Origin of the sequence: Pseudomonas sp. NPDC089996 (genome assembly GCF_044748405.1) — a bacterium.
Taxonomy (GTDB): Bacteria; Pseudomonadota; Gammaproteobacteria; order Pseudomonadales; family Pseudomonadaceae; genus Aquipseudomonas.
In genome coordinates this window covers 1-57671 of the sequence record NZ_JBIVGA010000020.1, presented here as the reverse complement: position 1 = coordinate 57671, position 57671 = coordinate 1, and the positions used below count along the sequence as shown (strand labels likewise).

Here is a 57671-nt window from a genome sequence, read left to right as displayed (position 1 = left end):
ACCAGCACCATCGCCAGGGCGCTGGCCAGGTTCGGGTCGAGGCTGATATCCCCGGCCACCAGGCCGGCGATGCGGATCGGCAGCACGTTGAAGTTGCCGGTGGTCAGGGCATACACGGTGGCGTAGGCACCGAGGGCGTTGGCCAGCAGGATGACGAAGGTGCCGAGCAGCGCCGGGGTCAGCACCGGCAGGCCGATATGCCGCCAGAACTGCCAGTGGCTGGCGCCGAGCAGTGCGGCCGATTCACGCCAGTCTTCACGCAGGGCGTCGAAGGCGGGGTAGAGCAGCAGCACGCCGAGCGGGATCTGGAAGTAGGTGTACACCAAAATCAGGCCGCTCTTGGAGTAGATGCTGAAGTCCTCCAGCAGGCCGATCTGTTTCAGCAGCAGGGTCAGCGCACCGTTGAAACCGAGCAGGATGATGAAGGCGAAGGCCAGCGGCACCCCGGAGAAGTTGCTGGTCATGTTGGCGAAGGCACTGACGAAGTCGCGTAGCTTCGAATCGACCTGGCGCAGCGAATAGGCGCCGAGCGTGGCGATGACGATGCCGAACAGGCTCGACCAGAAGCTGATCTCCAGGCTGCGTTGCAGGGCCTGCAGGTAGAACTTCGAGGCGAACACCTTGCTGAAGTTGTCCACGCCCCAGCCCGCTTCCGACTGCACGCTGTTGATGGCGACCCAGGCCAACGGGGCGATCTGGAAGATGATGAAGAACACGGCGAACGGCAGCAGGCAGAGCAGGGCCAGGTAGCGGCTGCGGTTGCCGCCGGTCACTTGAGCAGCTCCCGGCACACCGTCTTGTCGTGGGCAGCGCCCAGCAGCTCGCAGATGGTGCCGCACAGTTCGGTCTGCAGCGGTTTGGCAGCCGGGTCGAGGCTGAAGGCGTCGCCGAACACGAACAGCGGTACCTCGCGTTCCTCGGCCAGCAGGCCGTTGTGCGAGCGGTCGTTGTTCATGCCGTGGTCGGCGGTGACCAGCACCTGGTAGCCCTCTTCGAGCCAGCCCGGCAGGTAGTCGGCCAACAGGATGTCGACGCTGCGCGCGGCATTGCGGTACTGGCTGCTGTCCAGGCCATGGCGGTGACCGATATCGTCGATGCTCATCGGGTGCACCAGCAGGAAGTTCGGCGCATGGCGGCGACGCAGGTATTCGCCATCGGCCAGCAGGTGCGAGTCGGGGTAACGGTCGTCCCAGTAGAACAGGCCATGCTGGATCGGCAGCTTGGGCGCGTGGGTGTGGCGGTCGCGCTGCGGGTCGAAGGGTGAGCGGTTGTACAGCTCGCTCATCCAGTGATAGGCCGCCGCCGCAGTGCCCAGGTTGGCTTCGCGGGCGTAGTGGAACACGCTGCGCTGGTTGGACAGGCGGTTGATGTTGTTGTGCACGATGCCGCTGTCGATCGGTGCCACACCGGTGAGGATGCACTCGTACAGTGGCCGTGACAGCGACGGCAGTTCGCATTCCATACGGTACAGCGCGGCGCGGTCGGCCTCGACGTAGGCGTGCAGGTGGCCCATGGCATGGTGGGCCACCTGGTAGTTGAGGCCGTCGAGCAGGACCAGGATGACATTGTGGTTCATTCAATACTCCGCTAGTGAACCGGGGAGGGCTGCGCCCTCCTTTCGCGACACAAGGCCGCTCCCACAGGAACGGTGAAAACCTCTGGGGCGACACTGGCCCTGTGGGAGCGGCCTTGCGTCGCGATGGGCTGCACAGCAGCCCCAGGTCGGCCCTGCCTTACTCCATCTCGATGATCACCTGCTCCTGCCACTTCTGCGGCAAGGCCTTGGAGGTCGCTTCCCAGGCCGCAGCGTCCTTGATCGGCTGGGCCACTTTGTACTGCTCGTTCGGCAGCAGCTTGGCCTGCACATCCTCTGGCAGCTTCAGGTGCTCGGCACGGATTGGCCGCGCATGCCCTTTGGCCAGGTTGATCTGCCCGGCGTCGCTGAAGATGTACTCACGCGCAAGCTTGGCCGCGTTCGGGTGCTTGGCGTACTTGTTGATGATGGTGGTATAGCCGGAAATCACCGAGCCGTCGGACGGGATCAGCACTTCGAAGCGCTTGGGGTCGATCTGCTCGCGGTAGCTCAGGCCGTTGAAGTCCCACACCACGCCGACCTCGATCTCGCCTTTTTCGATGGTCTGAATGGTCGGGTTGGCCAGCGACAGGCGCTTCTGCTGGGCCAGCTTGGTGAACAGCTGCAAGCCAGGCTCGATGTGCTTCTCGTCGCCCTTGTAGGCGATGGCTGCAGCCAGCACGCCGTTGGCAGCCTGGGCTGCGGTGCTGACGTCGCCGATGGCGACCTTGTACTTGCCTTTTTCCAGGTCGTGCCAGCTGGTGGGGCGATCGCCTTCCTTGACCAGATCCTTGTTGATGATGAAGGCGATGGTGCCGGTATAGGCCAGTGCCCAGTGGCCGTCCTGGTCCTTGGCCCACGTCGGCACCTGGTCCCAGGTGCTCGGCTTGTACGGCTGGGTCACGCCCTTGGCGGCGGCGATCGGGCCAAAGGCGGCGCCGACGTCGCCGATGTCGGCGCTGGCGTTGTCCTTCTCGGCTTCGAACTTGGCGACTTCCTGGGCCGAGCTCATGTCGGTGTCGCTGTGCTTGAGGCCGTACTTGCTGGCCAGGTCCTCCCAGGTGCCTTTCCAGTTGGCCCAGGCATCGGGCATGCCCACGCTGTTGATATTGCCTTCCTTGCGGGCGGCGTCTTCCAAGGCCTTGAGGTCGGGGCCGGCGGCCATCGCCGACGTGCACAGGGTAATGGCCGAGCCGAGCAGTGACGCCATGAACAACTTTTTCATCCGAAGCTCCTTGGGTGGGTGCCTTTAGCGATCGTTGTTATGAGTGAAGCTGTTTTTGCGGGCCGTTGGTCTAGGTCAGCAAAGCTTGAGCCAAGGTAGGCCGCTTGCGTGACAATTTGATGTAGGGCACGGCCTGCGCAGGCTTTGAAGCTACAGCGTAGACCACGAAGTTGCCCCGGCTCTGCTGGCCTGGCGCGTTTCTGGCAGCGTCTGGCCAAGGCCTTTGTCACAGGATGTTCATCAGCCCTGCCTAGGCTTGCACTATCCTCCAACGGCCCCGTCATGGGGCTGGACTAGTCCAGATAGGTAACCTTTCGATGCAGTCGACGCCACCGCGCGCGGTAACAGCCATCTGCCATGCCCTGCAGGAGCAGATCGAGCACGGCTTGCTGGCGCCAGGCGGCAAATTGCCCGCGGAACGCAAGCTCAGCGAAGTGTTCGACACTACCCGCATCACCCTGCGCGAAGCGCTGGTGCAACTGGAAGCCCAAGGCTTGATCTACCGCGAAGAGCGGCGCGGCTGGTTCGTCGCACCGCAGCGCCTGACCTACGACCTGATCGAGCGTAGCCACTTCCATGCGATGGTGCGGGACCAGGGGCGGGTGGCCACCACCGAGCTGCTTTCGGCGCGCCAGCAACCGGCTTCGGCGGCGATCTGCGCGCGCTTGCAGCTGCCGGCGCTGTCCAGCGTGGTGCGGATCAGCCGGTTGCGGCGCATCGATGGGCGGGCTGTGTTGTATGCCGAGCACTACCTGAACCCCAGGTACTTCCCCGGCATTCTCGAGCAAGACCTGGCGCAGTCGCTGACCGAGATCTATGGGCGGGTGTATGGCATCCAGTATGGGCAGGTGTGCTTCGAGATCCTGCCGACCGCCTTGCCGGTGGACGCGGCGGGGGCGTTGAAGGTATCGGTGGGTAGCCCGGGTTTGCAGATCACCCGGGTCAACAGCGACCAGCATGGACATCTGATCGACTGCGATCTTGAGTATTGGCGACACGATGCCATTCGCATCCGTGCCCAGGCGGGCTGAGGTGCTGGATTCTTCGCGGGTTCACCCGCGAAGAGGCCCTAACTGGAGGACCCGGATTCTGCCATCTGGCCACCCCCCGCAGTCACCACCTGTACCGACAGCCGCGGTGTCGCCAGGTCCAGCCCGGCCTCATCCAGCTGACGCTTCAACGCCAGGTTGAACGCCCGTGACACTTCCCACTGCTTGATCGGCGCTGTCTTGAACCGCGCCCGCAGGATCGCCGAGCCCGACTCGAAGCTTTCCACCCCCTGCAACTCCAGCGGCGACCAGATGTTGCGGCGCATCAGCGGGTCGTTGCGCAGCTTCTGCCCTACTTCGCGAATCAGCGTGATCGCCTGGTCGATGTTCATGCTGTGCGGGATGGCCACGCGGAAGATCGCGTAACCGAACTCGCGGGAGTAGTTCTTGATGCTCTTGATCTCGCTGAACGGGATGGTATGCACGATGCCGTCGATGTCGCGCAGGCGCACGGTACGGATGGTCAGGCCCTCCACCGTGCCCAGGTGGCCGCCGACATCGACGTAATCGTCGATCGCCAGCGAGTCTTCGATGATGATGAACAGCCCGGTGATCAAATCGGCCACCAGGGACTGCGCGCCAAAACCGATGGCCAGGCCGATCACACCGGCACCGGCCAACAGCGGCGTGACGTTCATGCCCATGTTGGCCAGGGCGACGATCACCGCGATGATGAATATCACCACGAACATCACGTTGCGAATCAGCGGCATCATGGTCTGCGCGCGGGCGTTGGCCAGCCCCCGGCGCGAACGCACCAGGGCATGGTGCACCGCGGTGTCGGCGAGGATCCACACCAGCCACGCGACGATCAGCGTACCGGCCAGGCCCAGCAGGCGCATGCTCACATCGTGGCCGTCGCCCTCGGCGAAGTTGATCATCGACAGGCCCCACACGCGCAGCCCCAGTTCGATGAATATCAGCCAGATGAACAGGTGCACCAGCAGGTAGCCAAAGTTGCGCAGGCGCTCGGCATACACCGCCTGGCGCTTGCTGACGCGTTTGGGGTTGGCCGCGTGGCGGCGCACCAGGCCGTTGAGCACCATGCACACCACCACCAGCACGGTGCACATCAGCGACTGGCGCAGGGCGGTGCTGGTGTCGCCGGCGGAAATGAACGTGGCGAACAGCGATACGGCCACCAGGATCAGTGCCGGCACGAACCAGAAGCTGCCAAGGATCTCGATGGTGTCGCTCAGGGTCCGCCGGGTCAGGCGCCGGGCCAACGGCTGGTTGCGGATCAGGTGGGCGATCGGCCGGCGAAAGCGCAGGATGAACAGGCCGGACGACAGCGCCGCGATGACGTTGGCCAGGGTCGCCAGGGCATGGGCCAGGTGGGTCCCCAGGGCGACCAGCATGCGCGGGTCGCTCATGGCCTCGCCAAAGGCGGCGAAGCTGCCGATCAGCCACAGCGGACGGAAGGCCTGGTGACGCAGGATGTGCAGGGCGCGGTGGCGGTGTGGGCCGTCGAGCAGCGAGAAGGCGATCACACAGATGGCCGAGAAGCAGGTGCCGACCACCAGTGCGTAGGCCAGAACCATGGCCAGCGATTTCCCCAGCGAAGGGGGCAGGGCGAAGCTCAGGTACACGGTGAAGATCAGGGCCACCAGCCACGGCCCCAGCTTGCGCAGGGCAAAGCGCACCAGGTCCCAGGTGCGCGGGTGTTGCGGCAGCTCCTCGGTCAGGCCGAAACGCACCCGCACGCGGTGGCCGACCCAGTTGAAGGCATAGGCCAGCAGGCTCCACACCGCGATCACCGCGGCGAAGCCGAACAGGATGGCCGGCCACTGATGCACGGGCACGATCAGTTCGGTCAGTTCGGTTTGGGCCTGTTCGATTTCCTGCGACCAGCGGTAGAACGGGCTGGAGTCACCGCTGAACTGCTTTTCGAAGTCGTGCAGGGCGCCACCGATCAGGCCCAGTACACCCTGTTCGACGGTGGGTTGCGATTGCTTGGTGGCGTCCCGCAGTTTCTTCAGGTCGGCCAGCAGCTTGGCGCGTTGCTGGTCGTTTTCGAGGTTCTTGATCACCTCGTCCAGCGATTTGCCCAGGGGCTCGGTGGCTTCGGGCTGAGCGGGGGCGCTGGAGCCCAGCAGGCCGGGCAGGCCCGCCGCCTGTACCGGGGACATGAAGAGGAACAGCAGCAGGGCTAGGCAACGCAGAAAGGCTGGCACCGGAAAATCTACCTCAGGTCAAACGATTGACCGAGTGTAGAGGTTTATGTCGGCAGTTTCTCCAGGATCGTCCAGCAGGTGAGGCCAAAGATGCCCAGCGTGCCGAGCCACATCATCAGCACACCAATGTTGCGCTCGCGCAGGCTGAAGCCGATGGTCAGCAGCACCAGGAAGCCGAACACCGGAATGAACAGCGAGAGGAAGGGAGACATGGCAGCGGTCCTTCTGCTTGGGGGGCCATACAACAAGCATAGCGGGTTGGGCAGAAGGGAGGATTGATCCTGGGCATCTCTTTGCAGGGCCGGCCTCTTCGCGGGCACGCCCGCTCCCACATCGATCTCGTAGACACAGATCCTGTGGGAGCGGGCGTGCCCGCGAAAAGGCCGGACCCGTGTACATCAGTCTCAGGGCAATTCGCGGCTACGGTAGAACGCCGACAACACCTTCACCAAGTGCGCCAAATCATGGCTGCCACACAGCTCGCGAATCGAATGCATGGCAAAGGTCGGCAAGCCGATATCCACCGTACGCACCCCCAGATGGCTGGCGGCGATCGGGCCGATGGTCGAACCACATCCCATGTCGCTGCGTACCACAAAGCTCTGCACCGGCACTTCCTCGGCCATGCACAGGTGGCGGAAGAACCCGGCCGTCTCGCTGTTGGTGGCATAACGCTGGTTGTTGTTGACCTTGATCACCGGGCCGGCATTGAGCTTGGGCCCGTGGTTGCCATCGTGCTTGTCGGCGTAGTTGGGGTGCACGCCGTGGGCGTTGTCGGCCGAGACCATCAGCGAGCGCTGGATGGTGCGCACGTAGGCGTCGCCGTCCGGCAGCAGGCGCTGCAAGGTCTGTTCGAGCATGGGGCCGTCGGCACCGCAGGCCGAGCAGCTACCGACTTCTTCGTGGTCGTTGCACACCAGCACGCAGGTCTCGTCGCTGTCGGCGGCCAGCAGCGCCTGCAGGCCGGCATAGCACGACAGCAGGTTGTCCAGGCGGGCGCCGGCGATGAAGTCACCATTGAGGCCGATCAGCGCGGCGTCCTGGGTGTCGTAGAAGCTCAGTTCGTAATCCAGTACCACGTCGGCGTTGAGATCGTGTTCGCGGGCCAGTTGTTCGGTGAGCACGGCGCGGAAGTCGATACGCTCGTCACCGGCCACCTGGGCCAGCACCGGCGGCAATTCGTTCTGCGGGTTGATCTGCCAGCCTTCGTTGGCGGTACGGTTCAGGTGGATCGCCAGGTTGGGGATGATTGCGATCGGCAGCTTGAAGTCGATCAGCTGGCTTTCGACTTTGCCATCGCGGCGGAAGGTGACCCGCCCGGCCAGCGACAGGTCGCGGTCGAACCACGGTGCCAGCAGCGCACCGCCGTACACTTCCACGCCCAATTGCAGGAAGCCCTGGCGCTGCAGCTCGGGCTGCGGCTTGACCCGCAGGCACGGGCTGTCGGTGTGCGCGCCGACCATGCGGATGCCGTTGTGCAGCGGCGGCTGCTTGCCCAGCCTGATGGCGATGATCGAGGAGTCGTTGCGGGTAACGTAGTAGCGCCCGCCAGGCACCGTGGCCCAGCTGTCACGCTCGTCCAGGCGCTGATAGCCGGCCGCTTCCAGGCGCTGGGCCAGGCTGGCGGTGGCATGGAAGGGCGTCGGGGAGGCCTTGAGGAATTCGATCAGGCCGGTATTCAGTGCTTCGCGCATAACTCACTCCAGACAGCAGTGGCGCGAGTTTAGCGCAGTTACCTTCAGAAGGGGGCAGGGCACTCGAACTTCAAGCGCTCACCGCTGACAGGGTGGGTGAAGCTCAGCATCGAGGCATGCAGGCACAGCCGGTCATGGGCCGCCAGCGCTTCAGGGTTGGCATACAGGCGATCGCCCAGCAGCGGGTGGCCGATCGACAACATGTGCACCCGCAGCTGGTGCGAGCGGCCGGTGATCGGTGTCAGCTCGACGCGGCAATGGTCGCCGCAACGCTCGACGATACGCCAGAAGGTCAGGGCATGCTTGCCTTGCTCATGGTCCACCACGTGCCGCGGCTTGGTGGGCGGGTCGTAGCGCAGTGGCAGGTCGATGCTGCCGCTGTCCAGCGCCGGCTGGCCCCAGCACAGCGCCGTGTAGGCCTTTTCGGTTTCGCGGTCGTGGAACTGGCGCGACAGCTCGCGGTGGCTGTCGGCATCGCGGGCCAGCAGGATGATGCCGGAGGTTTCCCAGTCCAGGCGGTGCACGATCAGTGCATCCGGGTAGCCGTTGTCCTGCAGGCGGGTGATCAGGCAGTCCTTGTTGTCCTCGGCGCGGCCGGGTACCGACAGCAGCAGGGTCGGCTTGTTGATCACCAGGATGGCGGCGTCTTCGTGGAGGATCTGGATGTTCGACAGCGGCATTGCTTGGTCTCGGATAAATCGGGGAAAACCATTGGGGCCGCTTTGCGGCCCTTTCGCGACACAAGGCCGCTCCTACAGGAATAGCGTATCCCCTGTAGGAGCGGCCTTGTGTCGCGAAAGGGCTGCAAAGCAGCCCCAGCTTCAAGCCGGATCAGCGATCCGGCAGCGTGATGTTCAGCTCGAGGATCGAGCAGCTGCCCTGGTTTTCCAGCTCGATATGCACATCATCGTTGCCGATGTTCACATACTTGCGGATCACTTCCAGCAGTTCTTTCTGCAGCGCCGGCAGGTAGTCCGGCTCGCTGCGCTGGCCCCGCTCGTGCGCCACGATGATCTGTAGACGCTCTTTCGCTACCGACGCGCTGGTCTGTTTCTGCCTGCCACGAAAGAAGTCAAAAAGGTTCATGGTTTATTTGCCTCCGAACAGGCGCGCGAAGAAGCCCACCTTAGGCACTTCGACGAAACGCAGGGGTTTCTCTTTGCCCAGGAGGCGGTCGACAGTGTCGCTGTACGCCTGGCCGGCATCGCTTTGGTCATCGAGGATAACCGGGATGCCCTGGTTGGACGCCTTGAGCACTGCCTGTGATTCTGGAATCACGCCCTTGAGTTTGATCGCGAGGATGTCGGTGACGTCATCGATGCTCAGCATTTCGCCGTTCACCACGCGCTCAGGGTTGTAGCGAGTGATGAGCAGGTGCTCCTTGATCGGCTCTTCGTTGTTTTCGGAACGGCGCGATTTGCTCGACAAGATGCCCAGCATGCGGTCCGAGTCACGTACCGAGGAAACTTCAGGGTTGGTCACGACGATGGCTTCGTCGGCGAAGTACATCGCCAGGTGCGCGCCTTTCTCGATACCGGCCGGGGAGTCGCAGATAACGTATTCGAACTCTTTTTTCAGTTCCATCAGCACGTTTTCCACGCCTTCCAGGGTCAGCGCGTCCTTGTCCCGCGTCTGGCTGGCGGCCAGTACATACAGGTTCTCGAGGCGCTTGTCCTTGATCAGGGCCTGCTGCAGGTTGGCTTCACCGTTGACCACGTTGACGAAGTCGTACACCACGCGGCGCTCGCAGCCCATGATCAGGTCGAGGTTACGCAGGCCCACGTCGAAGTCGACGATGACAGTCTTGTGGCCGCGCAGTGCGAGGCCGGTGCCGATGGCGGCGCTGGTGGTGGTCTTGCCCACACCCCCTTTGCCGGATGTAACGACGAGAATCTTGGCCAAGGTGTTTCACCCCTAAATAAGTCGGGACACGTGTCCCAGCAAAATGCAAAAAAACGGCAACAGGTAAAAAAGTTGCTCTAAAAATGACGGCAAGTATCCGTTAAAGACGGGTGATGTTCAACACGTCACCGGACAGGCTGACTTGCACGCCGGCGCCCCACAACGGGTCGCGGCGCAGGTCTTCGCACACCTTGTACTGGCCGGCGATGGAGACCATTTCGGCGGTCATCTGCTGGCAGAAGATACGTGCCTTGGTATTGCCTTTGATACCGGCCAGGGCGCGGCCGCGCATGGCGCCGTACACATGGATGTTGCCGTCGGCGAGAAGTTCCGCACCCGGGCTGACCGAAGCGGTGACGATCAGGTCACCACCCTGGGCGTAGATCTGCTGGCCGCCACGCACGGGGGAGGTGATGATCCGGGTCGGTCGCACCTCAGGCTCGGACGCCGGGGCTGGGGTCGGTTCAGGGACGGGTTCGACCTTTTTCACCTCGGGTTCGGGTTCCAGCGGCCGCTCGCGGGCGCCGGACGGCGGCAGCACCGGCAAGTCGATGGCGATCGCCGCAGCGATGTCCTCGATGCGGTTGGCGCGGATGGCCAGAGTACGTAGGCCATGATGGCGGCAGATACGCATCAGCCCGGGCAGGTCGATCGCCCCTTCGTCGGCCGGCAGCTTGTCCAGCGCCAGCACCAGCGGCGTGTTACTGAAGAAATTCGGGGCCTGGGCCACTTTCGCCGCCAACTGGCGGTCGAGGGCTTCCAGGTCGTTGCGCCCCAGTTCCAGCACGGTGATGGCGAGCATGCTGCCCTTGAGCTGGAACACGGAGGCGGTGTCGGGTGTGTGGTTTGGGCTCATGGTCTGCATAGACGGCTTGTTGCGAAAAAAGTGCCCTGACTTATAGCGATAAGACCGGTTGGCCGCAACCGGTGCCGATCCGTTGTAGAATGCTCGGCCTTTGTCTTGCCGGAAGCTTCAATGGAACGCCCGCGTTTTCGACCCTACTTCCTCCACCCGCGATTCTGGGGCCTGTGGCTTGGCCTGGGCCTGCTGTGGCTGGTGGTGCAGTTGCCGTACCGTGCCCTGCTGTGGCTCGGCAGCGCCCTGGGCGCGCTGATGTACCGTGTGGCCGGCGAGCGCCGGCGCATTGCCGCGCGCAACCTTGAACTGTGCTTCCCCGAGCTGTCGGACGACGAACGGCGGCGTCTGCTCAAGGCCAACTTCGCGTCCACCGGCATCGCCTTCTTCGAAATGGCCATGAGCTGGTGGTGGCCAAAGGCCCGCCTGGCGCGCCTGGCCCACATCGAAGGTCTCGAGCACCTGCAGGCTGCGCAGCAGGCCGGGCAGGGCGCCATCCTGATGGCAGTGCACTTCACCACCCTGGAGATCGGCGCCGCGCTGCTCGGCCAGGCCCATACCATCGACGGCATGTACCGCGAGCACGGCAACCCGCTGTTCGACTTCATTCAGCGCAGTGGCCGCGAGCGGCACAACCTCGATTCGCTGGCCGTGGAGCGGGATGACGTGCGGGGCATGCTCAAGCTGCTGCGCTCGGGCCGGGCGATCTGGTACGCACCGGACCAGGACTACGGCGCCAAGCAGAGCATCTTCGTGCCGTTGTTCGGCATTCCAGCGGCCACGGTCACTGCCACCACCAAGTTCGCCCGCCTGGGCAAGGCGCAGGTGATTCCGTTCACCCAGAAGCGCCTGGAGGACGGCAGCGGCTATCGTCTGGTGATCCACCCGCCGCTGGCAGACTTCCCGGGTGAAAGCGAAGAAGCCGATTGCCTGCGTATCAACCAGTGGGTCGAGGGTGTGTTGCGCGAGTGCCCGGAGCAGTACCTGTGGGCGCACCGGCGCTTCAAGTCGCGGCCAGAAGGCGCGCCGCGGCTGTATGACAAGAAAAAACGCTGATTTTTGTGTTGCCTGTACCGGCCTCTTCGCGGGCCTGAAAACAGCTGATCCAGGAAGGAACCCATGGCGCCACCCCCGGTAACCGGTCTGATCCTTTCTGGCGGCGGCGCCCGTGCCGCCTATCAGGTGGGCGTGCTCGCCGGTATAGCCGAGCTGTTGCCGCCCGGCGTGCACAACCCGTTCCCGGTCATCGTCGGCACTTCGGCGGGCGCCATCAATGCCGTGACCCTGGCCAGTGGCGCCAGCCGCTTCAACGAAACCGTGCAGCGACTGACCACGTTCTGGCAGCACTTTCGCAGCCACCTGGTAATCCGCAGCGATTGGCCCGGCGTGATGCGCCAGGCCAGCCGCTTTGTCGGCCACAGCCTGCTGGGCCTGGGCGGCCAGGTGCCGGTGGCCTTGCTCGACAGCAGCCCCTTGCGCGGCTTGCTGCAGTCACATCTGGACCTGGACGGCATCGGCCACTCGCTTGCCGCCGGGCAACTGCAGGCCGTCGCCGTGACCGCCTTCGGCTACGAAAGCGGCCAGGCGGTGACCTTCTACCAGGGCCGCGGCACCATCGACGCCTGGCTGCGCCACCGCCGCATCGGTGTGCCTACGCCGTTGACCCTCGACCACCTGCTGGCCAGCGCCGCGATCCCGCTGCTGTTCGCCCCGGTGCGCCTGGGTGACGAGTACTACGGCGACGGTGCCGTACGCCAGTCGGCACCGATCAGCCCGGCCCTGCACCTGGGCGCCAGCCGCGTGCTGGTGGTGGGGGTCAGCGGCAACCCGCAGCGCCCGGCGGCACCGCTGCCGACCCAGCGCGTGTTCAGCGGCCAGCAGCCGAGCCTGGCGCAGATCGGCGGGCACATGCTCAACAGCACCTTCATCGACAGCCTCGAAGACGATATCGAGCTGCTGCAGCGGCTCAACCACCTCAGCCGGCTACTGCCAGCGCACCTCGATGCACGGCGCCTGGGGTTGGCGCCGATCGAAGTCCTGGTGGTAGCGCCCAGCCAACCGCTGGACGAGATTGCCGCGCGGCACCGGCGCGAGTTGCCGGCGGCGTTGCGGTTGTTCCTGCGCGGGCCCGGGGCGACCCGGACCAGCGGGGCGGGGGTGTTGAGTTATCTGCTGTTCGAGGCCAGCTATTGCAGCGAGCTGATCGAACTGGGGCGACGCGATGCCCTGGCCAAGAAGCGCGAGCTGTGCCAGTTCCTGGGGATTTGATGTTGCCTGCACAGGCCTCTTCGCGGCTAAAGCCGCTCCCACAGGTACTGTGCAGGTCTCAGGCCTGAGTTCACCCTGTGGGAGCGGGTTTACCCGCGAAGAGGCCGGGCCTGCTTACTCGGCTATCTGCAGCTTGCGCGACTGGGTATACACATACCGCACCTTCTCGTACTCGAACGGCGAATTGAGCTGCCCATAGCGGAATTTGGTGGTGTAGCGCTTGTCCACCACGCGCAAGGCGAAGATCTCCGGGTGGTCTTCGCTGGCATCGGCCACGTTCAGGTAGTTGATCGCCTGCTCGCCGGCATAGTCCACCGCCAGCCCGGTGGTGTCGCGCAGGTTCGACGGGCCGAGCACCGGCAGCATCAGGTACGGGCCATCCGGCACGCCATAGAAGCCCAGGGTCTGGCCAAAGTCCTCGTTCTGGCGCGGCAGGCCCATGCTGGTTGCCGGGTCCCACAAACCGCCCACGCCGATGATGGTGTTGAACATCAGCCGAGCAGTGATCTCCGCCGAGCGCTTGGCCTTGAGCTGCAGCACGCTGTTGAACAGGTTCGGCACGTCGCCCAGGTTGTTGAAGAAGTTGCTCACCCCGGTGCGCACGAAGCTGGGCGTGACGTACTGGTAGCCGTTGACCAGCGGCAGCAGCACCCATTGGTCCAGGCGGTAGTTGAAGTGGTAGATGCGCCGGTTCAGCGATTCCAGCGGGTCGTATATGTTCAACGCTTCCAGGGTCGAGCGTTCGAATTCGCGCTGGTCGAGCCCCGGGTTGAATTTCAGCTCGCGCAGCGGATCGATGAAGCCGTCGGCCTCCGGTGCCAAGGGCGCCGCGCCGCTCACTTGCGGGTCGGCCTCGATCACACTGGCCCGTGGCGCGGTTTCTGCGGCCAGGGCATTGCCGGCCAGCAGCAGGGCGGTGGCGAAGAGGAATTTGTTAACCACGGAAGAACTCCAGCATGGCGTCGCTGTTGACGCGGTAGTTGAGGTTGCCGCAATGGCCGCCATGGGGGTACAGGGTCAGGCGATCACCGAATACCTTGCGCAGGAAGCCGATATCGCCGGGGCCGAGGATGACGTCGTCGGCGTTGTGCATCACGGCGATCTTGTCGCTGTTGCGCAAGTAGTCTTCCAGGGCATACAGGCTGACCTGGTTGACCAGCTGCAGGACGCTGTTGCCATCGGTGCGGGCGCGCCACATCGGGATCACCTGCTCGGTCATGTAGCATTCGAAGTCACACTGCAGGGCACGCTTGAAGAACGGTGTCAGGCTGCTGCCCTCGGTGATCGGGAATTTCGGCGGAATGATCAGGCCACGGCGGTTGATCAGGTCGGAGGTGAAGGCGATGTCGGCCGCCGAGAAACGGAACGAGGTGCCGATGAGCATGGCCATCTGTTCGTTGGACAGGTGCTGGCGCGACTGCTGGAAGTCGTACAGCAAGGCGTCATTGAGGTCGATGTAACCCTTGTCCTGGAAGTAGCGGGTGAGCTTGCCCAGCATCAGTTCGTAGAACGTCGTGCTGCGGTCGATGCCCTTGACCTGGGTCTGGACCAGCTTGTCGAGGTTGCTGATCGAGGTGTACAGGTTGACTGGCGGATTGAGCAGCAGCACGCGCTTGAAGTTGAAGCTGCGACGTGTTTCGTCGAGGTGGCTGACGAATGCCGCGTCCAGCGCGCCCAGGCTATAGCCCGTGAGGTAGTAGTCGCTGACCGGCAGGCGCGGGTGTTGAGCGCGCACGGCCTGCATCACCCGGTACATGTCTTCGGCGTCTTCCTGGCTGACCCCGGGGGTGGCGAAGCGCGAGGCGGCGCTCATGAAGTCGTAGCTGGTCGGCGACGACAGCTGAACCACGTGGAACCCGGCCTGATAGAACAGCTTCTTGAGGTATTCGTTGATGCTGCTGGAGTAGGGCGCAGCGGTGCCGGCAATGAGGAAGATCAGTGGCGCCTCGTGGTCCTGGCGCGCCATGCGGTACTTCAGCTTCTTCACCGCCCAGAAGTTGTCGGGCAGGGTGAATTCGCGCTCCGGGCGCAGGTTGAGGGTGTAGTCGGACTGGTCGATTTCATCGTCGCTGGGCAGGGTCGGGCGCTGGTCCGGCGGTGTGGTGGCGATGGTCGCCTCGAACGGGTTGGTCAAGGGGTAGCCATAGCTCGCGGCGTCGATATCACGCGCTGAAGCGGCCGCAGCCATGAGCAGGCCGCCAACAAGGGCGGCAAGGCGCCAGGATCGAAGCATGTGTTCCCCCAGAAGGTTCAAGGTCGTGCAGTACGCAGGCTAGGACCACGGTTGCCTTGGCAAAGTTGCCAAGTGTGGTGGCCTTTGGTGTGCTTGTTATCTGCAACATAGCTGCAGGATCGGGATTTTGCCTTACAACAGGGCTTGGGTGATCATGGATGAATTCGATTACCGCTATTGGAGAACGGGATGTCTCGATCGTTACCGGCCGCTCTGTTGCTGATGTTTCTGACGCTCTGGCTTGCCGCCAGTTACGGCGTGCGCTATGGGCTGATGGAAGATGGGCAGTGGGTCGGGCTGTGTACGATGCCAGGCGACTACTGGCAGTGCCAGGTGCGCGCGCTGCTGGGGTTGGGTATACATTTTCAGGTGATGGCATGGGCCGGGTTGGGGTTGGCGTTGCTCGCCCAGCTGGTTGCCGGGCGCGCCGGGTGGTGGCTGGCGGTGCTGGCGCTGGTGTTCGGCATTCCTGCCCTGGTGCTGTATACCGCCAGCATCGCGGTGTTCGTCGTTGTGTTGGCGGGGTTGCGCCTGGTTCGGCAAAAAGCGACACGGTCGCTGTAGGAGCGGCCTTGTGTCGCGAAAGGGCCGCGCAGCGGCCCCATCGATCTCGGCGGGATGCTGAAATCCTGGGGCCGCTGCGCAGCCCTTTCGCGACACAAGGCCGCTCCTACAAGGATTCAGTTTCTTCCGGCAATTCGCAAGCTCCGCCAGAGGGCCGCAGTCATCAACACACTGACCACCGCCCAGCCCCAGGCCTGCTGGTTCTCAAGCCCTTCCCTGTACAGCTGCGGCAACACCCCGGCGCCAATGATAAAGGCCAGCAACGCCACCTCGGCCCGCCGCGCCGCCACCGGCCTCAGCAGATACACCAGCGCCGGCAAGGCCAGCGCCACGCTGGGGAAGCTGCGATAGCGCGGGTCGAACACCATCGCCAGCATGCTCACCGCCGCGGCAAACCCCGCAGCCAGCAACAGCCATCCCGCCCGCGCCTGCAGCCAGGCGAACAGCCGTCCACGCCAGCCTGTGCGGCGCACAAGGGCCAGGGCAGCATGGGTCAGCACCAGCAGGTTCAACCCTGCCAGCGCCACGGCCCACACCCATTCCCCGGCAAACCGCGCATGGGTGCGCATCAGCTCGCCCCACAAGCCCAGGCAGCCTGCGGCAAATGCCGCCAGCAGCGGCAGCAGCACGGCCGCCAGGGGTGTAGCGGGGCGCCCGGCCATCAGCAACGTGACAGCCGTCAACAGCACGCTTGCCAGCAACCACTGCGGCCAGTAATGCAGGTTGCTGACCGGCCCTTCGAGCACGCCCTTGTCCTGCCGGTCGGCATCGTACAGGCCCCAGTAACCGCCCACCGCACCTTCACTGGCACGCTTCCACGGCTGGTCGAACGCTTCGATCAAGTTGTAGTGCCAGCCATTGGCCTCGGCCATGCTGACGAAACCTCGTATGAAGCGCGCCTCGTTGGCCCGGCTGGGTACAGCGGTCTCGCGCTGGCGGCCTTCGCTGGGCCAGCCGGTTTCGCCGATGAAGATGTCCTTGGGCGCAAAGCGTGTGCCGAATACCCGGCGTACGTCGGCGACATGGGCCAGGGCATCGTCGATGCCGCGCGGGTCGTCTTCCCAGTAGGGCAGCAGGTGGATGGTCAGAAAGTCCACTGCGGGAGCCACCTGCGGGTGCTGTAACCAGAACTCCCAGACATCGGCATAGGTCACCGGCACCTTGACCTGGCTTTTCACCGTGTTGATCAGCGCGGCCAGGCGCTCGCCGGTGACTTCCTTGCGCAGCAGCGCCTCGTTGCCGACGATCACGGCGCTGACCACGTCCGGGTTGGCATTGGCGGCGGCGATCAGCGCCTCCACCTCCTTGTCGGTATCGACCGGGTTGGCGTTGACCCACGCCCCGAGCATCACCTTCAGCCCATGCTTGCGCGCCAGCGCCGGAATTGCCTCAAGACCGGTCATCGAGTAGGTGCGAATGCACTGGAATCGCTCGGCCAGCAACGCCAGGTCGGCATCCATGCGCGCCGGGCGCAGGCGAAAGGGCTGGTCGAAGGGCGACTGGTCCTTGTCGAATGGGGTGTACGACGCGCACTGCAGTTTATGCGTGGGGCTGGCCGCGTCGGGCAGCAGGACGGGCTTGCCCAGCCCGTACCAGAGCGCGCCCAGGCCGAGCAGGGCGAGCAGGCAGGCGAGCAGATACAACGGCAGCAGGCGGGAAGCATCAGGCATCGGGCGGTCCATCGTCAGGCGCAAAACGTTAGATAGTAGCCCGGCGCCAAACCTTTGGCATGCAAGGATCGCGCAGGTTGGCACAGGCCGATGCCGCTAATGGCACAGTGCTGTCGCATATGGGGCGGGTACAGGTCGCAGTGGGAGCAGGTCGACCTCCGTTGCAGGAAGATGATGCAATCTCCAAGACCTGACGAGGGGATGCTTTGATGGCAACTTTGAAAAAAATGCGACGTTTCCTGGGGGTGGCCACCGCCCTGGTACTGGGAATGAGCGCAGCACAGGCAATGGCCAAGGAAGTCAGTATTGGTTACGTGGATGGTTGGGCCGACAGTGTGGCCACCACCAACGTGGCCGCAGAAGTGATCAAGCAGAAACTTGGCTACGACGTGAAGCTGCAGACTGTAGCCGCAGGGATCATGTGGCAGGGCGTGGCCACCGGCAAGCTCGATGCCACGCTCTCGGCCTGGCTGCCGGTGACGCACGGCGAGTATTGGGCCAAGAACAAGGACAAGGTCGTCGACTACGGCCCCAACTTCAAGGATGCCAAGATCGGGCTCATCGTCCCTGAGTACGTCAAGGCCACCAGCATTGCCGACCTCAAGACCGACGATAGCTTCAAGCAGCGCATCGTCGGTATCGACGCCGGCTCCGGGGTGATGATCAAGACCGATCAGGCGATCAAGGATTACGACCTGAAGGGTTACAAACTGGTGGCCAGTTCTGGTGCCGCCATGACCACCGAACTGGGCAAGGCCGTCGACGCCAAGCAATCGATCGCCGTCACGGGGTGGGTACCGCACTGGATGTTCGCCAAGTGGAAGCTGAAGTTCCTGGACGATCCTAAAGGTGTGTATGGCGCGGCGGAAACGGTCAACAACATTGGTAGCAAGAAACTGGCCGAGAAGGCCCCTGAAGTTGCCGAGTTCCTCAAGAAGTTCCAGTGGCAGTCCAAGGACGAGATCGGCGAAGTGATGCTGGCCATCCAGAACGGCGCCAAGCCTGAAGCGGCGGCCAAGGATTGGGTGGCCAAGCACCCGGACCGGGTGAAGGAGTGGACTGGCAAGTAATGACCTCTCAGGGCCAGTTTTGATTCTTCGCGGGCTCGCCCGCTCCCACAGGGACTTGCACATGCCTGAAGCTGTGAAGATCCCTGTGGGAGCGGGCGAGCCCGCGAATGGCCCTCAAGGTTTGTTACGCAATCGGTAAAACACCGTTGCATCTAAGACTAAGGTCGTCTGGTTGCCGTCCAACAGCTGCATAAAGTAAGGGTGTGGGTTCCATCCCCTACTTGTGCTGCTAGGACAAAAACAATGAACGACAGCATTTACCTCTCGATACAAAACAGCCCGCGCTTCAAGGAGCTGGTCAGCAAACGTGAACGTTTCGCCTGGGTTCTCTCGGCGATCATGCTCGGCCTCTACTGCGCCTTCATCCTCCTGATCGCCTACGGTCCTCAGATTCTGGGCGCCAAGCTCAGCCCTGACTCGTCGATTACCTGGGGTATTCCCCTGGGCGTCGGCCTGATCGTATCGGCATTCGTCCTGACCGCCATCTACGTGCGCCGCGCCAACGGCGAGTTCGATGAGCTGAACAAGGCCATCCTCAAGGAGGCGCAACAATGATTCGCCACGCCAAAGCCCTGGCCATACTGGCCTGCGGAGCCTTCGCACCCGCCGTGTGGGCCGCCGATGCCCTGACCGGCGAGGTGCAGAAACAACCGCTGAACGTTGCCGCGATCGCCATGTTCGTGGCTTTCGTCGCCTTCACCCTGGGCATCACCTACTGGGCCTCCAAACGCAACAAGTCGGCAGCGGACTACTACGCCGCCGGTGGCAAGATCACAGGCTTTCAGAACGGCCTGGCGATTGCCGGTGACTACATGTCGGCCGCCTCGTTCCTGGGTATTTCCGCCCTGGTATTCACCTCCGGCTACGATGGCCTGATCTACTCGATCGGCTTTCTGGTCGGCTGGCCGATCATCCTCTTCCTGATTGCCGAACGCCTGCGCAACCTGGGCAAGTACACCTTTGCCGACGTCGCCTCGTACCGCCTCGGTCAAAAGGAAATCCGCACCCTGTCGGCCTCCGGCTCGCTGGTGGTGGTGGCGTTCTACCTGATCGCGCAGATGGTTGGCGCGGGCAAGCTGATCGAACTGCTGTTCGGCCTCGACTACCACGTTGCGGTGATCCTGGTGGGCATCCTGATGTGCCTGTACGTGCTGTTCGGCGGCATGCTGGCCACCACCTGGGTACAGATCATCAAGGCCGTGCTGCTGCTGTCCGGTGCCAGCTTCATGGCGCTGATGGTGATGAAGCACGTCGGCTTCGACTTCAACACGCTGTTCTCCGAAGCGGTCAAGGTGCACGCCAAGGGCGAGGCGATCATGAGCCCCGGCGGCTTGGTCAAGGACCCGATCTCGGCATTCTCCCTGGGCCTGGCGCTGATGTTCGGTACCGCTGGCCTGCCGCACATCCTGATGCGCTTCTTCACCGTCAGCGATGCCAAGGAAGCGCGCAAGAGCGTGCTGTACGCCACCGGCTTCATCGGCTACTTCTACATCCTGACCTTCATCATCGGCTTCGGCGCGATCCTGCTGGTCAGCACCAACCCGGACTTCAAAGACGCCGCCGGTGCCCTGCTGGGTGGCAACAACATGGCGGCGGTGCACCTGGCCGATGCCGTGGGTGGCAGTATCTTCCTGGGCTTCATCTCGGCAGTAGCCTTCGCCACCATCCTGGCGGTGGTTGCCGGCCTGACCCTGGCCGGTGCCTCGGCGGTGTCCCACGACCTGTACGCCAGCGTATGGCGCAAGGGCAAGGCCAACGACAAGGATGAGATCCGCGTGTCGAAGATCACCACCGTCGCCCTTGGCGTGCTGGCGATCGGCCTCGGCATCCTGTTCGAGAAGCAGAACATCGCCTTCATGGTCGGCCTGGCGTTCTCCATCGCCGCCAGCTGCAACTTCCCGGTGCTGCTGCTCTCGATGTACTGGAAGAAGCTGACCACCCGCGGCGCCATGATCGGCGGCTGGCTGGGCCTGGTGAGCGCGGTGACGCTGATGATCCTCGGCCCGACCATCTGGGTGCAGATCCTCGGCCATGAAAAAGCCATCTACCCGTACGAGTACCCGGCGCTGTTCTCGATGGCGATTGCCTTCGTCAGCATCTGGTTCTTCTCGATCACCGACAAGTCCAAGGCCGCGGATGACGAACGTGCCAAGTTCTTCCCGCAGTTCGTTCGCTCGCAGACTGGCCTGGGCGCCAGCGGTGCGGTGTCCCACTAAGCGGTCCCACTGAAACGGGCATCACTGCCCCAAGAGACAACGCCCCGCTAGCCGGGGCGTTGTCGTTTCCGTCCTGGCATTTTGCCGCCGTCGGAAAATTCAACATTGCGCTCGGAAGCGTCCTGTATTTCCCCTGCAAGCGAACCCGAATAATCCCTCCTGTCGATCGCTTTCGCCGATTGACGATCAATCGAAAACGCTACCCACAGGTTTCAAGGAGATACATTCGTGAAAGCATTGCTTCTGGCACTCCCCTTCGCCGCTCTGGTCGCAGGCCCGGCCATGGCCGAAGACCCTATCGAGAAACAGGTGCTGATCACCGCCACCGTGCCAACGGCCGCGTTCTACGTCGAGCCTGTGGGCGGCAACTGGATGAACGACCCGCAGGACATGGCCTGGAACTCGTTTCAGGGCAGCCTGACCCCGGTCCGCAAACAGCTGCAGGCCAAGAGCACCATCGGCCCGATCACCGCGCACCTGCTGTCGCCTGCAGTGGTCAGCAGCGGCCTGGACGCCATCGACCTGGACGTCAAGATCGGCGATACCGTGCTGACCACCAATGCCACCGAGATCCTCTCGGACGCCCAGGCAGCACCCGGCGCGGTCGTCGACTTCGAAGTCGCCCCGCAGGTACCGGCAGGCGGCTACAAACCAGGTAACTACCAAGGCCTGGTCAGCATGATGTTCGAAACCGCAGCGCCCTGATCCCTCCGCTTCTTTTTCATCCGTCGTTCAACCCCTTCGCCCCCGGTTCGTGCCGGGGGTTGGAGTGGGTATTCGTCCTTGGGCAGGGTCATGGCCTCCTTCATCACAAAATTCGCCTCACTCGCCGCTTGCCTGGCCATGCTGCCGGCAGCTGCCGAACCGGCTGGCACCGCCATGGGTGTGGTCAGCCAGGCGCAAGGCTTGCCGCGCGAGTTCGAAGCGCACTTCTTTGACGTGCCGTTGGCGGTTCGGGTTGACCTGGACGGGCGCTACCTGGGCGACGGCATGGTCGTACTGAGCCGCGACGAGCGCGTGCAGTTGCTTGAATTCACCGACCACGCTGAAAGCCGCGAGCCCGAAAGCCTGCGCCGCCGCTGGCAGGAGCGCCTGGCCAGCGGCCGCTCGCTGGGTAACTGCCAGAGCGATTGCCCAGATGGTTTGCAGGCGATCCACTACAGCCTGGTGAACTCGCAACTGTCGTTACTGACCGACGCCGCCGAGCAGGTAAGCGAGGCGCCCCGTTACCACACCTTGCCCGAAAGCGGCGGCGGCTTGCTGATGCGCCACCAGCTCAACCTGGTCAACGACAGCCGTGAGACCAGCGGGATGTATGCGCTGCAAGGGCAGGGCAGCTGGAACGACTGGACCACACTCGCCGACGCCCAGGTCGACCGTGGCAGCGTGGCGGGCGAGCAAACCCGGCACCGTGTCAGCCAGTTGTATGCCGAACGGCTGCATGATCAAACGTTCTTCCGCCTGGGCTACTTCACCCCCGGCGCGCAAGGGCTGACCCGCCAGCCGCGGCTGCTCGGGCAGCAGTCCGATACCACCTTGGGGCTGATGTTCGGTAGCAGCGACAGCCTGTTGATCGACAATGGCCAGGCCAGCTCTACCCCTATTCATGTCACCCCCAACCGGCCGGGGGTGGTGGAGATCTACCGCAACGGCGTGCTGATCAACAGCCAGCCGGTGCAGCCTGGTTTGCAGGCGCTGGACACCCGGGTGCTGCCCGGTGGCATCTACGAGGTCGAGGTACGCCTGCTCGAAGACGGCCAGGAAACCGCCCGCACCCAGGAGTTCGTCTACAAGCCCAGCAGCTGGCGCAATGCGGACAGCCGTTGGCTTTACAACCTGTACCTCGGGCAGCAGGCGCATTTGCTGAGCAATTGGGACGACGCGAGCGGCAACAGCCTGAACGCCGGCGTGCTGGCCAACTACCTGTTGCATCCCCGGGCCATTCTGGGGTTGTCGGTGCAGCAAGTGAACGAGGCGATGCAGTATGGCACCTCACTGGACTGGGACCCGTTCGACCGCCTCAAGCTCTACGGCAATCTGTACCGTACTGAAGGCCTGGGCGATGGCTACGACTTGCAGCTGATCCACAATCACGACCTCGGCTCGCTGGTGTTCAGCCACAGCCGTTCGTGGCTGGAGAGCGTCAGCCGCCCAACCCATAGCCAGGCCGTGCGGTATGCAGAGCAAAGCCAGACTTCGGTGCTGTTCACCCACCGCCTGAGCAACCGCAATTCCGCGACCGTGCGGCTGGCCCACAGCACCGGTGCCGCCGAGGGCCTGGGCGTCGACCTGGGTTGGTCGTACTACGGCAAGTTTCTCGGCTCCGATGCCAACTGGCGCCTGAGCCTGTTCGACCGGCCAGGCACGCGCAGCAGCGGCGATGCACGCAGCCGGGGCATCAACCTGGCGCTGAGCATGAGCCTGGGCGGCCCGGGTGAGCGCATCGCGGCGACGGTCGGCAGCCGAACGTCCCACGACGGCGGGCGCGACCAGAATGCCTCGCTGTCCTACATGCGTGATGTCGACATGGGCGCGCTGCGCAACCTTGGCGCCACCGCCTCGGTGGACCGTTACGGCGTCGGTTTAGGCGGCAATGCGCAGTTTCAGGGGCAGGCCTTGTACGGCGATGCCTATGCGCAATCCTCGTCCTACAACGGCGAAGTCAGTGCTGGCCTGAACCTGCAGAGCATCGTGGCGGTGGGCGAAGGCAAGGTGGCGATGACCGGGCAATACCTGCCCCACGATGCCGGCCTGATCGTCGACGTCGAAAGCGATGTCGAGGGGCTGGTGCTGCGTGCGGACGGCTCGTCTGGCCTGGGCGCTACCCTGCGGCCCGGGCGCAACGTGGTGCCGGTGCAGGCCTACAAGTCGGGCTACGTGCAGTTCGACCTGGAAGGCGACAACGAGGCGGCTGCGGTGATCCAGCCCACCAGCCTGGATTATCACCTCAACCGCGGTGGTGTGGCGTACCGCAAGTTGCAGGTGGTGCGCACGGTCACCGTGCTGGGGCGCCTGGTGGATGCGCAGGGCCGGCCGCTGAGCGGCGCGCAAGTGATCAACCACGTCAGCCGCAGCGTTTCCGAGAACGGCGGGATGTTCGCCGTGGAAATGCGCGAGTCCGCGCCCACCCTGGAGGTGCGCCAAGGGGGCACGTCGTTGTGCTTGCTGGAGCTGGACATGAAGACGCTGAAGCGGGAGGGCGACGTGCTGCTGGCCGGTGACCTGCCGTGCAAACCGGGCGATCTGGCCCAGGCCGAGGCGCCATTGGGAGGGGCAAAAAGTTGAGTCATGTGTCGAAACGAGGGTGGCGCCTTGCGGCTGCGTGCATCTGCATGGGCTTGCTGTTATGGGGGCAGCAGGCCGTGGCACTGGAGGCGACAGTCACTGCGCAATACCGCGCCCAGGCATCGGGGCGGTTTGAAAACACTACGCCGCTGGCATCGTTCTGCCAGCGCTGGCCGTCAGAGTGCGCCGGCACGCTGGCGATGAAGGTTCCGATCACTTACACCAAGACCACGGTTACCGGGGACCCTGACTACCGCAATCGGTATTACCTGCAGATGCCCGGGGTGCGCCAGGTAGATGTGTTCCACGATCAAACCGGGGAGCATCACACCTTGCGTTTCGAACTGACCGGCGTCAGCCAGACGGTGGTGGCCTCAAGCAATTACGGAGTGAATCCGGTCTGGACCCGTTATCCCCAGGGAGGGTGCAGATTCCGGCAATCCTACCTGCACACTGGGCGCCCTTATCCGGTCCGATACTTGTGGGAGTTGAAGAATTCGTCGTCACCGACATCCTGTTATTCAGACCCCCAAGACGGCAAGAATGGCGAAGTGATTGACAATGATGTCAGCGAAATGGGCATTTCCTACACCCTGGACATGCCTGCGCCCTACCGCATGAAGCCAGGCATCTATAGGGGAAGTGTGACCTATTCCATAGGCCCGGGCGCAGATTTCGACTTCGGCAATGCAGTCAGCAACCTGAACGGCAGCAGCCTCACCCTGAATTTCGTGCTCGACGTGCAACACGCGTTCATTTTCGACTTCCCGCCGGGGTCCGAGCGTGCCGTGCTCGAACCGCCTGGGGGCTGGCAGGCCTGGCTGGGTGGCCGGGGTGCTCCAGAGCGCTTGCTCCGCGACCTGCCGTTCCGCCTGTGGTCCACCGGCCCGTTCAAGGTCTACAAGCTGTGCCGCTATTACGCCGGCAATGGCTGCGGCATCCGCAACCGTGCAGGGCACCAGGTGCCGGTCGACATCGCCCTGAGCTTGCCAGGAGGCATACAGCATGCAGGCGGGGCCGTGCAGAGGCTGCTGTTGCCGACCGGGCGCGACAGCGCCCTGGCCTTCGATTCCGTCACCCCTGTGTTCAACCGGCCGGGGCAGCTGCATTTCGAGGTCGGCAAGCAGGACGTGCGGACGATGCTCGACCACCCCGGCAGCCGCTATGAGGGCGAGGCGACAGTGGTTTTCGATGCGCAGCTTTAGTCGCAACCTGTCTTTAGGAGATTTCCTAATTGCTACAGCGACATTTCCTACTTTTTTCTCTTCATAACTTGTGGACCATCGCAATTAAGGCATTTTGCCCACTGCTCTTGGTAAGGAGGCTGTAATGATCAACCTGTGCAGGTCACTGTGCTTGGCCGTGTTTGCGTTGCCCACACTGGCGCAAGCTGCCCCGGAATTGAACGTGGGCGGCCTCTACGATTACCTCGACGCCGGCAAGAGCACGTTGCTCAAACGGGTGCGCAACGGCGGCGATGCCACCGCGTTCGTCAAGGTCAGCGTGGTCGAGCTGGTCTACGACCAGGCCGGCTCCGCCCGCGAAGTCGACCTCGATGGCCTGGCGCTGGAGCAGCGCGGCCTGGTGGTGAGCCCGGCGCGGCTGATTGTGCCCGCCCGCGGGATGCAGGCCGTGCGTCTGCTGTATCGCGGCCAACGTGACAGCGAGCGCTATTACCGCCTGCGCTTCATACCGGTGTTGCCCGAGCTGGGCGACGGCTTCGCCGTGAGCGAGGCGCAAGCCGAGGAGTACCGCGATCAACTCAAGGCAGGCGTCAACCTGCTGGCCGGCTACGGCACGCTGCTGTTCGTGCGCCCCGACAACCCCCATTACCAAACCCCCATTCGCCGCCAGGCAGGTGCGTTGACGGTGACCAATGAAGGCAATGCCACGGTGGTGCTCGACCACTTCCGCCAGTGCCAGGCTCAGGACCAAGGGTGCGAGACGGCCACCAAGCACCATCTGCTGCCGGGGCGTACCCGCCAGTTCGACGGTCAGGCCGCCAAAGTGCACCAGTTCGAGCTGCACGAAGGCGCGGATCAGCGGCAAATGGTGCTGGAAGGGTGAGTACTCACAGTCGTGCGCTCGCACGGATAACCAACGCCGGAGCTTTCGTCTGCGGCCAGTCAGGTGAGGATGCTTATGTATAAGGCAGTGGTTGTCGACGACCACCCTTTTATCCGCGCCACGGTGTGCCAGTTGCTGCGTCAAGAACGGGTGACCGTGGTCGGCCAGGCGGGCGATGGCATCCAGGCGATGCGCCTGGTGCGTGAACAGCTACCCGACCTGATCGTCCTCGATCTGAGCATGCCCGGCCTGGACGGCATGGAGGTCATCACCCGGGTCAAGCGCCTGGAGCAGGGGGCCAAGACGCTGGTGCTGACTTCTCACCTGCCCGAGGCCTACTCGCTACGCTGCATGAACGCGGGGGCTTCGGGCTTCGTGTCCAAGACCAATGATCTGGGTGAGCTGAACAAGGCGGTGCGCGCGATCAGGTCGGGTTTCGCATACTTTCCCGACGTGCTGCTCAGTACGGTGAATCGTCAGGAAATGGCCCAGACCGACGCCCAATTGCTGGCCCGCCTCAGCGACCGTGAGCTGGCGATATTGCAGCATCTGGCTCGGGGGCTGAGCAACAAACTCGTGGGTGAGATCCTGTTGTTGAGCAACAAGACCGTCAGCACCTACAAAGGGCGGCTGATGGAAAAACTGCGGGTCAGCTCGTTGATCGACATGGCGGATTTCGCTCGTCGCAACCACCTGATCTGACTTGCTGTCATTGTGCGAATCTTTTGCTTGCTGGCCCTGTGTTGCCTGTTTCCGCTGCCCGGTGCGGCTGTGCCGATGCTGTACGGGCGTACCGTCTACGATGGCCCCCGCATCGAGCCCGATGGCCCCGAGTTGCGTTGGCTGTGGCGTCAGCGGGTATTGCGCCTTGGCGTACTGGACCGCGATCAGCCACCCCTGGACGCACTGGGTACCGGTAGGACTTACGAAGGGATCAGCGCCGATTACGCGAGCCTGCTGGCTGAACAGCTGAACCTGGACATGACCGTGCAGGTGTTTCCGTCGTTCGAGGCCGCGAGCACGGCCCTGCACCAGGGCGAGATCGACCTGCTCGGGTCGGTGACTGCCCGGCAGGCGCAGCAGGCCGGGCTGCTACTGTCGCCTGCCTATGCCGAAGACTGGCCGTTGTTGCTGGCCCCGGAGCCGCGCCCGGCGGTGGGCCGCGACGAGCCGTTGCGCCTGGTGATGGTGGAGGGTTATCGCACCCTGGAGCAGGTGCGCGAGTATTACCCCAACGCCCAGGTGCAGCAGCACCCAGCCGCGCTCAGCGCCATCGCCGCGCTGACCTTGGGCCAGGCCGACCTGTACCTGGGCAGCGCCATGGTTGCCCGCCATGTGCAACGGCGCAGTCAGTTCGCCGGGGTGGTGGAGGTCGGCCATGCGGCCATGCCCCCTCAGGATATCGGCTTCGCCATGCAAGACAACGGTACTCCTCTGCCAGCCCTGGTCGCGCAAGCCATGAACAATATCGACCAATCCCAGCGGGCGGACATCAGTGCGCGCTGGGACCTGGGCAGCAGCACCATGCACGCTACCCGGCCGTTGCGACTGGATGAAGCCCAGCAGCGCTGGCTGCAGGGCCACCCCACCGTACGGGTGCTGATCAACGACCAGATGCTGCCCTTGAGCTACCGCGACAGCACCGGGCAACTGCGCGGGTTGACCCTGGATGCCCTGAAGCTGGTGTCGCGGCGCACCGGCCTGAACTTCGAGGTGCAGGCGGTCAACGACGTGCAGCAGATGGTCGCGCAGGTGATGCAGGGCAAGGCCGAGTTGATCGCCGGGGTGGTGTACAGCGAAGCGCTGGCGCAGCAACTGTCGTTCAGCCGGGCGTACCTCAGCGCCCCCAGGGTGCTGGTTACCCGCAGTGGCGTCTCGCTCGAAGCCGACCTCGACCGGCTTGCCGGCCATACTGTTGCCCTGGTGTACGGCAGTGCCATGGGCGAGCAGCTGCGTCGGCGCTACCCCGAGGTACGCCAGCGTCGCGTGAAAAGTGCGTTGGATGCCTTGCATGACGTTGCGCGTGGCAAGGCGGATGCGGCCATTCTGACGCTCGACAGTGCCCGCGCACTGATCGCCCGCTGGTACCCAGGGCGGCTGGAGATCAAGGCCAGCCTGGCCATGCCGCCCGCGCACTTCGCCCTGGCGGGCGCCCTGGGCCCGCATGAGCTGCTGGGTATCCTGGACGAGGCGCTGCTGAGCCTGTCGCCCCGCGAAACCGAAGCCCTGGTGCGCCGCTGGCGTCACCCGGTGATCGTTCCCGACGGTGTCTGGGCGCGCTACCGCAGCAAGGTCCTGTTCGGCTTTGGCACAGCACTCGTGTTGTTGCTGCTGGCGCTGCTGTGGATCCGCTACCTGCGCCGTCTGCAGGTAGCGCTGCGCCGCGCCAAGCAGGACGCCGAAGCCGCCAACCAGGCCAAGACCTCCTTCCTCACCACCATGAGCCACGAGATCCGCACCCCCTTGCATGCGCTGATGGGCATGCTCGAGCTGACCCAGCGCAAAGCCACCCAGGGCGTACTCGACCGCTCTGCCATCGAGGTGGCGACAGACGCCGCGCGTGGCCTGCATGAGCTGATCGGCGATATCCTCGACATCAGCCGTATCGAGACCGGCAACCTGCAGTTGGCCCCGCAGCGGGTGCGCCTGCGCGAGCAAGTCGAACGGGTGCTTCAGTTGTTCGAGCAGCAAGCGCGCGGCAAGGGCCTGGCACTGGTGCTCAAGACCCAGGGTGCGATAGACGCCGAGGTGATGCTCGACCCGTTGCGTTTCAAGCAGGTCATGGCCAACCTGCTGAGCAATGCCGTCAAGTTCACCCGCCAGGGGCAGGTCATGGTCAGCCTCAGTGCCGTGCCTCGGGGCGAAAAACTGGAAGTCTGGGTACATGTACGGGATACCGGAATGGGTATCGCCGCCGCAGAGTTGGCAGGGCTCGGGCAGCCGTTTCGCCAGGCCAGCAACCAGAGGCAGTCTGCGCGCTGCAGCGCTGGCCTGGGCTTGAGCATCTGCCGCAGCCTGTGCCAGATGATGGGCGGCCAGCTGCGCCTGAGCAGCATCCTGGGCAAGGGCACCACGGTGGCTATTTCACTGTACCTGCCGTTGCTGTCGAGCGATGACCCTGTGGCGTCGGCAGTGCCTGCACGGGCGGAGCGCAGCGAGGTGCGCCTGCGGGTACTGGTGGTCGACGATTACCCCGCCAACCGCCTGTTGCTGGCCCAGCAGCTGGATTACCTGGGCCATCGGACGCGGGTTGCCGAGGACGGCTCGCAAGCCCTGCGCCTTTGGTTGAAGGAGCATTTCGATGTGGTAATCAGCGATTGCAGCATGCCGCGGCTCAACGGCCATGGGCTGGCTCGCGCCATTCGCGAGCACGAGCGCCGCAGCGGGCGCCCGCCGTGCAGGTTGATCGGGTTGACCGCCAACGCCCAGGAAAGCGAGCGCCTGGCGTGCCGCGCCGCCGGCATGGATGACTGCCTGTTCAAGCCCCTGGTACTGGACAGCCTCGTGCAGGCGCTGGCCGGCTGCGAAGCCTGCCCTGACGCCTCGCAGCAAGACCCGGAACCGCTGGACCTGCAACAGCTATGGCACCTGGTGGGCAAGGATCAGGCCGCGTTCAGGGCGCTGCTGCGCGACTTGCGCGCCAGCAACCACGAAGACCTGCAACGGCTCAGGCGCCATGACCTGGCGCCCGCTGCCCTGGCCCGCCTGGCACATCGGGTAAAAGGCGGCGCGCGGATCGTGCGCGCCGAAGGTCTGGTGGGCTTGTGTGAAGACCTGGAGCGCTGTTGCCTGGCCCGGCCCCAGGATACGCAGGCAGTGCACCTCGCGGTACAGGCGCTTGCCGAAGCGATGATGGGCCTGGAGCTGCACCTGGACCGCAGGGCTGCTCCAGGCCTGGGGGGTCATATCATGCCGAGTAGCAACAACACCAACAGGATCACCAGCACCACGCCGATGATGCCGGACGGGCCGTAGCCCCAACTGCGCGAGTGCGGGAAGACCGGTAAGCCACCAATCAGCAGGAGGATCAGGATGATGATGAGAATCGTGGTCATGACGGAGTCCTTGCGTGGTTGAAGGTCAAGGGCCTCGGACTGCTGGCCTCTTGTTAAATCGGACTATTGCCGCTTGCGAAAGATTCCATCGGTGTACTGACCACGTGGTCATGCCCGCTCATTCACTAGCCTGATGAACCCTGCCTGGGGTCAAGGCCTTGATTAGACTCGGTGCACAACCTGTCAGAACAAGGCCTGCCACCATGCAAAACCGCATCATGATCACTGGCGCCGGCTCCGGCCTCGGCCGCGAGATCGCCCTGCGCTGGGCGCGCGAGGGCTGGCGCCTGGCGTTAGCCGATGTCAACGAACCGGGCCTGCGCGAAACCCTGGAAGGGGTGAGGGCTGCAGGCGGCGATGGTTTCGTCCAGCGTTGCGACGTGCGCGATTACAGCCAGCTCACCGCCCTGGCCCAGGCCTGCGAAGAACGCTTCGGCGGCATCGACGTGCTCGTCAACAATGCCGGTGTCGCCTCGGGCGGCTTCTTCGCCGAGCTGTCGCTGGAAGACTGGGACTGGCAGATCGCGGTCAACCTGATGGGCGTGGTCAAAGGCTGCAAGGCGTTCCTGCCGCAGCTTGAGCGCAGCAAGGGGCGCATCATCAATGTGGCCTCGATGGCGGCGCTGATGCAGGGGCCGGGGATGAGCAACTACAACGTGGCCAAGGCCGGTGTGCTGGCGCTTTCGGAAAGCTTGCTGGTGGAGCTGCGCCAACTGGAAGTGGCGGTGCACTGTGTGTGCCCGTCATTCTTCCAGACCAACCTGCTCGACTCGTTCCGCGGGCCGAACCCGGCGATGAAGGCCCAGGTCGGCAAGCTGCTGGAAGGCTCGCCGATCAGCGCGGCGGATATCGCCGACTACATTCACCAACACGTCGCGGCCGGCGAATTCCTGATCCTGCCCCATGAGGCCGGGCGTGAGGCCTGGCAACTGAAGCGCCAGGCGCCGGAACGGCTTTATGACGAAATGGCGGGCATGGCGCTGAAGATGCGGGCCAAGGCGCAAGCGCGCTGATCGAGAGGTTGTCTGTAGGAAAAATTACCAGCCGTTGTAGGTGCGGTCTGAATTGCTGGCCAAGTATTGTCCAGAGGAATCTCGCCAAGCACTCTGCGGTCTTTTCCTGTTACGAGAGGACCGGAGCATGTTGGTGATCGGGCGTGAAGTCGGCGAAGTCATCACCATTGGTGACGATATTCGGATCAAGGTGGTGGAAACGCGCAACGGGATAGTGCGCTTTGGCGTGGAAGCACCGCGTAAGGTGCCTGTGCACCGGGCCGAGGTCTATCGACGGATCAAGGCAGCGCAGGCGTGCAAGGCTGACTAACCTGCGCAAGCCCTTGTAGGAGCGGCCTTGTGTCGCGAAAGGGCTGCAGAGCAGCCCCAGCATTATGAGCGTCGCCGCTGATATCCCGGGGCTGCTCTGCAGCCCTTTCGCGACACAAGGCCGCTCCTACAAGGGCCGCTACAAGGCTCAATGTCAGTCCAGCAGCTCGCGGGGCACATCATGCTTGGCCAGCAACTGGCACTGCTGGCTCTCCAGGTCGAACAGGATGAACGCCTGGCCTTTGGCCAACGCCTGGCGCACCCGCAGCACGCGGGTTTCCAGCGGGGTGTCGTCGCCGTTGTCGGTGCCGTCGCGGGTGACGAAGTCCTCGATCAGGCGGGTCAATGTTTCGGCTTGCAGTTGCTCGTAGGGGATCAGCATGGGCGGCGCACGGTCTTGTTCATGAATGCCTGCATGCTACGCGATTCCACGCTCATCAGCTTTTGTTTCCTACCAGGCTGTCCACGGCCGGCACCCGGGTGTCGCTCTCCATCTGCGCATCGTGCTCCAGCTGGTGGCTGAAGCGCTCGAGCGAGGCGTTGGCCGGCTGCGAGTCGCTGGCGAACACCGGTGGGCTGAGCAGGTAGGCCGAGAGCAGGCGGCTGAGTGCGGCCAGGCTGTCGATATGGGTGCGCTCGTAGCCATGGGTGGCGTCGCAGCCGAAGGCCACCAGCGCAGTGCGGATGTCATGCCCGGCGGTCACGGCCGAGTGCGCATCGCTGAAGTAATAGCGGAACAGGTCGCGGCGCACCGGCACGTCGTGGTCGCCCGCCAGTTTCAGCAGGTGGCGTGATAGGTGGTAATCGTACGGCCCGGAAGAGTCCTGCATGGCCACGCTCACCGCGTGCTCGCTGGAGGCCTGGCCGGGGGCGACCGGGGCGATGTCGATGCCGACGAACTCGCTGACGTCCCATGGCAGGGCACCGGCCGCGCCCGAGCCGGTTTCCTCGGTGATGGTGAACAGCGGGTGGCAGTCGATCAATGGCTGGCGGCCGCTTTCCACCACCGCCTTGAGGGCGGCCAGCAGGGCGGCCACGCCGGCCTTGTCGTCCAGGTGGCGGGCGCTGATATGGCCGCTTTCGGTAAATTCCGGCAGCGGGTCGAAGGCGACGAAGTCACCGATGGAGATCCCCAGCGCTTCGCAATCGGCGCGGGTGGCGCAGTAGGCATCCAGGCGCACCTCGACGTGTTCCCAGCTCACCGGCATCTGGTCGATGGCGGTGTTGAAAGCGTGCCCGCTGGCCATCAGCGGCAGCACGCTGCCACGGAACACCCCGGTGTCGGTGAACACGCTGACGCGGCTGCCCTCGGCGAAGCGGCTCGACCAGCAGCCCACCGGCGCCAGGGCCAGGCGGCCGTTGTCCTGCAGCTGGCGCACGCTGGCGCCGATAGTGTCGAGGTGGGCCGAGACGGCGCGGTCGGGGGAGCTCTGCCGGCCCTTGAGGGTGGCGCGGATGGTGCCACGGCGGGTCAGTTCGAAGGGGATGCCCAGTTCATCCAGGCGTTCGGCCACGTAGCGCACGATGGTGTCGGTGAAACCGGTCGGGCTGGGGATGGCGAGCATCTCCAGCAGCACGCGCTTCATGTAGTCGAGGTCGGGTTCGGGGTGTCGTTCGGTCATGGGTACTCCTTGGTAACTGTGTTGGGGCCTTCGCGGGCACGCCCGCTCCCACAAGGGCGGTGCAGTACCTGTGGGAGCGGGCGTGCCCGCGAAGGCCTCAACACTGATTCACGCCAAAGCCCGGCTATGCGGGAACAGCAGGTCGACAAAGCGCTCCGCCGTCGGCTGCGGTTCATGGTTGGCCAACCCGGCGCGCTCGTTGGCTTCGATGATCACGTACTCCGGGTGCTCGGCATCGCGGACCATGAAATCCAGGCCCACCACCGGGATCTCCAGCGCCCGCGCCGCGCGCACCGCAGCATCGGCCAGCACCGGGTGCAGGCGCTCGGTGACGTCTTCCAGCGTGCCGCCCGTGTGCAGGTTGGCCGTACGCCGCACCGCCAGGCGTTGCCCGGCCGGCAATACATCGTCATAGCCCAGGCCCGCGCCCTGCAGGGTGCGTTCGGTTTCGTCATCCAGCGGGATGCGGCTTTCGCCACCGGTTGCCGCCTGGCGGCGACGGCTCTGCGCCTCGATCAGCTGGCGGATGCTGTGCTTGCCATCACCGACCACCTGCGCCGGGTGGCGAATGGCCGCCGCCGCCACCTCATAGCCGATCACCAGAATGCGCAGGTCGCTGCCGGCGTGGAAGCTCTCCAGCAGCACGCGGCTGTCGAAGCGCCGGGCATTTTCAACGGCCTGGGTCACTTCTTCGATGCAGGTGAGGTTCACGGCCACGCCCTGGCCCTGTTCGCCGTCCACCGGCTTGACCACCACCGCACCCTGCTCGTCGAGAAACGCCAGGTTGTCGTCGGCATTGCCGGCCAGCTGCTGGGCCGGCACCTGCAGCCCGGCGTTGTGCAGGGCATGCCGGGTCAGGCGCTTGTCCTGGCACAGGGTCATGGTCACCGCGCTGGTCAGGTCGCTCAGCGACTCGCGGCAGCGGATGCGCCGGCCACCCAGGCTCAGGGTGAACAGCCCGGCACTGGCGTCGTCCACCTGCACCTCGATACCACGGCGCAGGGCCTCGTCGACGATGATGCGGGCGTAGGGGTTCAGCCCGGCTTCCGGACCGGGGCCGAGGAACAGTTGCTGGTTGATGCCGTTTCTGCGCTTGACCGCGAAGGTCGGCAGGTTGCGAAAACCAAGCTTTTCGTAAAGGCGCTTGGCCTGGCGGTTGTCGTGCAGCACCGACAGGTCCAGATACGCCAGGCCACGGCTCATGAAATGTTCGACCAGATGGCGTACCAGTACCTCGCCCACCCCCGGGCGGGTGCACTGCGGGTCCACGGCCAGGCACCACAGGCTGCTGCCGTGTTCAGGGTCGTCGAACGCCTTGCTGTGGTTCAGGCCCATGACGCTGCCGATCACCGCACCGCTGTCTTCATCCTCGGCCAGCCAGTACACCGGGCCACCGAGGTGGCGCGGGGTGACCAGATCGGGGTCGACCGGCAGCATGCCGCGCGCCTGGTACAGCGTGTTGATCGCCTGCCAGTCGCCGGGGTTCTGCGCCCGGCGCACGCGGAAGCCGCGGAACACCCGCTGCGCCGGGCGGTAGTCGGTGAACCACAGGCGCAGGGTGTCGGAGGGGTCGAGGAACAGCTGCTGCGGTGCCTGCGCCAGCAACTGCTGGGGGGCGGCCACGTACAGGGCAATGTCACGCTCGCCGGGGCGTTCGTCCTGCAGCGCGGCGGCCAGGCTGGCGGGGTCCGGGTAGGTGTGGCCGATCAGCAGGCGGCCCCAGCCACAGTGCAGGGCCCGTGGCTGGTCGTGGGGTTCGCTGCCGTCGCCGGCCAGGCGCGCTTGCAGGCGCTCGTAGGACGGCGCCTGGCCGCGCAGCAGGCGCTGACCGTAAGCGATTTCGTGGGCTTTCATCGGTCAGAGTCCTTGTTCGCTGAGCCACAGGTTCAGGGCCGCCAGCTGCCAAAGCTTGGAGCCGCGCAGTGGGGTGAGCTGGCCGTGGGGGTTGCTCAGCAGGCGGTCGAGCATGGCCGGGTTGAACAGGCCGCGGTCCTGGCTCGGGTCGGTCAGCAGGTCGCGCACCCAGCCCAGGGTCGCGCCTTCCAGGTGCTTGAGGCCGGGCACCGGGAAGTAACCCTTCTTGCGGTCGATCACCTCGTGGGGGATTACCCGTCGTGCGGCCTGTTTGAGCACCTGCTTGCCGCCATCGGGCAGTTTGAAGCGCGCCGGAATGCGCGCCGACAGTTCGACCAGGCGGTAGTCGAGGAACGGCGTGCGCGCTTCCAGGCCCCAGGCCATGGTCATGTTGTCGACCCGTTTGACCGGGTCGTCGACCAGCATCACCGTGCTGTCCAGGCGCAGGGCCTTGTCCACGGCGTCGGGTGCGCCGGGGCGGGCGAAATGCTCGCGGACGAAATCGCCGGCGGCGTCGGTTTCCAGCAGCCAGGGCGCCTGGACCGTGTCGCGGTACTCGTCGTGGCTGCGGTCGAAGAAGGCGTCACGGTAGGCGCCGAAGGCATCCTCGGCGCCGACCACTTTCGGGTACCAGTGGTAGCCGGCGAACAGTTCGTCGGCGCCCTGGCCGCTCTGCACGCCCTTGCAATGCTTGGCCACCTCCCGCGACAGCAGGTAGAAGGCGATGCAGTCATGGCTGACCATCGGCTCGCTCATGGCGCGGAACGCGGCTGGCAGCTGCTCGATGATCTCGTGCTCGGCGATGCGCAACTGGTGGTGGCGGGTGCCGTAATGCTTGGCGATCAGGTCGGAATACTGGAACTCGTCACCGCGTTCGCCGCCAGCATCCTCGAAGCCGATGGAGAAGGTCGACAGGTCGTCCACGCCGACGTCGCGCAACAGGCCGACCAGCAGGCTGGAATCGACCCCACCGGACAGCAGCACGCCGACGTCCACGGCGGCGCGCTGGCGGATCGCCACGGCATCGCGGGTGGCGTCGAGCACGCGGGTGGTCCAGCCTTCCAGGTCGAGGTCGCGCTCGTCCGGGTTGGGGCCGTAGTGCAGCTGCCACCAGGTCTGGCGTTCCACTTCACCGTGGCGGTCGATGCGCATCCAGGTGCCGGGTTCGAGCTTCTGCACGTTGGCCAGCAGCGTGCGAGGCGCCGGCACCACGGCATGGAAGTTGAGGTAGTGGTTGAGCGCCACCGGGTCGATCATCGGGTCGATGTCGCCACCCTTGAGCAATGCCGGCAGGGTCGAGGCAAAGCGCAGGCGCTCGCCGTTGCGCGACAGGTACAGCGGCTTGACCCCGAGGCGGTCGCGGGCCAGGAACAGGCGCTGGTTGTCGCGCTCCCAGATGGCCAGGGCGAACATGCCGTTGAGCTTGGGCAGCAAGGCCGCGCCCCAGGCGTGGTAGCCCTTGAGCAACACTTCGGTGTCGCCTTCGGACCAGAAGCTGTAGCCCAGGTCCTGCAGCTCCTGGCGCAGTTCGGGGAAGTTGTAGATGGCGCCGTTGAAAGCCAGCGACAGGCCCAGGGTGTTGTCGACCATCGGCTGCGCCGAACCGTCGGACAGGTCCATGATCTTCAGCCGGCGGTGGCCGAGGGCGATCGGGCCCTGGCTATGGAAGCCCCAGGCGTCGGGGCCGCGGGGCGCCAGGTGATGGGTGATGCGCTCTACCGCAGCCAGGTCGGCTGGGCGAGGGGCTTGATCGATGGGGGTAAAACGCAACTCTCCTGCTAATCCGCACATAGGTCCTTACCGGTTTTTCCGTTGGGGAATGAGTGCCCCGGATTAGGGCACCCTGTAAGGAACTGACCTGTGTGGTTTGTGGGAGTTTTAGATCAATCTGTTATATGCAGTGGGGCTGCTGTGCAGCCCTTCGCGGGCACGCCCGCTCCCACAGGGATATCACAGCCATCGGGCTCTTTGTGGGAGCGGGCGTGCCCGCGAAGGGCCGCACAGCGGCCCCAGCCTTTCACTTGCCGCGGATCAGCTTGCGCAACATGAAGCGATTGGGGTGGCAGGCCTCGGCCACTGCCCGTGGCAACGGCAACGGTTCACCACTGGCCCAGGCGGCAATCAGCTCGCCACTCAACGGCGCCGTGATCAGCCCGCGCGACCCATGCCCGCTGTTCACATACAACCCATCCAGCCAAGGACACGCGACCTCCGGCACCTGCCTGGCATCCTTGCCAAGCACGGCATAGGCCTCGGCAAACAACACCGTGTCGGCCACCGGCCCGACAATCGGCAGGTAATCCGGGCTGGTGCAACGAAACGCCGCACGCCCCTGCAACTGTTCGGCATCCAGTGCCTGCGCCCCCAGGCGCGACGCCAGGTCGATGGAAATCTCGTCGAGCAACGCCAGGTTGCCCTGGTGCTCGGCCACCGTCGGCGTCAGGTCATCGTTATGGAAATCGAAACTGGCGCCCAAGGTGTGCTCATCACCCCGGGGCGGTGCGACGTAGCCATCGGCACAGACCACGGTGCGCAATGCACGGCTGGCCGGGGTGGCCGGCAGGCGGGTGATCTGCCCGCGAATCCGCTTGAGCGGCAGCTGCGCACAGGGCTCGAACCTGCGCACATCGGCACCCCCGGCCAGTACCACCAGCGGCGCGCTGGCCAGCAAACGCTCGCCATCCCACGCCTGCCACAACCCGTCGGCCTTGCGCAGTTCGACCACGTCCTGGTGCAACTGAACACCAATGTTCGGGTGTTGCAGCTGCGCCCGGCACAAGGCCGGTGGGTGCACCCAGCCACCTTCCGGGTAGAACAGGCCGCCCGCAGGCAGCGCCACTCCGGCAATCGCTTCAGCTTCAGCCTGCTCCAGCGCACGCAGCAGGCTGCTGTCGAAGGCCTCGGCAAGCTTGGCCTGGCGCTCGCCTTCCTTGCTGTCGAACGCCAGCTGCAGCACGCCGCACGCGTCCCAGTCCTGACCCCGCTGCAAGCGCTCAAGCTGGCGCCGGGTGTAGCCGAAACCGGCAAGGATCATTTGCGACAGCGCGGTGCCATGGGCGGACAGCTTGAGGTACAGCACGCCCTGCGGGTTGCCCGAAGCCTCCTGCGCGGGGGCCGCGTGGCGCTCCAGCACCGTCACCTGCCAGCCGCGTGCGGCCAGGCTGGCGGCAGTGGCGCTACCCGCCAGGCCGGCACCGATCACCAGTGCCTGGCGCGGCCCTGCAGCCGGGGCAGGGCGGGCATACCAGGGCGCGGTGTTGGCTGGTGACGGTTGCCCGGTGTATTCGCCACTCATCACTTCCCACTTCTTGCCGATGCCGGGGATTTTCTTCATGGTGAAACCGGCATCGATCAGCCCGCGGCGTACCCAGCCGGTGGTGGTGAAGGTACCCAGCGCGGTACCGGCGTGCGCCAGTCGGGCCAGTTGCGCGAACAGTTCAGGGGTCCACATGTCGGGGTTCTTCGCCGGCGCGAAGCCGTCGAGGAACCAGACGTCGATGCGTGCGTCGAGCTGCGGCAGTTGCTCCAGTACGTCACCGATCAACAGGGTCAGGGTGACCCGGCCATTGTCGAAGCTGAACTGCTGGAAGCCGGGGTGTACCGCCACGTACTGGGCCAGGAACGGCTCGGTGAAGGCCGCCATCTCCGGCCACAGGCGCACGGCGCGGGCCATGTCGTCATGGCCGAGCGGGTACTTTTCAACGCTGATGAAATGCAGCCGCGCGTCGCTATGGGCCTGTTCGGCGAACAGCTGCCAGGCGCAGAAGAAGTTCATGCCGGTGCCGAAGCCGGTTTCGCCGATCACCAGGCAGCCGTGTGGTGCCAGGTCGGCGAAGCGCTGTGCCAGGCGGGTCTGCTCGAGGAACACGTAGCGGGTTTCCTCGGTGCCTTCGTTCCGGGAGAAATAAACATCGTCGTACTGCCGCGAGTGGGGGCGGCCCTGGTCGTCCCAGTCGATCTGGGCGTGCTGAAGAAGGGTGGACATGGTTGGCTCGGTTGCAGCGGATGTGCGGATTTTATGACATCCGCCGGGTTTGCACAGGGCAAATCCGCTAGTCTTGCTTAGCCAACGAAGGAGCCAGTGAATGTTCGAATCTGCGGAAATCGGTCACAGCATCGACAAGGAAACCTACGAAGCAGAAGTCCCCGCCCTGCGCGAGGCGCTGCTCGAAGCTCAGTACGAACTCAAGCAGCAGGCGCGTTTCCCGGTGATCGTGCTGATCAATGGCGTCGAAGGCGCCGGCAAGGGCGAAACGGTCAAGCTGCTCAACGAGTGGATGGACCCGCGCATGATCGACGTGCTCACCTTCGACCAGCAGACCGACGAAGAACTGGCCCGGCCACCGGCCTGGCGCTACTGGCGGGCACTGCCGCCCAAGGGGCGGATGGGCGTGTTCTTCGGCAACTGGTACAGCCAGATGCTTCAGGGCCGGGTGCATGGGGTGTTCAAGGACGCCGTGCTCGACCAGGCCATCGCCGGGGCCGAGCGCCTGGAGCAGATGCTCTGCGACGAAGGTGCGCTGATCATCAAGTTCTGGTTCCATCTGTCGAAGAAGCAGATGAAGTCGCGCCTGAAGTCACTCAAGGACGACCCGCTGCACAGCTGGAAGATCAGCCCGCTGGACTGGCAGCAGTCGCAAACCTACGACCGCTTCGTGCGCTTCGGCGAGCGTGTGCTGCGTCGCACCAGCCGCGACTACGCGCCCTGGCATGTGGTCGAAGGCGCCGATCCGCACTACCGTAGCCTGGCCGTGGGCCGCATCCTGCTCGAAAGCCTGCAGGCCGCACTGGCCGTCAACCCCAAGGGCAAGCACCAGGGCAATATCGCCCCGCTTGGGCGCAGCATCGACCAGCGCAACCTGTTGGGTGCGCTGGACATGACCCTGCGCCTGGACAAACACGACTACCAGGAGCAGCTGGTCACCGAGCAGGCCCGGCTGGCGGGCCTGCTGCGCCACAAGCACATGCGCCGGCATGCCTTGGTGGCAGCGTTCGAGGGCAATGATGCGGCGGGCAAGGGCGGTGCCATCCGCCGCGTCGCCGCCGCGCTCGACCCACGGCAGTACCGCATCGTGCCGATCGCCGCGCCTACCGAGGAGGAGCGTGCGCAGCCGTACCTGTGGCGCTTCTGGCGGCACATCCCGGCGCGTGGCAAATTCACCATCTTCGACCGTTCCTGGTACGGCCGGGTGTTGGTGGAGCGGGTGGAAGGTTTCTGCAGCCCGGCCGACTGGATGCGGGCCTATAGCGAAATCAATGATTTCGAAGAGCAACTGGTGAATGCAGGCGTCGTGGTGGTCAAGTTCTGGCTGGCGATCGACCAGCAGACACAGCTGGAACGCTTCGAAGAACGCGAGCAGATCCCGTTCAAGCGTTACAAGATCACCGAGGACGACTGGCGCAACCGCGACAAGTGGGACCTGTATGTCGATGCCGTGGGCGACATGGTCGACCGTACCAGCACCGAGATCGCCCCATGGACGTTGGTCGAAGCGAACGACAAGCGCTGGGCGCGGGTGAAGGTGCTGCGCACCATCAACGAGGCACTTGAGGCGGCGTTCGCCAGGCACAAGAAGTGACCAGGCATGCCGTGAGGGAATGACCCGATGAATTTATTTCCCGGCATTTTCCTCCGGCCCGGTACTCCAAGCCCTTAGAATCCGATTACCGCCATCAAGGGCTTGTTCGAGGACTGTATGCACACAACTTCCGGCCGTTGGGGCTACGGCCTGTTCCTGGCGCTGCTGACCGCGCTGCTCTGGGGCATCCTGCCGATCAAACTCAAGCAGGTGCTGCAGGTGGTCGACCCGCTGACCGTTACCTGGTACCGCCTGGTGGTTTCCGGCGGCTTGCTGTTCGCCTGGCTGGCCGCACAGCGGCGTCTGCCGTCGTTCGGCAAACTGGCACCCAAGGGCAAGTGCCTGGTGGCCGTGGCGGTGTTCGGCCTGATGGGCAACTATGTGCTTTACCTGATCGGCCTCAACTTGCTCAGCCCAGGTACCGCCCAGCTGGTGGTGCAGATGGGTCCGGTGCTGTTGCTGGTGGCCAGCGTGTTCGTGTTCAAGGAGCACTTCAGCCTGGGGCAGGGCATCGGCTTGCTGGTGCTGTTGGTGGGTTTCGCGCTGTTTTTCAACCAGCGCCTGGAAGAGCTGCTGACCTCGCTGGGGGCCTACACCACCGGTGTGCTGACCGTGCTGCTGGCGACCAGCATCTGGGTGTTCTACGCGCTGAGCCAGAAGCAGCTGCTGACGGTGTGGCATTCGCAGCAGGTGATGATGGTCATCTACCTCAGTTGCGTTGCCCTGCTGACGCCTTGGGTACACCCGCTGGAGGCGCTGCAGCTGACACCGGTGCAAGGCTGGCTGTTGCTGGCCTGCTGCCTGAACACCCTGGTGGCCTATGGCGCGTTTGCCGAGGCGCTGGCGCATTGGGAGGCGTCGCGGGTCAGTGCCACGCTGGCGTTGACGCCGCTGGTGACCTTCGTCGCGGTGGCGCTGGCGGCGGTGGTGTGGCCGGAGTATGTGCAGGCCGAAGACATCAATGCGCTGGGGTATGTGGGGGCGGTGACGGTGGTGGCGGGGTCGAGCCTGGTGGCCTTGGGGCCTTCGCTGGTGGCCGGTTGGAAGGCCAGAAGGGCACGGTTGGCATAGCATTGCGCGCACTTTGTGGGAGCGGCCTTGCGTCGCGAAAGGGCCGCAAGGCGGCCCCGACAATCTCGCGGTGCAGCTGAAATCCTGGGGCCGCTGCGCGCCCCTTTCGCGACGCAAGGCCGCTCCCACATTGGCCGGGTATTGACGGCTGGCAGAGTCAGCCTTTGCCGCCAGGCGCCAGCATGTTTTCCGGCCTTACCCACTGGTCGAACTGCTCATTGGTCAGGTACTTCAGCTCCAGCGCCGCCTCGCGCAAGGTCTTGCCCTCGCTGTAGGCCTTCTTGGCAATCTCCGCCGCCTTGTCATAGCCAATGTGCGGGTTAAGCGCCGTCACCAGCATCAGCCCACGTTCCAGGTGCGCCGCCATCTGCTCGGCATCCGGCTCGATCCCGGCCACGCAGTGTTGCTGGAAGTTGCGGCAGCCATCGGCCAGCAGTTCGACCGACTGCAGCAGGTTGTGGATGATCACCGGCTTGAACACGTTCAGCTGCAGGTGCCCCTGGCTGGCGGCAAAGCCGATTGCCGCGTCGTTGCCCAATACTTGGCAGGCCAACATCGACAGCGCTTCGCACTGGGTCGGGTTGACCTTGCCGGGCATGATCGAGCTGCCCGGCTCGTTGGCCGGCAGGCGTACTTCGGCCAGCCCCGCACGCGGGCCGGAGCCGAGCAGGCGCAGGTCGTTGGCGATCTTCATCAGCGCCACCGCCAGGGTCTTCAGCGCACCGGCCAGGCTGGTCAGCGGCTCATGGCCGGCGAGGGCGGCGAACTTGTTGGGGGCAGTGATGAAAGGCAGGCCGGAGAGGGCGGCCAGTTCGGCGGCCACGGCTTCGGCAAAACCATGCGGGGCGTTCAGCCCGGTGCCGACGGCCGTGCCGCCCTGGGCCAGTTCGCACACCGCCGGCAAGGTGGCGCGGATGGCACGCTGGGCGTAGTCGAGCTGGGCGACGAAAGCCGAGACTTCCTGGCCGAAGGTGATCGGCGTCGCGTCCATCATGTGCGTGCGACCGGTCTTGACCAGCTTGCTGTGGCGCGCCGACAGCTCGGCCAGCCCCGCCGACAGCTCGGCAATTGCCGGCAGCAGTTTGCCATGCACCGCCTGGGCAGCGGCAATGTGCATGGCGGTGGGGAAGCAGTCATTGGAGCTCTGCGAGCGGTTGACGTGGTCGTTGGGGTGCACCGGCGCTTTGCCGCCACGGCCCTTGCCGGCCAGTTCGTTGGCGCGCCCGGCGATCACCTCGTTGACGTTCATGTTGCTCTGGGTGCCGCTGCCGGTCTGCCAGACCACCAGCGGGAACTGGTCGTCATGTTCGCCGTCGAGCACTTCGTCGGCGGCCTGTTCGATCAGCCGGGCGATGTCGGCGGGCAAGTCGCCGTTGCGGTCGTTGACCCGCGCGGCGGCTTTCTTGATGAGTGCCAGGGCGTGCAGCACCGCGAGCGGCATGCGTTCCTTGCCAATGGCAAAGTTGATCAGCGAGCGCTGGGTCTGTGCGCCCCAGTAGGCGTCCTCAGGAACTTCGACCGGGCCCAGGCTGTCTGTCTCGATACGGCTCATGCTGCGTTCACTCCTTTGTCAGTCAGAATCAGCAGTTTAGGCCCTCATGCGTGCGAGCGGTTCATTCGCTCGTCGTGCCACTTGAGCGCTGCGCCCCTGCGGGAGCAGAATGCTCTACTCTGAGGTACCGCCTCCCCCTCCTTGAAGGAAATGCAATGACCCGTCTCCGTGTCCTCTGTGCTGCCGTAGCCCTGGCCTGTGCCAGCGGCCAGGTACTCGCTGCCACCGCCAGCCACAACGCTGCCGCCGAGAAATTCCTGACCCTGGCCCACGCCGACAAGCTGGGCACCCCGGTGTACATGCAGGTCCAGCAGATGTTCGCCCAGCGCTTCGCCCAGACCAAGGCCCCGGCCAGCAAGCAGGCCGTGCTGGAGAGCTACCAGGCCAAGGCCAACGCCGCGCTGGACGGAGCCATCGGCTGGAGCAAGCTGAAGCCGAAGATGGTCGACCTGTACACCCAGACCTTCACCGAGCAGGAGCTCAAGGACCTGGTCAAGTTCTACGAGTCGCCGTTGGGCAAGAAAGTCCTGACCCAGATGCCGAAAGTCACCCAGCAGTCGGCCCAGCTGACCCAGTCCAGCCTGGAACCTGCGGTGCCGGTGGTCAACAAGCTGCTCGAAGACATGACCAAGGAGCTGGACCCGAACGCAGGCAAGGCCGCCGCCCCGGCCAAGAAGTGAGTGGTAGCCGATGAGCATGCAGCAACGCATCGAGCAGCAACTGGCCACGCTGGCCCCGCAACACCTTGAAGTGCTCAACGAAAGCCACATGCACAGCCGTGGCCAGGAAACCCACTACAAGGCGGTGATCGTCAGCGAGCAGTTCGCCGGGCTCAACAGCGTCAAGCGTCACCAGAAGGTCTACGCCACCATGGGTGAGCTGATGGGCGAGATCCACGCCCTGGCGATCCACACCTACACCGCCGAGGAGTGGGCCAAGGTGGGCGTGGCACCGGCCTCGCCGGTGTGCGCTGGCGGCGGGCACTGAATCCTTTCCGTCGTTCTGGTACAATCCTGCAAAATCCGGGGGCCGCTTTGCGGCCCTTTCGCGACACAAGGCCGCTCCCACAGGAATTCGCATTCCCCTGTAGGAGCGGCCTTGTGTCGCGAAAGGGGCGCAAAGCGCCCCCATGCTTTTTATGTCAACCCGGTCCGCCCCTTACGAGGGCAACCACTGGAGAGTCTGTTACATGTCCCAAGCTATCGTCGTGGCGGCGCTATACAAGTTCGTCACCCTGGAAGACTACGTCGAGCTGCGTGAGCCGCTGCTCAAGGCCATGCTCGACAACGGCGTCAAAGGCACCTTGCTGCTGGCCCACGAAGGCATCAACGGCACCGTCTCGGCCACCCGCGAAGGCATCGACGGCCTGCTCGCCTGGCTGCGCAACGACCCGCGCCTGGTCGATGTCGACCACAAGGAATCCTACTGCGACGAACAGCCGTTCTACCGCACCAAGGTCAAGCTCAAGAAAGAGATCGTCACCCTCGGCGTGCCGGGCGTCGACCCGAACCAGGCCGTCGGCACCTATGTCGAGCCCAAGGACTGGAACGCCCTGATCAACGACCCCGAAGTCCTGCTGATCGACACCCGCAACGACTACGAAGTGGCCATCGGCACCTTCAAGGGCGCCATCGACCCCAAGACCGAGACCTTCCGCGAGTTCCCCGACTACATCAAGGCCAACTTCGACCCGAGCAAGCACAAGAAGGTCGCGATGTTCTGCACCGGTGGCATCCGTTGCGAAAAAGCTTCCAGCTACATGCTCGGTGAAGGCTTCGAGTCGGTCTATCATCTTAAAGGTGGCATCCTGAAGTACTTCGAGGAAGTACCTCAGGAAGAAAGCCTGTGGGACGGCGACTGCTTCGTCTTCGACAACCGCGTCACGGTGCGCCATGACCTGAGCGAAGGCGAGTACGACCAGTGCCATGCCTGCCGCCACCCGGTCGACGCCAAGGACCGCGAGTCCGAGCATTACTCGCCAGGCGTGAGCTGCCCGCACTGCTGGGACACCCTGAGCGAGAAGACCCGGCGCAGTGCCATCGACCGGCAGAAGCAGATCGAGCTGGCCAAGGCCCGCAACCAGCCGCACCCGATTGGTTACAACTACAAAGCCGAGGCTTGAGCCATGACTGCCCGCCTGATCTATGTGATGGACCCGATGTGCTCCTGGTGCTGGGGGTTCGCACCAGTGGCCGCGGCCCTGGTCGCACAGGCCGCCGAGGCGGGCGTCAGCACCCGGTTGGTGGTGGGCGGCCTGCGCAGCGGCGGCAGTGCGCTGGATGGCTCGACCCGCAAGTACATCCTCGAGCATTGGCAGGCGGTGGCCGACGCCACCGGGCAGCCGTTCCGTTTCGACGGTGCCATGCCTGACGGCTTTGTCTACGACACCGAGCCGGCTTGCCGTGCCCTGGTCACTGCCCGCGCGCTGGACGCTGAACGTGTCTGGCCGCTGCTGGCGCTGATCCAGCGTTCGTTCTACGAGCAGGGCGTGGATGTCACCCGCGCCCCGCAGTTGGTCGAATTGGCCGAACAGGCCGGTTTCGACCGCGAACACTTCGCTCAGCAGTTCGCCAGCCAGGACATCCGCGCCACCACCGCAGCCGATTTCAGCTGGGCGCAAGACCTTGGCATTGCCGGCTTTCCGACCCTGCTGGCCGAGCGCAATGGCCAGCTGGCCTTGCTGACCAACGGCTACCAGCCGCTGGGCAACCTGCAACCGCTGCTTGGCCGCTGGCTGCAGCAGGCCGTCTGTGCTTGACCTGCCAGGGTCGCCAGACCCTGTACCAGGGAAGCCCGCCGCTGTGTCCGATCGTCTGAGCTGGGCAGAAATCCGCCGCCTGGCCCTGCATCACAAGAAAAACCTCTGGACCGCCAACCTGATTGCCGTGCTGGCGGCCTGCTGCAGCGTGCCGATCCCGTTGTTGCTGCCGTTGCTGGTCGACGAAGTGCTGCTGGGCCACGGTGATGCCGCACTGAAATGGATGAACAACCTGCTGCCGAGCGGCTGGCAGGTGGCAGCCGGCTACATCGGCCTGATGCTGGTGGCCACGCTGTGCCTGCGCCTGGCGGCACTGGCCTTCAACGTGGTGCAGGCCAAGCTGTTTGCCGGGTTGGCCAAGGACATCGTTTACCGGCTGCGCATTCGCCTGATCGAGCGCCTCAAGCGCATCTCGCTCAAGGAATACGAAAGCCTGGGCAGCGGCACCGTGACCACGCATCTGGTCACCGACCTGGATACCCTGGACAAGTTCGTCGGCGAAACCCTGAGCCGCTTCCTGGTAGCCATGCTGACGCTCACCGGCACGGCGGCGATCCTGCTCTGGATGCACTGGCAGCTGGCGTTGCTGATCCTGTTGTTCAACCCGCTGGTGATCTACTTCACCGTGCAGTTGGGCAAGCGTGTCAAGCACCTGAAGAAACTCGAGAACGACAGCACCGCGCGCTTTACCCAGGCACTGTCCGAAACCCTGGATGCCATCCAGGAAATCCGCGCCGGCAATCGCCAGGGCTACTTCCTCGGGCGCCTTGGCCTGCGTGCCCGCGAAGTGCGCGACTATGCCGTGGAGTCGCAATGGAAGAGCGATGCCAGTGGCCGTGCCAGTGGCCTGCTGTTCCAGTTCGGTATCGATATCTTCCGCGCGGCGGCGATGCTGACCGTGCTGTTCTCCGACCTGTCGATCGGCCAGATGCTGGCGGTGTTCAGCTACCTGTGGTTCATGATTGGCCCGGTGGAGCAGTTGCTCAACCTGCAATACGCCTACTACGCCGCCGGCGGTGCGCTGAGCCGGCTCAACGAGCTGCTGTCGCGAGCGGACGAGCCGCAGTATCCGGCAGCCACCGACCCGTTTGCCGGCCGCGAGACGGTGGGCATCGAGGTGCGTGACCTGCGCTTTGCCTATGCCGACGAGCCGGTACTCGACCAGTTGAACCTGGCCATCGCCCCCGGTGAAAAAGTGGCCATTGTCGGTGCCAGTGGTGGCGGCAAGAGCACCCTGGTGCAATTGCTGCTGGGCCTGTACAGCGCCCAGGCCGGGACCATCCGCTTCGGCGGTGCCAGCCTGCAGGAAATCGGCCTCGAGACGCTGCGCGAAAACGTGGCGGTGGTGCTGCAGCACCCGTCACTGTTCAACGACACCGTGCGCGCCAACCTGACCATGGGCCGCGAATGCAGCGACGAGGCCTGCTGGCAGGCACTGCGTATCGCCCAGCTGGACGCCACCATCGCCGCCTTGCCGCAAGGGCTGGACAGCGTGGTCGGCCGCTCGGGGGTGCGCCTGTCCGGTGGCCAGCGCCAGCGCCTGGCGATTGCCCGCATGGTCCTGGCCGAGCCCAAGGTAGTGATACTGGATGAGGCCACCTCGGCGCTGGATGCCGCCACCGAGTACAACCTGCATCAGGCATTGGCACGTTTCCTCAGTGGCCGCACCACGCTTATCATCGCCCACCGCTTGTCGGCAGTGAAACAGGCCGACCGGGTGCTGGTATTCGATGGCGGGCATGTGGCCGAAGATGGCGACCATCAGCAGCTGATTGCCGAGGGTGGTTTGTACGCCAAGCTCTATGGTCACCTGCAGCAGACGTGAACGACTGAGAAAATTCCCCGCCGTGCAGATGGCAAATGGCCTACGCTGTGCTTGTCTGGGTTGATTCGAAGTCTTATCTGCTCTGCGACAGGGACTAAATGAAGGGAAATCGCACTCAAGAAGCGCCAAGGTTGGTAGGTATCATCTGGCCCTTCATCGCCGTTGTCATGTTCCAGGTGTTGCTGGGTAGCCTCAGCCTTTATGCATTGTCGGCGGTCCGTGCCTATGTGGCCGGCGAAAGCCTCTGGTCGAAGGCGCAGAAAGACGCCATCTACTACCTCAACCTGTACGCCGATGACCGCGACGAGCGTACCTACCAGCGCTATCGCCAGGCCATGAGCGTGCCCCAGGGCGACCACGAGCTGCGCGAGCTGCTCGACCAGGCCAGCCCGGACCTGGAGGGTGCCCGCCTGGCCGTGTTGCAGGGCGGCAACCACCCTGACGATGTTGACCGCATCATCTGGTTCTACCGCAACTTCCGCCAGATCAGCTACATGCAGACGGCGATCGAATACTGGAACATCGGGGATGGCTACCTGGCCAAGCTCGATGTACTGGCCAGCGAAATGCGTGATGGCTTTGCCGGTGGGCTGGTCGGCGCCGGGCGGCTCAGCGAGTGGAAGGGCCGCATCGTCGCCATCAACGAAGGCGTCACGCCAGCGGCCAAGGCTTTCAGCGATGCCCTGGGTGAAGGCTCGCGCATGTTGCTGCGGGTGCTGCTGGTCACCAACCTGCTGACGGCGCTGTTCCTCATCGCCATTGCCTGGCGCCGTTCGAGCAAGCTGCTGGCCCAGCGTCAGGCGTTTGCCAGTGCCCTGCAGGAAGAACGGGAGCGTGCACAGATCACCCTCGAAGCCATTGGTGATGCGGTAATCACCGCCGACGTCGAGGGCAACATCGGCTATATGAACCCCGCCGCCGAGCAATTGACCCACTGGCAGGGCGCCGAGGCGCTGGGCTTGCCGCTGGGGGCGTTGTTCAAGTTGCTCGAGGAGCAGGACGACGGCGCTGGCTGCCCGCTGGTCGAGCAGGTGCTCAGTGGCAGCCTCAAGAGCGGCGCGGAGCATGCGCGGTTGATCCAGCGCCTGGATGGCAGCACCGTATCGATCAACCTGGTCGGCTCGCCGATCATCAACGACGGGCAGGTGGCCGGGATCGTGCTGGTCCTGCACGACATGACCCAGGAGCGGCAGTACATCGCCAACCTGTCATGGCAGGCGACCCACGACGCCCTGACCGGGCTGGCCAACCGCCGTGAGTTCGAATACCGCCTGGAGCAGGCGCTCAATGGCCTGATGCGCCAGGCCGGGCGCCATTCGCTGATGTTCCTCGACCTCGACCAGTTCAAGCTGGTCAATGATACCTGCGGCCATGCGGCTGGCGACGAGCTGCTCAGGCACATCTGCGCGGTGCTGCAGTCCGGGTTGCGCGAGGGCGATACCCTGGCCCGCCTGGGCGGCGACGAGTTCGGCGTGCTGCTGGAGAACTGCCCGGCCGATCAAGCCGAGCGGATCGCCGAAACCCTGCGCCAGGCTGTGCAGAGCCTGCACTTCGTGTGGAAGGGCAGGCCGTTCGTCACCACTGTCAGTATCGGGCTGGTGCACATGGCTCAGGCGCCGGGCACCCTGGAGGCCTCGCTGCGGGCGGCAGACATGGCGTGCTACATGGCCAAGGAGAAGGGCCGCAATCGGGTTCAGGTGTACCATGTCGACGACAGCGAATTGTCCATGCGCTTCGGTGAAATGGCCTGGATCCAGCGGCTTCATGTGGCCCTGGAGGAAAACCGTTTCTGTCTCTATTGCCAGGAAATCGCCCCGCTCAAGGCCATCGACGGTCCAAGTCATATCGAGATCCTGTTGCGCCTGCATGATGAGAGTGGGCGCACCATCCTGCCCGACAGCTTCATCCCGGCCGCCGAGCGCTATGGTTTGATGACCGCGCTGGACCGCTGGGTGGTGCGCAGCGTGTTCCAAGTCATACGCCAGTGCCTGGACGAGCAGCGGCAAGGGCCGCTGGCGATCTGTGCAATCAATCTCTCGGGTGCCAGCATCGGTGATGACAAGTTCCTGGATTACCTGCAGCGACTGTTCGTCGAATATTCCATTCCGCCGCGGCTGATCTGTTTCGAGATCACCGAGACCAGCGCCATCGCCAACCTCGGCAGTGCGATCCGCTTCATCAACGAATTGAAGGGGCTGGGTTGCAAGTTCTCGCTGGACGACTTCTGTGCCGGAATGTCGTCATTCGCCTATTTGAAACATTTACCCGTGGACTTCTTGAAGATCGACGGAAGTTTTGTCAAAGATATGCTGGATGACCCGGTCAACCGTGCCATGGTCGAGGTGATCAATCACATCGGCCACGTCATGGGCAAGCGGACCATAGCCGAGTTCGTCGAAACACCGTTGATCGAGCAGGCCTTGCAGGAAATCGGCGTGGATTACGCCCAGGGCTACCTGATCGAACGACCGCAGGTGTTTACCTGTGACAGTCTGCAGCGCCAACGGATTGCTGCGCGGCCCTTGCTGCATCGGGCGCCAGGTACTTTTCGCTGAAAATACGTCCGCAAAATCACAAGGATCAAGGAGCTGAAAGTGATTGATGCATTCGTTCGTATCGGGCCCTTGATGGACCCGGCCAGTTACCCCCAATGGGCTCAGCAGCTGATCGAGGATTGCCGGGAGAGCAAGCGGCGAGTGGTGGAACATGAGTTCTACCAGCGCTTGCGCGATGGCCAGCTGCGCCAGTCGACCATCCGCCAGTACCTGATCGGTGGCTGGCCGGTGGTCGAGCAGTTTTCCCTGTACATGGCCCATAACCTGACCAAGACCCGTTATGCCCGCCACCCTGGTGAGGACATGGCGCGGCGCTGGCTGATGCGCAATATCCGCGTCGAGCTCAACCATGCCGACTACTGGGCGCACTGGTGCCAGGCCCATGGCGTGCACCTGCACGACCTGCAGGCGCAGGATGTGCCGCCGGAACTGAATGGCCTCAACGACTGGTGCTGGCGCGTGTGCAGCACCGAGTCGCTGGCGATTGCCATGGCGGCGACCAACTATGCGATCGAGGGGGCGACCGGCGAGTGGTCGGCAGTGGTGTGCGCCGATGATACCTATGCCATGGGCTTCCCGGAGGACGTTCGCAAGCGGGCGATGAAGTGGCTGAAGATGCATGCCCAGTATGATGATGCGCACCCGTGGGAGGCGCTGGAGATCATCTGCACCCTGGCGGGCGAGAACCCGACCCTGGGCCTGCGCAACGAGCTGCGCAAGGCGGTGTGCAAGAGCTACGACTGCATGTACCTGTTCCTGGAGCGGTGCATGCAGCTGGAGGGGCGCCAGCAAGGGCGCCTGCGCCCGGCCTTGGCCGCCGGCTGAAAGCCATTGGGGCCGCAAAGCGGCCCCGGCGGTCTCCAGCCCTACTGGGCGTTGAACGCCTGCCCGTTGACCGCCTTGCTATCTGGCCCCATCAGGTACAGATACACCGGCATGATCTCTTCCGGCAGCGGGTTGTTCTGCGGGTTCTCGCTCGGGTAAGCCTGCGCCCGCATCGCCGTGCGTGTGGCGCCCGGGTTGATGCTGTTGGAGCGTACCGGCGCCACGCCTTCCAGTTCGTCGGCCAGGGTCTGCATCAGCCCTTCGGTGGCGAACTTCGACACCCCGTAGGCCCCCCAGTACGCCCGGCCCTTGCGCCCGACGCTGCTGGAGGTGAACACCACCGAGGCGTCTTCCGACAACTTGAGCAGCGGCAGCAGGGTGCTGGTGAGCATGAAGGTGGCATCGACGTTGATGTGCATCACGCGCATGAAGTTATCGCCCGACAACTGCTCCAGCGGGGTGCGAGGGCCGATGATCGAGGCGTTGTTGAGCAGGCCGTCCAGGCGTCCGAACTGCTCCTCGATCATCACCGCCAGCTCGTCGTACTGGTGGGGCAGGGCGGTTTCCAGGTTGAACGGGATCACCACGGGCTGAGGGTGGCCGGCCGCCTCGATCTGGTCGTAGACCTCGTTCAGGTTGGCCTCGGTCTTGCCCAGCAGCAGCACGGTGGCCCCCAGCGCGGCATAGGCCTTGGCGGCAGCAGCGCCGATGCCGCGGCCGGCACCGGTGACCAGGATGACGCGGCCAGCGAGCAGGCCGGGGCGAGCGATGTAGTCGAACATGATTCTGTCCTTCGAGTTCGTAAGCGCCACACAGGGGTGCAGTCCGGAACGTCGATCAGTATTCAGCAGCCGCACAGCGCGCTGTCGATCACCTTGCGCAGCTCCAGCGGGTGGTCCACCACCACATCGGCGCCCCAGTTGTTCGGGTTGTCCTCTGGATGAATATAGCCGTAGCGCACTGCCGCCGTGCGGGTGCCGGCGTCGCGGCCAGACTCGATGTCGCGCAGGTCGTCGCCGACGAACAGTACGCTGGCCGGGTCCAGGTCCAGGGTCTTGCAGGCGAGGATCAGCGGCTCCGGGTCGGGCTTGCTGTTCTTCACGTGGTCCGGGCAGATCAGCAGGGCAGAGCGCTCGGCCAGGCCCAGCCGCTGCATGATCGGTTCGGCGAAGCGCACCGGCTTGTTGGTCACCACGCCCCACAGCAGGTTGCCCTTCTCGATGTCGGCCAGCAGTTCGCCCATGCCCTCGAAGAGCTTGCTGTGCACCGCGCAGTCACGCTGGTAGCGCTCGAGGAACTCAAGGCGCAGGGCTTCGAAGCCCTCGGCGTCCGGGCTCATGGCAAAGGTCGCCGCGACCATGGCGCGGGCGCCGCCGGAGATCACGTCGCGGATCAGCTGGTCGTCGATGGCCGGCAGGCCGCGCTCGGCGAGCATGGCCTGGCAGATGGCGATGAAGTCTGGCGCCGTGTCGAGCAAGGTGCCGTCCATGTCGAAGAGTACTGCTCGCAAACGCATGCTCATTCCTCGCGCAGGGTCTGGATCATGTAGTTGACATCAACGTCGCTGCTCAGCTTGTAGTGCTTGGTCAGCGGGTTGTAGGTCAGGCCGATGATGTCCTTGACCTCGAGGCCGGCGACCCGGCTCCAGGCGCCGAGCTCGGACGGGCGGATGAACTTCTTGAAGTCGTGGGTGCCGCGCGGCAGCATCTTGAGGATGTATTCGGCGCCGACGATGGCCAGCAGGTAGGCCTTGGGGTTGCGGTTGATGGTCGAGAAGAACACCTGGCCGCCAGGTTTGACCATGCGGAAGCAGGCGCGGATGACCGAGGACGGGTCGGGCACGTGCTCGAGCATCTCCAGGCAGGTGACCACGTCGAACTGTTCGGGCATCTCTTCGGCCAGGGCTTCGGCGGTGATCTGCCTGTATTCGACCTCGACGCCCGACTCCAGCTGGTGCAACTGGGCAACCGCTAGTGGCGCCTCGCCCATGTCGATGCCGGTGACGGTAGCGCCGCGCAAGGCCATGGCCTCGCTGAGGATGCCGCCGCCGCAGCCGACGTCCAGCACTTTCTTGCCAGCCAGGCCGACACGCTCGTCAATCCAGTTGACGCGCAGCGGGTTGATGTCGTGCAGCGGCTTGAACTCGCTTTCACGGTCCCACCAGCGGTGGGCCAAGGCTTCGAACTTGGCGATTTCGGCGTGATCGACGTTGCTCATTGAACAATCCTCTGGAACTTGCACTTCAAATGGGGCGCAGTATACCCGAGCGTCTGCGGCCGAGGGTCGCTATAATCGCCGGCTTTTGATATCCGAACGACGGGGAGAGGCAATGCGCGAGCGACTTTTGGCGGCGGAGAAGGTGACCGGGATGCGCTGGCAAGGCGGCGTCCTGCACCTGCTCGACCAGCGCCTGCTGCCGTCGGAAGAACGCTGGCTGACCTGCGACAATGTCGCGCAGGTAGTGGCAGCGATCCGTGACATGGCCGTGCGCGGTGCTGCCGCCATTGGCATTGCCGCAGCCTACGGCCTGGTGCTGGCCGTGGAAGAGCGCCTGGCCCAGGGCGGCGACTGGGAAATGGACCTGGAAGACGACTTTCTCAGCCTGGCCGAGGCCCGGCCCACCGCGGCCAACCTGTTCTGGGCGCTGAACCGCATGCGCGAGCGCCTGCTGCGTGTGCGCGGCGAAGAAGACGTGCTGGCAGCGCTGGAGGCCGAGGCGATCGCCATCCATGAAAGCGACCGCGAAGCCAACCTGACCATGGCCCAGCACGGCATCGAGCTGATCCGTCGCCACCAGGGCAATGAACAGACCTTGCTGACCTACGGCAATGCCGGTGCCTTGGCCAGTGGTGGAATCGGCACGGCCCTCGGGGTGATTCGCGCCGGTTACCTGGAGGGCATGGTCGAGCGGGTGTATGCCGGGGAGACCCGCCCCTGGCTGCAAGGCTCGCGCCTGACGGCCTGGGAGCTGGCCAACGAAGGCATCCCGGTGACCCTGTGCGCCGATTCGGCGCTGGCCCACCTGATGAAGACCAAGGGCATCACCTGGGTGGTGGTCGGCGCCGACTGCGTCGCGGCCAACGGCGACGTGGCAGGCAAGATCGGCACCTATCAGCTGGCCGTCAGTGCCATGCACCACGGCGTGCGCTTCATGGTGGTGGCGCCGAGCACCAGCATCGACCTCAACCTGGCCACCGGCGAGGACATTCCGCTGGAAGAGCGCGAAGCCGATGAGCTGCTGGACTACGCCGGAACCCGTGTGGCGCCGCAGGTCGAGGCCTTCAACCCGGTGTTCGACGTGACCCCGGCCGACCTGATCGACGTGATCGTCACCGAGCGTGGCATTGTCGAGCGGCCGGATACTGCCAAGCTGGCCCAGCTGATGTGCCGCAAGCGCCTGCACTGAACGCGTACCTTGTGGGAGCGGCCTCGTGTCGCGAAAGGGTCGCAAAGCGGCCCCGGGATTCCAGCAAAGAGGCAAAAATTGCTGGGGCTGCTGCGCAGCCCTATCGCGACACAAGGCCGCTCCCACATTGACCGCGCACTCCTGTTCAGCTCTCCCCACCGCCCCGCCTTTGTGGTAACATCCGGCAGTTTCCAAGACCGCCCACGAAGGCGGCCTTCATTGCGCAGATCCATGCAACAACTCATTGATTTGTCGTAAGTCGTCGCACCCCTTTGCGCTGCGGCGGCGAGCTTCGTTCGGCCCTTGATGGAGCTGCGAAGTTTCACCAGAAAAAGGAATCAGGCTTCTCATGGGCGAACTGGCCAAAGAAATCCTCCCGGTCAATATCGAAGACGAACTGAGACAGTCTTACCTCGACTACGCGATGAGCGTGATTGTCGGGCGAGCGCTGCCCGATGCGCGTGATGGCTTGAAGCCCGTGCATCGTCGCGTCCTCTATGCGATGAGCGAGCTGGGCAACGACTGGAACAAGCCGTACAAGAAATCCGCCCGTGTGGTCGGTGACGTGATCGGTAAGTACCACCCGCACGGCGACACTGCGGTCTACGACACCATCGTGCGTATGGCCCAGCCGTTCTCGCTGCGCTACCTGCTGGTCGACGGCCAGGGCAACTTCGGTTCGGTCGACGGCGACAACGCCGCAGCCATGCGATATACCGAAGTGCGCATGACCAAGCTGGCTCACGAGCTGCTGGCCGACCTGCACAAGGAAACCGTCGACTGGGTGCCCAACTACGACGGCACCGAGCAGATCCCGGCGGTCATGCCGACCCGCATCCCCAACCTGCTGGTCAACGGTTCCAGCGGTATCGCCGTGGGCATGGCGACCAACATCCCGCCACACAACCTCGGTGAAGTCATCGACGGTTGCCTGGCGCTGATCGACAACCCGGAAGTCACCATCGATGAGCTGATGCAGTTCATCCCTGGCCCGGACTTCCCGACTGCCGGCATCATCAACGGCCGCCAGGGCATCATCGAGGCCTACCGTACCGGCCGTGGCCGCATCTACATGCGCGCCCGCTCCGAGATCGAAGACATCGACAAGGTCGGTGGCCGCCAGCAGATTGTCGTCACCGAGCTGCCATACCAGCTGAACAAGGCGCGCCTGATCGAGAAGATCGCCGAGCTTGTCAAAGAGAAGAAGATCGAAGGCATCACCGAACTGCGCGACGAGTCCGACAAGGACGGCATGCGCATCGTCATCGAGCTGCGTCGCGGCGAGGTGCCGGAGGTGGTGCTCAACAACCTCTATCAGCAGACCCAGCTGCAGAGCGTGTTCGGCATCAACGTGGTTGCCCTGGTCGACGGTCGTCCGCGCCTGCTCAACCTCAAGGACCTGCTCGAGGCGTTCGTCCGTCACCGCCGTGAAGTGGTGACCCGGCGTACCGTGTTCGAGCTGCGCAAGGCCCGTGAGCGTGGCCATATCCTTGAAGGCCAGGCGGTCGCACTGTCCAACATCGACCCGGTCATCGCTCTGATCAAGGCCTCGCCGACCCCGTCCGAAGCCAAGGAAGCCCTGGTGTCCACGCCGTGGGAATCCAGCGCCGTGCAGGTCATGGTCGAGCGCGCCGGCGCCGACTCCTGCCGCCCTGAAGACCTGCCGGAGCAGTATGGTCTGCATGACGGCAAGTACTTCCTGTCGCCGGAACAGGCCCAGGCCATTCTGGACCTGCGCCTGCACCGCCTGACCGGCCTGGAGCACGAGAAGCTGCTGGCCGAGTACCAGGAGATCCTGGAGCAGATCGGCGAGCTGATCCGCATCCTCAGCAGCGCCACGCGTCTGATGGAAGTGATCCGCGAAGAGCTCGAAGCGATCCGTTCGGAATACGGCGATGCCCGTCGCACCGAGATCCTCAATGCCACCCACGACCTCAACTACGGCGACATGATCCCGGAAGAAGAGCGCGTGGTGACCATCTCCCACGGCGGTTATGCCAAGACCCAGCCATTGTCCGCTTACCAGGCTCAGCGCCGTGGCGGCAAAGGCAAGTCGGCGACCGGCGTGAAGGACGAGGACTACATCGAGCACCTGCTGGTCGCCAACAGCCATGCCACGCTGTTGCTGTTCTCCAGCAAGGGCAAGGTGTACTGGAAGAAAACCTACGAAATCCCTGAAGCGTCCCGCGCTGCCCGTGGTCGCCCGCTGGTCAACCTGCTGCCGCTGGAAGAAGGTGAGCGTATCACCGCCATGCTGCAGATCGACCTCGAAGCGTTGCAGCAGAACGCCGACCTTGACGAAGAACTGGAAGACGCTGACGACACCGTGCTCGAGGGTGAGCTGGTAGAGGCCGAAGAAGTCGACGAAGAAGACGGCGACACCCTGGAGTGGGTGGCGGAGCCGACCGGCGCGTACATCTTCATGGCGACTGCCTCCGGTACCGTCAAGAAGACCCCGCTGGTGCAGTTCGCCCGTCCGCGCTCCAACGGCCTGATCGCGCTGAAGCTCAAAGAGGGCGACACCTTGATTGCCGCGGCGATCACCGATGGCGCCAAGGAAGTCATGATGTTCTCCGACGCGGGCAAGGTCATTCGCTTCGCCGAGAGCGTGGTGCGCGAAATGGGCCGTACTGCCCGTGGCGTGCGCGGCATGAAGCTGGGCAAGGGCCAGCGGATCATTTCGATGCTGATCCCGGAATCCGGTTCGCAGATCCTCACCGCCTCCGAGCGTGGTTTTGGCAAGCGCACGCCGCTGTCCAAGTTCCCGCGTCGTGGCCGTGGTGGCCAGGGTGTGATCGCCATGGGCACCAAGGGCCGCAATGGCTTGCTGATCGGTGCTATCCAGGTGCAGGAAGGCGAGGAGATCATGCTGATTTCCGACCAGGGCACCTTGGTGCGTACCCGGGTTGGCGAGGTGTCCAGCCTGAGCCGTAACACCCAGGGCGTGACCCTGATCAAGCTGGCCAGCGATGAAACGCTGGTAGGCCTGGAGCGTATCCAGGAGCCTTCCGAGGACGAGCTCGATGAACTGATCGAGACGGACGAAGAGGGCGTCGAGGCCGATGCGCCAGATGACGAAGCTGCAGGCGCCGAAGAGGCTCCTCAGGAATAAGCAAGCGTGAAACCCGAGCGGGGCGACCAAGGTCGCCCCGTTTGACTGATTGCAGCAGGCAATGCCCGGCCCTGTGCGGGCTGGCTTTTTGTAGGAGCGGCCTTGTGTCGCGAAAGGGGCGCGAAGCGGCCCCAGGGTCTCAGCGTCAACACATGGATTGCTGGGGGCCGCTTTGCGGCCCTTTCGCGACACAAGGCCGCTCCTACAAAGAACAGCGCGCGGCCTGCAAGAAATGAATATGTTCTATTTGGCAGAGCGAGAGTGGATGTGAGCAAACGAGCCTTTAACT

The 57671-nt window shown here is 64.4% G+C and carries 49 protein-coding genes (1 of these 49 running past the window's edge); 26 read left to right on the top strand and 23 right to left on the bottom strand.

From position 1 onward, the window contains the following. The 3 genes from ACIPW4_RS24925 to ACIPW4_RS24915 all read right to left on the bottom strand — a co-directional run. On the bottom strand, positions 1-773 hold the 5' portion of the coding sequence (locus tag ACIPW4_RS24925) for an ABC transporter permease (protein WP_400662706.1). It extends 67 nt beyond the left edge of the window; 773 of the gene's 840 nt are visible here — the first part of the coding sequence; the start codon lies at positions 771-773; its stop codon lies beyond the left edge, outside the window. Continuing rightward, on the bottom strand, positions 770-1576 hold the full coding sequence (locus ACIPW4_RS24920) for an alkaline phosphatase family protein (RefSeq protein ID WP_400662703.1): 807 nt from the start codon (positions 1574-1576) through the stop codon (positions 770-772). Before ACIPW4_RS24920 ends, ACIPW4_RS24925 begins: the two co-directional genes overlap by 4 nt. A gap of 157 nt (positions 1577-1733) precedes the next feature. Then, a complete protein-coding gene (locus tag ACIPW4_RS24915) occupies positions 1734-2798 on the bottom strand; it encodes an ABC transporter substrate-binding protein (protein WP_400662700.1) in 1065 nt (354 codons plus the stop codon). A gap of 317 nt (positions 2799-3115) precedes the next feature. Here ACIPW4_RS24915 and ACIPW4_RS24910 point away from each other — a divergent pair, with 317 nt between their 5' ends. After that, positions 3116-3829 carry a UTRA domain-containing protein gene (locus ACIPW4_RS24910; RefSeq protein ID WP_400662697.1) on the top strand — a complete coding sequence of 238 codons (714 nt, stop codon included), beginning with the start codon at positions 3116-3118 and terminating at the stop codon, positions 3827-3829. Positions 3830-3867: 38 nt separating this feature from the next. Here ACIPW4_RS24910 and ACIPW4_RS24905 read toward each other — a convergent pair whose 3' ends face one another. The 7 genes from ACIPW4_RS24905 to minC all read right to left on the bottom strand — a co-directional run bounded on the left by ACIPW4_RS24905 (position 3868) and on the right by minC (position 10482). Further along, on the bottom strand, positions 3868-6021 hold the full coding sequence (locus tag ACIPW4_RS24905) for a mechanosensitive ion channel family protein (RefSeq protein ID WP_400662695.1): 2154 nt from the start codon (positions 6019-6021) through the stop codon (positions 3868-3870). A 44-nt stretch (positions 6022-6065) separates the two neighbouring features. After that, positions 6066-6233 carry a hypothetical protein gene (locus tag ACIPW4_RS24900; RefSeq protein ID WP_400662692.1) on the bottom strand — a complete coding sequence of 56 codons (168 nt, stop codon included), beginning with the start codon at positions 6231-6233 and terminating at the stop codon, positions 6066-6068. A 192-nt stretch (positions 6234-6425) separates the two neighbouring features. Next, the gene (locus ACIPW4_RS24895) at positions 6426-7715 is read right to left on the bottom strand and encodes a M18 family aminopeptidase (protein ID WP_400662689.1); all 1290 of its coding nucleotides are present in this window, start codon (positions 7713-7715) and stop codon (positions 6426-6428) included. Between the two features lie 44 nt (positions 7716-7759). Continuing rightward, complete coding sequence (locus tag ACIPW4_RS24890; protein ID WP_400662686.1) at positions 7760-8395, bottom strand: RluA family pseudouridine synthase; 636 nt, start codon at positions 8393-8395, stop codon at positions 7760-7762. Positions 8396-8546: 151 nt separating this feature from the next. Beyond that, positions 8547-8801: a cell division topological specificity factor MinE gene (gene minE / locus ACIPW4_RS24885; RefSeq protein ID WP_003252572.1), complete on the bottom strand. Its 255-nt coding sequence runs from the start codon at positions 8799-8801 to the stop codon at positions 8547-8549. 3 nt (positions 8802-8804) lie between these two features. Continuing rightward, positions 8805-9617: a septum site-determining protein MinD gene (minD, locus tag ACIPW4_RS24880; protein WP_400662683.1), complete on the bottom strand. Its 813-nt coding sequence runs from the start codon at positions 9615-9617 to the stop codon at positions 8805-8807. Positions 9618-9717: 100 nt separating this feature from the next. After that, positions 9718-10482, bottom strand: a complete 765-nt coding sequence (gene minC, locus ACIPW4_RS24875) for a septum site-determining protein MinC (RefSeq protein WP_400662680.1) — start codon at positions 10480-10482, stop codon at positions 9718-9720. Positions 10483-10593: 111 nt separating this feature from the next. Between minC and ACIPW4_RS24870 the strand changes: the two genes are divergently transcribed. Together ACIPW4_RS24870 and ACIPW4_RS24865 are read left to right on the top strand one after the other, a co-directional pair. Continuing rightward, a complete protein-coding gene (locus ACIPW4_RS24870; protein WP_400662677.1) occupies positions 10594-11529 on the top strand; it encodes a lipid A biosynthesis lauroyl acyltransferase in 936 nt (311 codons plus the stop codon). A 63-nt stretch (positions 11530-11592) separates the two neighbouring features. Continuing rightward, entirely contained in the window at positions 11593-12741 is a 1149-nt protein-coding gene (locus ACIPW4_RS24865) for a patatin-like phospholipase family protein (RefSeq protein ID WP_400662674.1), read from the top strand. A gap of 114 nt (positions 12742-12855) precedes the next feature. On the opposite strand, the gene ACIPW4_RS24860 is transcribed toward ACIPW4_RS24865, so the two are convergent. Further along, on the bottom strand, positions 12856-13683 hold the full coding sequence (locus ACIPW4_RS24860; RefSeq protein WP_400662671.1) for a VacJ family lipoprotein: 828 nt from the start codon (positions 13681-13683) through the stop codon (positions 12856-12858). Next, positions 13676-14974, bottom strand: a complete 1299-nt coding sequence (locus ACIPW4_RS24855; protein ID WP_400662668.1) for a serine/threonine protein kinase — start codon at positions 14972-14974, stop codon at positions 13676-13678. The genes ACIPW4_RS24860 and ACIPW4_RS24855 overlap by 8 nt, the downstream gene beginning before the upstream one ends. 189 nt (positions 14975-15163) lie before the next feature. On the opposite strand from ACIPW4_RS24855, the gene ACIPW4_RS24850 reads away from it, so the two are divergent. Continuing rightward, on the top strand, positions 15164-15538 hold the full coding sequence (locus ACIPW4_RS24850) for a hypothetical protein (protein WP_400662666.1): 375 nt from the start codon (positions 15164-15166) through the stop codon (positions 15536-15538). Between the two features lie 116 nt (positions 15539-15654). On the opposite strand, the gene ACIPW4_RS24845 is transcribed toward ACIPW4_RS24850, so the two are convergent. Further along, positions 15655-17220, bottom strand: coding sequence for a beta (1-6) glucans synthase (locus ACIPW4_RS24845; protein WP_400662663.1), 1566 nt, complete (start codon positions 17218-17220; stop codon positions 15655-15657). Between the two features lie 197 nt (positions 17221-17417). Between ACIPW4_RS24845 and ACIPW4_RS24840 the strand changes: the two genes are divergently transcribed. The 9 genes from ACIPW4_RS24840 (at position 17418) to ACIPW4_RS24800 (ending at position 29821) form a co-directional block, all read left to right on the top strand. Then, positions 17418-18278 carry a glycine betaine ABC transporter substrate-binding protein gene (locus tag ACIPW4_RS24840; RefSeq protein WP_400662661.1) on the top strand — a complete coding sequence of 287 codons (861 nt, stop codon included), beginning with the start codon at positions 17418-17420 and terminating at the stop codon, positions 18276-18278. Between the two features lie 243 nt (positions 18279-18521). Then, complete coding sequence (locus ACIPW4_RS24835; protein ID WP_400662658.1) at positions 18522-18833, top strand: DUF485 domain-containing protein; 312 nt, start codon at positions 18522-18524, stop codon at positions 18831-18833. After that, positions 18830-20494, top strand: coding sequence for a cation acetate symporter (locus tag ACIPW4_RS24830; RefSeq protein ID WP_400662655.1), 1665 nt, complete (start codon positions 18830-18832; stop codon positions 20492-20494). Before ACIPW4_RS24835 ends, ACIPW4_RS24830 begins: the two co-directional genes overlap by 4 nt. A gap of 228 nt (positions 20495-20722) precedes the next feature. After that, positions 20723-21199 carry a CS1 type fimbrial major subunit gene (locus tag ACIPW4_RS24825; RefSeq protein ID WP_400662652.1) on the top strand — a complete coding sequence of 159 codons (477 nt, stop codon included), beginning with the start codon at positions 20723-20725 and terminating at the stop codon, positions 21197-21199. Positions 21200-21289: 90 nt separating this feature from the next. After that, positions 21290-23779 carry a TcfC E-set like domain-containing protein gene (locus tag ACIPW4_RS24820; RefSeq protein WP_400662650.1) on the top strand — a complete coding sequence of 830 codons (2490 nt, stop codon included), beginning with the start codon at positions 21290-21292 and terminating at the stop codon, positions 23777-23779. A gap of 47 nt (positions 23780-23826) precedes the next feature. Then, positions 23827-24984 (top strand): hypothetical protein, encoded by a 1158-nt coding sequence (locus tag ACIPW4_RS24815; RefSeq protein WP_400662647.1) that lies wholly within the window; start codon positions 23827-23829, stop codon positions 24982-24984. Positions 24985-25108: 124 nt separating this feature from the next. Next, positions 25109-25846, top strand: coding sequence for a molecular chaperone (locus tag ACIPW4_RS24810; RefSeq protein WP_400662644.1), 738 nt, complete (start codon positions 25109-25111; stop codon positions 25844-25846). A gap of 75 nt (positions 25847-25921) precedes the next feature. Beyond that, positions 25922-26548 (top strand): response regulator, encoded by a 627-nt coding sequence (locus ACIPW4_RS24805; protein ID WP_400662641.1) that lies wholly within the window; start codon positions 25922-25924, stop codon positions 26546-26548. 75 nt (positions 26549-26623) lie between these two features. Continuing rightward, positions 26624-29821 carry a response regulator gene (locus ACIPW4_RS24800; protein WP_400662749.1) on the top strand — a complete coding sequence of 1066 codons (3198 nt, stop codon included), beginning with the start codon at positions 26624-26626 and terminating at the stop codon, positions 29819-29821. Here the strand turns inward: ACIPW4_RS24800 and ACIPW4_RS24795 are convergent. Next, complete coding sequence (locus ACIPW4_RS24795; RefSeq protein ID WP_003252624.1) at positions 29749-29901, bottom strand: DUF3309 family protein; 153 nt, start codon at positions 29899-29901, stop codon at positions 29749-29751. The two genes, ACIPW4_RS24800 and ACIPW4_RS24795, sit on opposite strands and share 73 nt — an antisense overlap. A gap of 203 nt (positions 29902-30104) precedes the next feature. Between ACIPW4_RS24795 and ACIPW4_RS24790 the strand changes: the two genes are divergently transcribed. Both ACIPW4_RS24790 and csrA read left to right on the top strand, forming a co-directional pair. Beyond that, entirely contained in the window at positions 30105-30914 is an 810-nt protein-coding gene (locus ACIPW4_RS24790; protein ID WP_400662639.1) for an SDR family oxidoreductase, read from the top strand. Positions 30915-31041: 127 nt separating this feature from the next. Next, positions 31042-31224: a carbon storage regulator CsrA gene (csrA, locus tag ACIPW4_RS24785; RefSeq protein ID WP_400662637.1), complete on the top strand. Its 183-nt coding sequence runs from the start codon at positions 31042-31044 to the stop codon at positions 31222-31224. Positions 31225-31377: 153 nt separating this feature from the next. On the opposite strand, the gene ACIPW4_RS24780 is transcribed toward csrA, so the two are convergent. The 5 genes from ACIPW4_RS24780 to mnmC all read right to left on the bottom strand — a co-directional run bounded on the left by ACIPW4_RS24780 (position 31378) and on the right by mnmC (position 38684). Continuing rightward, positions 31378-31605, bottom strand: a complete 228-nt coding sequence (locus ACIPW4_RS24780; RefSeq protein WP_054900489.1) for a YheU family protein — start codon at positions 31603-31605, stop codon at positions 31378-31380. A gap of 55 nt (positions 31606-31660) precedes the next feature. After that, on the bottom strand, positions 31661-32845 hold the full coding sequence (locus tag ACIPW4_RS24775) for an osmoprotectant NAGGN system M42 family peptidase (RefSeq protein WP_400662633.1): 1185 nt from the start codon (positions 32843-32845) through the stop codon (positions 31661-31663). Positions 32846-32953: 108 nt separating this feature from the next. Beyond that, positions 32954-34699, bottom strand: coding sequence for an N-acetylglutaminylglutamine synthetase (gene ngg / locus ACIPW4_RS24770; RefSeq protein WP_400662630.1), 1746 nt, complete (start codon positions 34697-34699; stop codon positions 32954-32956). 3 nt (positions 34700-34702) lie between these two features. Continuing rightward, a complete protein-coding gene (locus ACIPW4_RS24765; RefSeq protein ID WP_400662627.1) occupies positions 34703-36490 on the bottom strand; it encodes an N-acetylglutaminylglutamine amidotransferase in 1788 nt (595 codons plus the stop codon). Between the two features lie 226 nt (positions 36491-36716). After that, complete coding sequence (mnmC, locus tag ACIPW4_RS24760) at positions 36717-38684, bottom strand: bifunctional tRNA (5-methylaminomethyl-2-thiouridine)(34)-methyltransferase MnmD/FAD-dependent 5-carboxymethylaminomethyl-2-thiouridine(34) oxidoreductase MnmC (protein ID WP_400662624.1); 1968 nt, start codon at positions 38682-38684, stop codon at positions 36717-36719. Between the two features lie 100 nt (positions 38685-38784). On the opposite strand from mnmC, the gene pap reads away from it, so the two are divergent. Both pap and ACIPW4_RS24750 read left to right on the top strand, forming a co-directional pair. Further along, the gene (gene pap / locus ACIPW4_RS24755) at positions 38785-40278 is read left to right on the top strand and encodes a polyphosphate:AMP phosphotransferase (RefSeq protein ID WP_400662621.1); all 1494 of its coding nucleotides are present in this window, start codon (positions 38785-38787) and stop codon (positions 40276-40278) included. Between the two features lie 117 nt (positions 40279-40395). Further along, complete coding sequence (locus ACIPW4_RS24750) at positions 40396-41349, top strand: DMT family transporter (protein ID WP_400662619.1); 954 nt, start codon at positions 40396-40398, stop codon at positions 41347-41349. Between the two features lie 157 nt (positions 41350-41506). On the opposite strand, the gene ACIPW4_RS24745 is transcribed toward ACIPW4_RS24750, so the two are convergent. Further along, positions 41507-42901, bottom strand: coding sequence for a class II fumarate hydratase (locus tag ACIPW4_RS24745; RefSeq protein WP_400662616.1), 1395 nt, complete (start codon positions 42899-42901; stop codon positions 41507-41509). 155 nt (positions 42902-43056) lie between these two features. On the opposite strand from ACIPW4_RS24745, the gene ACIPW4_RS24740 reads away from it, so the two are divergent. The 7 genes from ACIPW4_RS24740 (at position 43057) to ACIPW4_RS24710 (ending at position 50864) form a co-directional block, all read left to right on the top strand. Then, complete coding sequence (locus tag ACIPW4_RS24740; RefSeq protein WP_400662613.1) at positions 43057-43581, top strand: DUF2059 domain-containing protein; 525 nt, start codon at positions 43057-43059, stop codon at positions 43579-43581. A gap of 10 nt (positions 43582-43591) precedes the next feature. Then, positions 43592-43888, top strand: coding sequence for a BolA family protein (locus ACIPW4_RS24735; RefSeq protein ID WP_400662611.1), 297 nt, complete (start codon positions 43592-43594; stop codon positions 43886-43888). A 202-nt stretch (positions 43889-44090) separates the two neighbouring features. Continuing rightward, on the top strand, positions 44091-45023 hold the full coding sequence (locus ACIPW4_RS24730; RefSeq protein WP_400662608.1) for a rhodanese-related sulfurtransferase: 933 nt from the start codon (positions 44091-44093) through the stop codon (positions 45021-45023). Between the two features lie 3 nt (positions 45024-45026). Further along, entirely contained in the window at positions 45027-45659 is a 633-nt protein-coding gene (locus tag ACIPW4_RS24725) for a DsbA family protein (RefSeq protein WP_400662605.1), read from the top strand. Further along, positions 45652-47484, top strand: a complete 1833-nt coding sequence (locus tag ACIPW4_RS24720; protein ID WP_400662602.1) for an ABC transporter ATP-binding protein — start codon at positions 45652-45654, stop codon at positions 47482-47484. Before ACIPW4_RS24725 ends, ACIPW4_RS24720 begins: the two co-directional genes overlap by 8 nt. A 98-nt stretch (positions 47485-47582) precedes the next feature. Further along, entirely contained in the window at positions 47583-50039 is a 2457-nt protein-coding gene (locus tag ACIPW4_RS24715; protein WP_400662600.1) for an EAL domain-containing protein, read from the top strand. A 39-nt stretch (positions 50040-50078) separates the two neighbouring features. Beyond that, complete coding sequence (locus ACIPW4_RS24710) at positions 50079-50864, top strand: TenA family transcriptional regulator (protein WP_400662597.1); 786 nt, start codon at positions 50079-50081, stop codon at positions 50862-50864. A gap of 41 nt (positions 50865-50905) precedes the next feature. On the opposite strand, the gene ACIPW4_RS24705 is transcribed toward ACIPW4_RS24710, so the two are convergent. From ACIPW4_RS24705 to ubiG, 3 genes are all read right to left on the bottom strand, one after another. Continuing rightward, positions 50906-51646, bottom strand: coding sequence for a YciK family oxidoreductase (locus ACIPW4_RS24705; protein ID WP_400662595.1), 741 nt, complete (start codon positions 51644-51646; stop codon positions 50906-50908). A gap of 62 nt (positions 51647-51708) precedes the next feature. Beyond that, positions 51709-52380 carry an N-acetylmuramic acid 6-phosphate phosphatase MupP gene (mupP, locus tag ACIPW4_RS24700; RefSeq protein ID WP_400662592.1) on the bottom strand — a complete coding sequence of 224 codons (672 nt, stop codon included), beginning with the start codon at positions 52378-52380 and terminating at the stop codon, positions 51709-51711. 2 nt (positions 52381-52382) lie between these two features. After that, positions 52383-53081 (bottom strand): bifunctional 2-polyprenyl-6-hydroxyphenol methylase/3-demethylubiquinol 3-O-methyltransferase UbiG, encoded by a 699-nt coding sequence (gene ubiG, locus ACIPW4_RS24695; RefSeq protein WP_400662589.1) that lies wholly within the window; start codon positions 53079-53081, stop codon positions 52383-52385. Between the two features lie 112 nt (positions 53082-53193). On the opposite strand from ubiG, the gene mtnA reads away from it, so the two are divergent. Together mtnA and gyrA are read left to right on the top strand one after the other, a co-directional pair. Continuing rightward, a complete protein-coding gene (gene mtnA, locus ACIPW4_RS24690; RefSeq protein ID WP_400662587.1) occupies positions 53194-54270 on the top strand; it encodes an S-methyl-5-thioribose-1-phosphate isomerase in 1077 nt (358 codons plus the stop codon). Between the two features lie 349 nt (positions 54271-54619). Then, on the top strand, positions 54620-57382 hold the full coding sequence (gyrA, locus tag ACIPW4_RS24685; RefSeq protein WP_400662584.1) for a DNA gyrase subunit A: 2763 nt from the start codon (positions 54620-54622) through the stop codon (positions 57380-57382). The last annotated feature ends 289 nt before the right edge of the window (positions 57383-57671 follow it).

Coding starts and splice junctions, on each gene's coding strand:
- ACIPW4_RS24920 (WP_400662703.1), bottom strand. CDS start 1,576: ATGAACCACAATGTCATCCTGGTCCTGCTCGACGGCCTCAACTACCAG.
- ACIPW4_RS24915 (WP_400662700.1), bottom strand. CDS start 2,798: ATGAAAAAGTTGTTCATGGCGTCACTGCTCGGCTCGGCCATTACCCTG.
- ACIPW4_RS24910 (WP_400662697.1), top strand. CDS start 3,116: ATGCAGTCGACGCCACCGCGCGCGGTAACAGCCATCTGCCATGCCCTG.
- ACIPW4_RS24900 (WP_400662692.1), bottom strand. CDS start 6,233: ATGTCTCCCTTCCTCTCGCTGTTCATTCCGGTGTTCGGCTTCCTGGTG.
- ACIPW4_RS24895 (WP_400662689.1), bottom strand. CDS start 7,715: ATGCGCGAAGCACTGAATACCGGCCTGATCGAATTCCTCAAGGCCTCC.
- ACIPW4_RS24890 (WP_400662686.1), bottom strand. CDS start 8,395: ATGCCGCTGTCGAACATCCAGATCCTCCACGAAGACGCCGCCATCCTG.
- minE (WP_003252572.1), bottom strand. CDS start 8,801: ATGAACCTTTTTGACTTCTTTCGTGGCAGGCAGAAACAGACCAGCGCG.
- minC (WP_400662680.1), bottom strand. CDS start 10,482: ATGCAGACCATGAGCCCAAACCACACACCCGACACCGCCTCCGTGTTC.
- ACIPW4_RS24870 (WP_400662677.1), top strand. CDS start 10,594: ATGGAACGCCCGCGTTTTCGACCCTACTTCCTCCACCCGCGATTCTGG.
- ACIPW4_RS24865 (WP_400662674.1), top strand. CDS start 11,593: ATGGCGCCACCCCCGGTAACCGGTCTGATCCTTTCTGGCGGCGGCGCC.
- ACIPW4_RS24855 (WP_400662668.1), bottom strand. CDS start 14,974: ATGCTTCGATCCTGGCGCCTTGCCGCCCTTGTTGGCGGCCTGCTCATG.
- ACIPW4_RS24850 (WP_400662666.1), top strand. CDS start 15,164: ATGTCTCGATCGTTACCGGCCGCTCTGTTGCTGATGTTTCTGACGCTC.
- ACIPW4_RS24845 (WP_400662663.1), bottom strand. CDS start 17,220: ATGGACCGCCCGATGCCTGATGCTTCCCGCCTGCTGCCGTTGTATCTG.
- ACIPW4_RS24840 (WP_400662661.1), top strand. CDS start 17,418: ATGGCAACTTTGAAAAAAATGCGACGTTTCCTGGGGGTGGCCACCGCC.
- ACIPW4_RS24835 (WP_400662658.1), top strand. CDS start 18,522: ATGAACGACAGCATTTACCTCTCGATACAAAACAGCCCGCGCTTCAAG.
- ACIPW4_RS24830 (WP_400662655.1), top strand. CDS start 18,830: ATGATTCGCCACGCCAAAGCCCTGGCCATACTGGCCTGCGGAGCCTTC.
- ACIPW4_RS24820 (WP_400662650.1), top strand. CDS start 21,290: ATGGCCTCCTTCATCACAAAATTCGCCTCACTCGCCGCTTGCCTGGCC.
- ACIPW4_RS24815 (WP_400662647.1), top strand. CDS start 23,827: ATGGGCTTGCTGTTATGGGGGCAGCAGGCCGTGGCACTGGAGGCGACA.
- ACIPW4_RS24810 (WP_400662644.1), top strand. CDS start 25,109: ATGATCAACCTGTGCAGGTCACTGTGCTTGGCCGTGTTTGCGTTGCCC.
- ACIPW4_RS24805 (WP_400662641.1), top strand. CDS start 25,922: ATGTATAAGGCAGTGGTTGTCGACGACCACCCTTTTATCCGCGCCACG.
- ACIPW4_RS24800 (WP_400662749.1), top strand. CDS start 26,624: ATGCTGTACGGGCGTACCGTCTACGATGGCCCCCGCATCGAGCCCGAT.
- ACIPW4_RS24795 (WP_003252624.1), bottom strand. CDS start 29,901: ATGACCACGATTCTCATCATCATCCTGATCCTCCTGCTGATTGGTGGC.
- ACIPW4_RS24790 (WP_400662639.1), top strand. CDS start 30,105: ATGCAAAACCGCATCATGATCACTGGCGCCGGCTCCGGCCTCGGCCGC.
- csrA (WP_400662637.1), top strand. CDS start 31,042: ATGTTGGTGATCGGGCGTGAAGTCGGCGAAGTCATCACCATTGGTGAC.
- ACIPW4_RS24780 (WP_054900489.1), bottom strand. CDS start 31,605: ATGCTGATCCCCTACGAGCAACTGCAAGCCGAAACATTGACCCGCCTG.
- ACIPW4_RS24775 (WP_400662633.1), bottom strand. CDS start 32,845: ATGACCGAACGACACCCCGAACCCGACCTCGACTACATGAAGCGCGTG.
- ngg (WP_400662630.1), bottom strand. CDS start 34,699: ATGAAAGCCCACGAAATCGCTTACGGTCAGCGCCTGCTGCGCGGCCAG.
- ACIPW4_RS24765 (WP_400662627.1), bottom strand. CDS start 36,490: ATGTGCGGATTAGCAGGAGAGTTGCGTTTTACCCCCATCGATCAAGCC.
- mnmC (WP_400662624.1), bottom strand. CDS start 38,684: ATGTCCACCCTTCTTCAGCACGCCCAGATCGACTGGGACGACCAGGGC.
- pap (WP_400662621.1), top strand. CDS start 38,785: ATGTTCGAATCTGCGGAAATCGGTCACAGCATCGACAAGGAAACCTAC.
- ACIPW4_RS24750 (WP_400662619.1), top strand. CDS start 40,396: ATGCACACAACTTCCGGCCGTTGGGGCTACGGCCTGTTCCTGGCGCTG.
- ACIPW4_RS24745 (WP_400662616.1), bottom strand. CDS start 42,901: ATGAGCCGTATCGAGACAGACAGCCTGGGCCCGGTCGAAGTTCCTGAG.
- ACIPW4_RS24740 (WP_400662613.1), top strand. CDS start 43,057: ATGACCCGTCTCCGTGTCCTCTGTGCTGCCGTAGCCCTGGCCTGTGCC.
- ACIPW4_RS24735 (WP_400662611.1), top strand. CDS start 43,592: ATGAGCATGCAGCAACGCATCGAGCAGCAACTGGCCACGCTGGCCCCG.
- ACIPW4_RS24730 (WP_400662608.1), top strand. CDS start 44,091: ATGTCCCAAGCTATCGTCGTGGCGGCGCTATACAAGTTCGTCACCCTG.
- ACIPW4_RS24725 (WP_400662605.1), top strand. CDS start 45,027: ATGACTGCCCGCCTGATCTATGTGATGGACCCGATGTGCTCCTGGTGC.
- ACIPW4_RS24715 (WP_400662600.1), top strand. CDS start 47,583: ATGAAGGGAAATCGCACTCAAGAAGCGCCAAGGTTGGTAGGTATCATC.
- ACIPW4_RS24705 (WP_400662595.1), bottom strand. CDS start 51,646: ATGTTCGACTACATCGCTCGCCCCGGCCTGCTCGCTGGCCGCGTCATC.
- mupP (WP_400662592.1), bottom strand. CDS start 52,380: ATGCGTTTGCGAGCAGTACTCTTCGACATGGACGGCACCTTGCTCGAC.
- ubiG (WP_400662589.1), bottom strand. CDS start 53,081: ATGAGCAACGTCGATCACGCCGAAATCGCCAAGTTCGAAGCCTTGGCC.
- mtnA (WP_400662587.1), top strand. CDS start 53,194: ATGCGCGAGCGACTTTTGGCGGCGGAGAAGGTGACCGGGATGCGCTGG.
- gyrA (WP_400662584.1), top strand. CDS start 54,620: ATGGGCGAACTGGCCAAAGAAATCCTCCCGGTCAATATCGAAGACGAA.